General features: G+C 68.1%; 48 protein-coding genes and 1 tRNA gene (2 of these 49 only partly in view). 24 read left to right on the forward strand and 25 right to left on the reverse strand.

Annotation, left to right across the window (positions count from 1 at the left end):
- The 3 genes from D7006_RS21210 to mmsB form a co-directional block, all read left to right on the forward strand.
- A protein-coding gene (locus tag D7006_RS21210) for a CoA-acylating methylmalonate-semialdehyde dehydrogenase (protein WP_169121689.1) crosses the window boundary here: on the forward strand, positions 1 to 20 show its final stretch. Its footprint begins 1,477 nt before the window's first position; 20 of the gene's 1,497 nt are visible here — the last part of the coding sequence; the start codon falls outside the window, past its left edge; its stop codon occupies positions 18 to 20.
- 111 nt (positions 21 to 131) lie between these two features.
- A complete protein-coding gene (locus tag D7006_RS21215; RefSeq protein ID WP_237354455.1) occupies positions 132 to 1,274 on the forward strand; it encodes an isobutyryl-CoA dehydrogenase in 1,143 nt (380 codons plus the stop codon).
- Between the two features lie 199 nt (positions 1,275 to 1,473).
- Entirely contained in the window at positions 1,474 to 2,373 is a 900-nt protein-coding gene (gene mmsB, locus D7006_RS21220; protein WP_237354456.1) for a 3-hydroxyisobutyrate dehydrogenase, read from the forward strand.
- A gap of 80 nt (positions 2,374 to 2,453) precedes the next feature.
- On the opposite strand, the gene D7006_RS21225 is transcribed toward mmsB, so the two are convergent.
- Complete coding sequence (locus D7006_RS21225) at positions 2,454 to 2,888, reverse strand: DUF805 domain-containing protein (protein ID WP_229646230.1); 435 nt, start codon at positions 2,886 to 2,888, stop codon at positions 2,454 to 2,456.
- 113 nt (positions 2,889 to 3,001) lie between these two features.
- Between D7006_RS21225 and D7006_RS21230 the strand changes: the two genes are divergently transcribed.
- Entirely contained in the window at positions 3,002 to 3,970 is a 969-nt protein-coding gene (locus D7006_RS21230) for an alpha/beta fold hydrolase (protein ID WP_237354457.1), read from the forward strand.
- Positions 3,971 to 3,995: 25 nt separating this feature from the next.
- Here D7006_RS21230 and D7006_RS21235 read toward each other — a convergent pair.
- From D7006_RS21235 to D7006_RS21250, 4 genes are all read right to left on the reverse strand, one after another.
- Positions 3,996 to 4,072 (reverse strand) — tRNA-Met (locus D7006_RS21235).
- A 113-nt stretch (positions 4,073 to 4,185) separates the two neighbouring features.
- Entirely contained in the window at positions 4,186 to 4,830 is a 645-nt protein-coding gene (locus D7006_RS21240; protein WP_169121694.1) for a class I SAM-dependent methyltransferase, read from the reverse strand.
- A 24-nt stretch (positions 4,831 to 4,854) separates the two neighbouring features.
- Positions 4,855 to 6,036 carry a tRNA 2-thiouridine(34) synthase MnmA gene (gene mnmA, locus D7006_RS21245; protein WP_229646228.1) on the reverse strand — a complete coding sequence of 394 codons (1,182 nt, stop codon included), beginning with the start codon at positions 6,034 to 6,036 and terminating at the stop codon, positions 4,855 to 4,857.
- A gap of 154 nt (positions 6,037 to 6,190) precedes the next feature.
- Entirely contained in the window at positions 6,191 to 8,995 is a 2,805-nt protein-coding gene (locus D7006_RS21250; protein ID WP_169121696.1) for a [protein-PII] uridylyltransferase, read from the reverse strand.
- A 122-nt stretch (positions 8,996 to 9,117) separates the two neighbouring features.
- Here D7006_RS21250 and D7006_RS21255 point away from each other — a divergent pair, with 122 nt between their 5' ends.
- The 3 genes from D7006_RS21255 (at position 9,118) to yihA (ending at position 12,702) form a co-directional block, all read left to right on the forward strand.
- On the forward strand, positions 9,118 to 9,588 hold the full coding sequence (locus tag D7006_RS21255) for a hypothetical protein (protein ID WP_237354458.1): 471 nt from the start codon (positions 9,118 to 9,120) through the stop codon (positions 9,586 to 9,588).
- 186 nt (positions 9,589 to 9,774) lie between these two features.
- Entirely contained in the window at positions 9,775 to 11,973 is a 2,199-nt protein-coding gene (locus tag D7006_RS21260; protein WP_237354459.1) for a transglycosylase domain-containing protein, read from the forward strand.
- Positions 11,974 to 12,042: 69 nt separating this feature from the next.
- Complete coding sequence (gene yihA, locus D7006_RS21265) at positions 12,043 to 12,702, forward strand: ribosome biogenesis GTP-binding protein YihA/YsxC (RefSeq protein WP_169121699.1); 660 nt, start codon at positions 12,043 to 12,045, stop codon at positions 12,700 to 12,702.
- Between the two features lie 86 nt (positions 12,703 to 12,788).
- On the opposite strand, the gene D7006_RS21270 is transcribed toward yihA, so the two are convergent.
- A complete protein-coding gene (locus D7006_RS21270) occupies positions 12,789 to 14,027 on the reverse strand; it encodes an ArgE/DapE family deacylase (protein ID WP_237354460.1) in 1,239 nt (412 codons plus the stop codon).
- 124 nt (positions 14,028 to 14,151) lie between these two features.
- Positions 14,152 to 15,375, reverse strand: a complete 1,224-nt coding sequence (locus D7006_RS21275; protein WP_229643418.1) for a urate hydroxylase PuuD — start codon at positions 15,373 to 15,375, stop codon at positions 14,152 to 14,154.
- Between the two features lie 130 nt (positions 15,376 to 15,505).
- Between D7006_RS21275 and D7006_RS21280 the strand changes: the two genes are divergently transcribed.
- Positions 15,506 to 16,432 carry a LysR family transcriptional regulator gene (locus tag D7006_RS21280; protein ID WP_229643417.1) on the forward strand — a complete coding sequence of 309 codons (927 nt, stop codon included), beginning with the start codon at positions 15,506 to 15,508 and terminating at the stop codon, positions 16,430 to 16,432.
- A 52-nt stretch (positions 16,433 to 16,484) separates the two neighbouring features.
- Here the strand turns inward: D7006_RS21280 and D7006_RS21285 are convergent, their stop codons facing one another.
- Positions 16,485 to 17,876: a nucleobase:cation symporter-2 family protein gene (locus D7006_RS21285; protein WP_169121702.1), complete on the reverse strand. Its 1,392-nt coding sequence runs from the start codon at positions 17,874 to 17,876 to the stop codon at positions 16,485 to 16,487.
- 306 nt (positions 17,877 to 18,182) lie between these two features.
- Between D7006_RS21285 and uraH the strand changes: the two genes are divergently transcribed.
- From uraH to D7006_RS21300, 3 genes are read left to right on the forward strand one after another with little or no spacing between them, the layout of a single operon-like run.
- Entirely contained in the window at positions 18,183 to 18,533 is a 351-nt protein-coding gene (gene uraH, locus D7006_RS21290) for a hydroxyisourate hydrolase (RefSeq protein WP_237354461.1), read from the forward strand.
- A 4-nt stretch (positions 18,534 to 18,537) separates the two neighbouring features.
- Positions 18,538 to 20,016, forward strand: a complete 1,479-nt coding sequence (gene puuE, locus D7006_RS21295) for an allantoinase PuuE (RefSeq protein WP_237354462.1) — start codon at positions 18,538 to 18,540, stop codon at positions 20,014 to 20,016.
- A gap of 14 nt (positions 20,017 to 20,030) precedes the next feature.
- The gene (locus D7006_RS21300) at positions 20,031 to 21,299 is read left to right on the forward strand and encodes an allantoate amidohydrolase (RefSeq protein ID WP_237354463.1); all 1,269 of its coding nucleotides are present in this window, start codon (positions 20,031 to 20,033) and stop codon (positions 21,297 to 21,299) included.
- A gap of 229 nt (positions 21,300 to 21,528) precedes the next feature.
- Here the strand turns inward: D7006_RS21300 and D7006_RS21305 are convergent, their stop codons facing one another.
- From D7006_RS21305 to D7006_RS21315, 3 genes are all read right to left on the reverse strand, one after another.
- Positions 21,529 to 22,536 (reverse strand): Hsp33 family molecular chaperone, encoded by a 1,008-nt coding sequence (locus D7006_RS21305; protein WP_237354464.1) that lies wholly within the window; start codon positions 22,534 to 22,536, stop codon positions 21,529 to 21,531.
- A 151-nt stretch (positions 22,537 to 22,687) separates the two neighbouring features.
- The gene (argF, locus tag D7006_RS21310) at positions 22,688 to 23,620 is read right to left on the reverse strand and encodes an ornithine carbamoyltransferase (protein ID WP_024277207.1); all 933 of its coding nucleotides are present in this window, start codon (positions 23,618 to 23,620) and stop codon (positions 22,688 to 22,690) included.
- A complete protein-coding gene (locus D7006_RS21315; RefSeq protein ID WP_169121707.1) occupies positions 23,617 to 24,825 on the reverse strand; it encodes an aspartate aminotransferase family protein in 1,209 nt (402 codons plus the stop codon). The genes argF and D7006_RS21315 overlap by 4 nt, the downstream gene beginning before the upstream one ends.
- A gap of 569 nt (positions 24,826 to 25,394) precedes the next feature.
- Between D7006_RS21315 and D7006_RS21320 the strand changes: the two genes are divergently transcribed.
- Entirely contained in the window at positions 25,395 to 25,958 is a 564-nt protein-coding gene (locus D7006_RS21320; RefSeq protein ID WP_237354465.1) for a GcrA family cell cycle regulator, read from the forward strand.
- A gap of 77 nt (positions 25,959 to 26,035) precedes the next feature.
- Here D7006_RS21320 and hisS read toward each other — a convergent pair whose 3' ends face one another.
- Positions 26,036 to 27,565, reverse strand: coding sequence for a histidine--tRNA ligase (hisS, locus tag D7006_RS21325; protein ID WP_371745134.1), 1,530 nt, complete (start codon positions 27,563 to 27,565; stop codon positions 26,036 to 26,038).
- Between the two features lie 271 nt (positions 27,566 to 27,836).
- Between hisS and ybaL the strand changes: the two genes are divergently transcribed.
- From ybaL to serA, 8 genes are all read left to right on the forward strand, one after another.
- Positions 27,837 to 29,687 carry a YbaL family putative K(+) efflux transporter gene (gene ybaL, locus D7006_RS21330; RefSeq protein WP_237354467.1) on the forward strand — a complete coding sequence of 617 codons (1,851 nt, stop codon included), beginning with the start codon at positions 27,837 to 27,839 and terminating at the stop codon, positions 29,685 to 29,687.
- A gap of 113 nt (positions 29,688 to 29,800) precedes the next feature.
- The gene (locus D7006_RS21335) at positions 29,801 to 30,724 is read left to right on the forward strand and encodes a metal ABC transporter substrate-binding protein (RefSeq protein WP_371744970.1); all 924 of its coding nucleotides are present in this window, start codon (positions 29,801 to 29,803) and stop codon (positions 30,722 to 30,724) included.
- On the forward strand, positions 30,721 to 31,617 hold the full coding sequence (locus tag D7006_RS21340) for a manganese/iron ABC transporter ATP-binding protein (protein ID WP_169121711.1): 897 nt from the start codon (positions 30,721 to 30,723) through the stop codon (positions 31,615 to 31,617). Before D7006_RS21335 ends, D7006_RS21340 begins: the two co-directional genes overlap by 4 nt.
- A gap of 223 nt (positions 31,618 to 31,840) precedes the next feature.
- A complete protein-coding gene (locus D7006_RS21345) occupies positions 31,841 to 32,701 on the forward strand; it encodes a metal ABC transporter permease (protein WP_237354468.1) in 861 nt (286 codons plus the stop codon).
- Positions 32,698 to 33,534, forward strand: coding sequence for a metal ABC transporter permease (locus D7006_RS21350; RefSeq protein WP_237354469.1), 837 nt, complete (start codon positions 32,698 to 32,700; stop codon positions 33,532 to 33,534). Before D7006_RS21345 ends, D7006_RS21350 begins: the two co-directional genes overlap by 4 nt.
- Positions 33,535 to 33,539: 5 nt before the next feature.
- A complete protein-coding gene (locus tag D7006_RS21355) occupies positions 33,540 to 34,472 on the forward strand; it encodes a DUF4238 domain-containing protein (protein WP_169121714.1) in 933 nt (310 codons plus the stop codon).
- A 104-nt stretch (positions 34,473 to 34,576) separates the two neighbouring features.
- Positions 34,577 to 35,752: a phosphoserine transaminase gene (locus D7006_RS21360; protein ID WP_168457376.1), complete on the forward strand. Its 1,176-nt coding sequence runs from the start codon at positions 34,577 to 34,579 to the stop codon at positions 35,750 to 35,752.
- Positions 35,753 to 36,094: 342 nt separating this feature from the next.
- Positions 36,095 to 37,681, forward strand: coding sequence for a phosphoglycerate dehydrogenase (gene serA / locus D7006_RS21365; protein ID WP_229645620.1), 1,587 nt, complete (start codon positions 36,095 to 36,097; stop codon positions 37,679 to 37,681).
- A gap of 70 nt (positions 37,682 to 37,751) precedes the next feature.
- On the opposite strand, the gene D7006_RS21370 is transcribed toward serA, so the two are convergent.
- Together D7006_RS21370 and D7006_RS21375 are read right to left on the reverse strand one after the other, a co-directional pair.
- Positions 37,752 to 38,744 (reverse strand): TerC family protein, encoded by a 993-nt coding sequence (locus D7006_RS21370; RefSeq protein ID WP_237354470.1) that lies wholly within the window; start codon positions 38,742 to 38,744, stop codon positions 37,752 to 37,754.
- A gap of 220 nt (positions 38,745 to 38,964) precedes the next feature.
- On the reverse strand, positions 38,965 to 39,198 hold the full coding sequence (locus D7006_RS21375) for a YdcH family protein (RefSeq protein ID WP_169121718.1): 234 nt from the start codon (positions 39,196 to 39,198) through the stop codon (positions 38,965 to 38,967).
- A gap of 95 nt (positions 39,199 to 39,293) precedes the next feature.
- On the opposite strand from D7006_RS21375, the gene D7006_RS21380 reads away from it, so the two are divergent.
- Entirely contained in the window at positions 39,294 to 40,214 is a 921-nt protein-coding gene (locus D7006_RS21380; RefSeq protein WP_237354471.1) for a hydrogen peroxide-inducible genes activator, read from the forward strand.
- Between the two features lie 134 nt (positions 40,215 to 40,348).
- Here D7006_RS21380 and D7006_RS21385 read toward each other — a convergent pair whose 3' ends face one another.
- Positions 40,349 to 41,866 carry a methyl-accepting chemotaxis protein gene (locus tag D7006_RS21385; protein WP_237354472.1) on the reverse strand — a complete coding sequence of 506 codons (1,518 nt, stop codon included), beginning with the start codon at positions 41,864 to 41,866 and terminating at the stop codon, positions 40,349 to 40,351.
- A gap of 451 nt (positions 41,867 to 42,317) precedes the next feature.
- On the opposite strand from D7006_RS21385, the gene D7006_RS21390 reads away from it, so the two are divergent.
- Complete coding sequence (locus tag D7006_RS21390; RefSeq protein ID WP_237354473.1) at positions 42,318 to 42,968, forward strand: L,D-transpeptidase; 651 nt, start codon at positions 42,318 to 42,320, stop codon at positions 42,966 to 42,968.
- Between the two features lie 5 nt (positions 42,969 to 42,973).
- Here D7006_RS21390 and D7006_RS21395 read toward each other — a convergent pair whose 3' ends face one another.
- The 8 genes from D7006_RS21395 to D7006_RS21430 all read right to left on the reverse strand — a co-directional run bounded on the left by D7006_RS21395 (position 42,974) and on the right by D7006_RS21430 (position 53,306).
- On the reverse strand, positions 42,974 to 43,879 hold the full coding sequence (locus tag D7006_RS21395; RefSeq protein ID WP_237354474.1) for a protein-glutamate O-methyltransferase CheR: 906 nt from the start codon (positions 43,877 to 43,879) through the stop codon (positions 42,974 to 42,976).
- Positions 43,876 to 47,499 (reverse strand): response regulator, encoded by a 3,624-nt coding sequence (locus D7006_RS21400; RefSeq protein ID WP_237354475.1) that lies wholly within the window; start codon positions 47,497 to 47,499, stop codon positions 43,876 to 43,878. Before D7006_RS21400 ends, D7006_RS21395 begins: the two co-directional genes overlap by 4 nt.
- 90 nt (positions 47,500 to 47,589) lie before the next feature.
- On the reverse strand, positions 47,590 to 48,522 hold the full coding sequence (locus D7006_RS21405) for a DMT family transporter (RefSeq protein ID WP_237354476.1): 933 nt from the start codon (positions 48,520 to 48,522) through the stop codon (positions 47,590 to 47,592).
- Positions 48,523 to 48,744: 222 nt separating this feature from the next.
- On the reverse strand, positions 48,745 to 49,338 hold the full coding sequence (locus D7006_RS21410; RefSeq protein ID WP_229645614.1) for a disulfide bond formation protein B: 594 nt from the start codon (positions 49,336 to 49,338) through the stop codon (positions 48,745 to 48,747).
- A gap of 8 nt (positions 49,339 to 49,346) precedes the next feature.
- Complete coding sequence (locus D7006_RS21415) at positions 49,347 to 49,502, reverse strand: DUF5993 family protein (RefSeq protein ID WP_029556801.1); 156 nt, start codon at positions 49,500 to 49,502, stop codon at positions 49,347 to 49,349.
- Between the two features lie 78 nt (positions 49,503 to 49,580).
- Entirely contained in the window at positions 49,581 to 50,486 is a 906-nt protein-coding gene (locus D7006_RS21420; protein WP_237354477.1) for a VOC family protein, read from the reverse strand.
- Between the two features lie 116 nt (positions 50,487 to 50,602).
- The gene (locus tag D7006_RS21425) at positions 50,603 to 51,235 is read right to left on the reverse strand and encodes a hypothetical protein (RefSeq protein WP_237354478.1); all 633 of its coding nucleotides are present in this window, start codon (positions 51,233 to 51,235) and stop codon (positions 50,603 to 50,605) included.
- Between the two features lie 97 nt (positions 51,236 to 51,332).
- Positions 51,333 to 53,306, reverse strand: coding sequence for a protein meaA (locus D7006_RS21430; protein ID WP_237354479.1), 1,974 nt, complete (start codon positions 53,304 to 53,306; stop codon positions 51,333 to 51,335).
- Positions 53,307 to 53,553: 247 nt separating this feature from the next.
- Between D7006_RS21430 and D7006_RS21435 the strand changes: the two genes are divergently transcribed.
- A complete protein-coding gene (locus tag D7006_RS21435; protein ID WP_237354480.1) occupies positions 53,554 to 53,934 on the forward strand; it encodes a hypothetical protein in 381 nt (126 codons plus the stop codon).
- A gap of 104 nt (positions 53,935 to 54,038) precedes the next feature.
- On the opposite strand, the gene D7006_RS21440 is transcribed toward D7006_RS21435, so the two are convergent.
- A complete protein-coding gene (locus D7006_RS21440) occupies positions 54,039 to 54,275 on the reverse strand; it encodes a GlsB/YeaQ/YmgE family stress response membrane protein (RefSeq protein ID WP_169121728.1) in 237 nt (78 codons plus the stop codon).
- 250 nt (positions 54,276 to 54,525) lie between these two features.
- Between D7006_RS21440 and ccrA the strand changes: the two genes are divergently transcribed.
- A complete protein-coding gene (gene ccrA / locus D7006_RS21445; protein ID WP_229645608.1) occupies positions 54,526 to 55,809 on the forward strand; it encodes a crotonyl-CoA carboxylase/reductase in 1,284 nt (427 codons plus the stop codon).
- Between the two features lie 192 nt (positions 55,810 to 56,001).
- On the opposite strand, the gene murC is transcribed toward ccrA, so the two are convergent.
- On the reverse strand, positions 56,002 to 57,029 hold the 3' portion of the coding sequence (murC, locus tag D7006_RS21450; RefSeq protein ID WP_237354481.1) for a UDP-N-acetylmuramate--L-alanine ligase. Its footprint extends 385 nt past the window's final position; the window shows 1,028 of its 1,413 coding nt (coding positions 386-1,413); its start codon lies off the right edge, out of view; it ends in the stop codon at positions 56,002 to 56,004.

Raw genomic sequence — 57,029 nt, forward strand, 5'->3', positions numbered from 1 at the left:
TGATCCCCACCATGGGCTGACACGCCGGATCAGCCGCTCCGTCCACAGGACGGGGCGGCTCTGGCATCGGCGGGTCCGTCGGGTGCATATCTCGGCGGGCATTGGATGGCTCGCACGAAGGCGCCCCCAACATGTTCACCCTCTCCGAGGACCAGATCGCCATCCGGGACATGGCGCGCGATTTCGCCAATGAGCAGATCGCGCCCTATGCCGTGGAATGGGACGAGAAGAAGCATTTCCCCGTCGAGCAGTTGCGCGCCGCCGCCGCGCTCGGCATGGGCGGCATCTATGTGAAAGAGGATGTGGGCGGCTCCGGCCTCACCCGCCTTGATGCGGCGCTCATCTTCGAGCAGCTCGCCACCGGCTGCCCCGGCACGTCCGCCTATCTCTCCATCCACAACATGTCGACTTGGATGATCGACCGCTTCGGCGACGACGCCCAGCGCAGGAAGTGGGTGCCGCGCCTCGCCAGCATGGAGCACTTCGCCTCCTACTGCCTCACCGAGCCCGGCGCGGGATCGGACGCGGCGGCGCTGAAGACCAAGGCGGTGCGGAACGGCGACCATTACATCGTCGACGGCCAGAAGCAGTTCATCTCCGGCGCCGGCTCCTCAGACATTTATGTGGTGATGGTGCGCACCGGCGGCGACGGGCCGAAGGGCATCTCCACCCTCGTCATCGAGGCGGGCGCGCCGGGCCTCTCCTTCGGCGCCAACGAGCGCAAGATGGGCTGGAACGTGCAGCCCACCCGCACCGTCACCTTCGAGGGCGTCAAGGTGCCGGTGGAGAACCGGCTGGGCGAAGAGGGCGAGGGCTTCAGGATCGCCATGGCCGGGCTCGACGGCGGCCGGCTGAACATCGGTGCCTGCTCGCTGGGCGGGGCGCAGGCGGCGCTGGAGAAGGCGCTCTCCTACATGCGTGAACGCAAGGCTTTCGGAAAGCGCCTCGACGAATTCCAGGCGCTGCAATTCCGCCTCGCCGACATGGCGACCGAGCTGGAATGCGCCCGCACCTTCCTGTGGCGCGCCGCCTCCGCGCTCGACGCCAAGGCGCCGGACGCGACGCAGCTCTGCGCCATGGCCAAGCGCATCGCCACCGATCGCGGCTTCGAGGTGGCCAACGACGCCCTGCAGATGCACGGCGGCTACGGCTACCTCGCCGACTACGGCATCGAGAAGATCGTGCGCGACCTCAGGGTCCACCAGATCCTCGAGGGCACCAACGAGATCATGCGCCTCATCGTTGCCCGCGCGCTGATCGCGCAGGGGAACTGAGGGGCGCGTCTCACGCGCGGCGTCCCACGCGCGGCGTCATGCCCGGGCTTGTCCCGGGCATCCACGTGAACAGGCCGGGCACCCTGTCTGCGGTCCGTGCAGGCGGAACGACGTGGATGCCCGGGACAAGCCCGGCCACGACGGCGGCGAAAACCATAGATAGCTGCACCGGCGGCACCCAATTTGGGAGGAAACCATCATGGCCACCATCGCATTCATCGGCCTCGGCAATATGGGCGGGCCCATGGCCGCCAACCTCGTGAAGGCCGGCCACGCCGTCACCGGCTTCGACCTCGTGCCCGCCGCGCTGGAGGCGGCGAAGGCCAAGGGCGTCGCCATCGCCGACAGCGCCAAGTCGGCCGTGGCGTCCGCCGATGCGGTCGTCACCATGCTGCCCTCCGGCAAGCATGTGGTGGGCGCCACCACCGGCGCGGACGGCCTGTTCGCGGCGGCAAAGCCCGGCACGCTCTTCATCGACAGCTCCACCATCGACGTCGCCTCCGCCCGCGCCTTCCACGAGGCGGCCAAGGCGGCAGGTCACGCGAGCGTGGATGCCCCCGTCTCCGGCGGTGTCGGCGGGGCGGAGGCAGGCACGCTCACCTTCATGGTGGGCGGCACGGACGAGGCGTTCGCGGCGGCAAAGCCCATCCTGGAGCTGATGGGCAAGAAGATCGTCCATTGCGGCGGCGCCGGCGCGGGCCAGGCGGCGAAGATCTGCAACAACATGATCCTCGGCATCTCGATGATCGCGGCCTCGGAAGCCTTCGTGCTGGCCGAGAAGCTGGGCCTCTCCCATCAGGCTCTGTTCGACGTCGCCTCCACCTCCTCGGGCCAGTGCTGGTCGATCAACACCTATTGCCCGGTGCCCGGCCCGGTGCCCACCAGCCCCGCCAACCGCAACTATGTGCCGGGCTTTGCGGCGGCCCTCATGCTGAAGGACCTGAAGCTCTCGCAGGAAGCGGCGGAGACGGCCGGCGCCGCCACCGCGCTGGGCGCCGCGGCGACCGCCCTCTACACCGCCTTCGCGGCCGAAGGGAACGAGGGCAAGGACTTCTCCGGCATCATCGAGTGGATCCGCACGCGCGCCGACGAGACCTGAGGGGCGCCAGTTCGCCCTTCACTCAGCCAACAAAAAGGCCCGCGGCGGAAGCTCGCGGGCCTTTTGCTATGGAGCGCAGTTCACCGCGCCGGCCACGGCGCCGGCAGCGGCGAGGGGCCGTAGGCATTCGTTTGGGGCTGCGAGGGCTGCACCCACCAGAACAGCAGCAGCAGCAGGCCGAAGAGCGGAACCAGCATGATGAAGATCCACCAGCCGCTCCGTCCCACATCATGCAGGCGCCGGACCGTCACGGCGAGGGTGGGCAGGAACAATGCGAGGTGGGCGAGGCTCATCATCCAGTTCGGCGCGGTCATGGCGTACCAGCTGGCGACGCTCTCGCCGTTCGCCTGAATGTTCATGATCGTCCCGCTTATCAGCATTCCGCCGACGAGCATGATGGCCAGATCCACCAGCAGCGTGAACAGGGAGAACCACCAGAACTCGCTGCGGGGCGCCCGTCCCTGGAAGCCGGCATATTGGCTGAGGCAGCTGCGAACGGCTTCGATGAATGTCATGGCCCCTCCTCGCGCACCGTGACCCTGCGGCTGCGCCGGGCTACCTATAGCGGAAGCGTCCGCGCGCGGCCAACCGGGCCGGCGGTCGCCGGGCCGGAGCGGCGGGGGACTTCATGGAACTGATCTTTCCGCTTCTCGCCGGCGCGGCCGGGCTGGCGCTGGCCGTAGGGGTCGCCCGCAGGTTCAGAGCGTTTCACAGGCAGGCGCTCGCAAGCGTCGCCTCCGGCAGCGAGATGGCCGCGCTGCCTGATGGCGCGGTGGAATATGCCGACCGCGGCACGGGCCCGGTGCTGCTCTCCATCCATGGCGCGGGCGGCGGGTTCGACCATGGCCTGTTCTTCGCGGACGAATTGATGGGCGGCGGCTTCCGCCTCATCTCGCCCTCGCGCTTCGGCTATCTGCGCACCGGTACGCCCGCCGCAGGAGTGGATGCGCCGGACGGCGGCATCGCCGCGCAGGCCGATGCCCATGCCGCGCTGCTCGACCATCTCGGCCTCGACAAGGTGATCGTGATGGGCCTGTCGGCGGGCGCGCGGTCGGCGGCGGCGCTGGCCGTTCGCCATCCGGACAAGGTGCGGGCGCTGGTGCTGCTGGTGCCGGCCCTCGACGCGCCGCACAGCCCGGTGGCCACCGATCCCACCGGAGGCAGCCGGCTCGCCTTCGCCATCGTGAAGGCCGGGGGCGATTTCTTCTGGTGGCTGATCGGCGCCCTCGGCCCCTCGATGGTGATCCGCTTCGTGGGCGTGCGGCCGGCACTTCTGGCTCAGGCGGGCGAGAAGGAACGCGCCCGCGTGCTGAAGATCGCCGCCGCTATCGCGCCGGTGTCCGAGCGCGCGGCCGGCATCAGGCTCGACAGCGCCTGCCCGCACCCCGTGCTGCCGCTGGAGCGCATCACGGCACCGACCCTCATCGTCTCGGCGCGGGACGATCTCTTCAACACGTTGCCGGCGGCGGAGGTGGCGGCGGCGCGCATCCCCGGCGCCCGGCTCATCGCCTACAACACCGGCGGCCACCTGCTGGTGGGGCGGGCGGCGCAGACGCGCGCGGCCGTGCGCGCATTTCTCGATGAAGTCGCGCCGTGACGAGAATTTGGAGGCAGGGAATGAATGGTAGCAGCGGGTGGATTTGAACCACCGACCTCCGGGTTATGAATCCGGCGCTCTCACCGACTGAGCTACGCTGCCACAACACACATCCGACGCAAGTTGCGTCAGGAGACGCGCATATAGAGGCGGGGCCACGCGGGTGTCAAGAATCCCCGCGCGCCCTGTGAACAGAAGGCTTGCGGCCGAAAGGCTCAGGCCGCCTTCTTCTTGATGCGCACCATCTTGAAGAAGCCCACCGGGAAGACGGGAGCGATGCTCACCACTTCCATGTCGGGGTATTTGGCCGCCCAGTTGCGCAGCCGGCTGGCCTTGAAGGCGATGCTCCAGCCGACCTTCTTGACCAGTGGCGCCAGCGCCGCCTCGATGTGCATGGTCGCGCCTTCGTCCGCCCCGAGCTTGGAGGCGATGACGATCTCGCCGCCCGGCCGCAGCACGCGGTACATCTCGTCCAGCGCGCCCTCGGGGTCGGGCACCAGCGTGATGACGAAGGGCACGGTGACGGCGTCGAAGCTGTGGTCGGCGAAGCCGAGCTTGCAGGCATCCATGGCGCAGAGCAGGCCCACCTGCTTCAGGCCGCGCTCCACCTTCTTCTCTACCGCCTTCTGCAGCATGTGGAAGGACAAATCGATGCCGGTGACGCGGCAACCGGCGGGGTAATAGGGCAGCACCAGCCCGGTGCCGACGCCCACTTCCAGAATATCGGGACCGCAGGCGGCAGCGGCGGCGGAGGTCTTGCGCTGGGCGTCCGCCAGCAGCTTCACATAGACCTTGTCATAGATGGGCGCCCACTTGGCATAGGCCTTCTTCTGGCCTTCGAGATCGTACTGAACCGCCATTGCCGTCTCTCCCGCCCCGCGTCCTCAGGCGACCTCCGCGACCGCCTTCGCCACCCGCTCCGCCTTCACGATGGTGCCGCCGCCCAGAAGGCGGGCACCGGCGCCGGGGGCATCGTAGAGCACGCAGGCCTGCCCCGGCGCAACGCCTTCCTCGCCCAGCGCGAGATGCACGGCCGGGGTGCCATCCGCCGTGCGGCCGAGGCGCGCCGGTACCGGGGGACGGGTGGACCGCACTTTCACATACACCTCGGCCTCGGCATCCAGAGCCGCAGCGAAGGGGATGTCGCCCAGCCAGTTCACGTCGGCCATGGAAATGGCGCGCACCGCCAGCGCCTCGCGCGGGCCGACCCGCACCTCGCGCCGGGAGGCATCGATGGAGATCACGTAGAGCGGCTCGGGCGTGGCGATGCCGAGGCCCTTGCGCTGGCCGATGGTGTAATGGAGCACGCCCTTGTGGCGGCCCAGCACCCGGCCATCCAGATGCACGATGTCGCCCGCCTCGCCGGCCTCGGGCCGCAGGCGCTGCACCACCTCGGCATAATCGCCGCCGGGCACGAAGCAGATGTCCTGGCTGTCCGGCTTCTCCGCCACCGGCAGGCCGAATTCGGCCGCGAGCGCCCGCACGTCCGCCTTCTGCATCTCGCCGAGGGGGAAGCGCAGCTTGTCGAGCTGGGCAGCCGTGGTGGCATAGAGGAAATAGGACTGGTCCCGCGCCTCTTCCGCCGCGCGGAACAGGCCGCGCCCGCCGCCGGGCAGCGCGCGGCTCGCCACGTAATGGCCGGTGGCGAGAAAACGCGCGCCCAGTTCCTCGGCGGTGGCGAGCAGGTCGCGGAACTTGACGGTGCGGTTGCAGTCCACGCAGGGGATGGGGGTGACGCCGGCCGCATAGCTCGCGGCGAAGCGGTCGATCACCTCCTCGCGGAAGCGGCTTTCATAATCGAGCACGTAGTGCGGAATGCCCAGCGTGCGCGCCACTTCGCTCGCGTCATAGATGTCCTGCCCCGCGCAGCACGAGCCGGCCCGGTGCGCCGCCTCGCCGTGGTCGTAGAGCTGGAGGGTGACGCCCACAACGTCATAGCCGGCGCGGGCCAGCAGGGCGGCCACTACGGACGAATCCACCCCGCCCGACATGGCCACCACGACGCGCGTCGCCGCGCGTTCGGCACGGGCGGCGTCGGAGGCATCGAGGAGGAGGTCGTCGGTCATCTCGGTCGTCGGCTTTCGGCCGTGGGGTCGGAAGGAGGCGCGGCAGAACGTATGCCGCACCGTCGCCAAGTGCAAACAAGGTGCAAACGATTGGCATCTGAGCCATGCGAGCGCGGCGAAAAAACGGCCTTCCCGTCCGCGCCGCGGCGGTCCGTCACCCCCGCGCCACCCGGCGGGCCGGCTCCTCGTCCTCCACCGGCCCCTCGAACACCGAGACGAGGGCACGGCGGATGGTGGACTGGCGGGCGGCGCCGGTGATCTTCGCGCCCATCAGGTCGGTGACGTAGAACACGTCCACCGCCCGCTCGCCGAAGGTGGCGACATGGGCCGAGGCGATGTTGAGGTTGAGCCGCGACAAAGTGTTGGTGAGGGCGAACAGCAGGCCCGGCCGGTCGAGGCCGGAGACCTCCACCACCGTGTGGCGGTTCGACCAGGAATTGTTCACCGTCACCTCGGGCTCCACCGTGAACGTGCGGCGGCCCTTGGGCAGCTTCTTGGCCATCACCTCCGGCAGGCGCACCTCGCCGGTGAGCGCCTGCTCCACCGCTTCCCGGATGCGGTTGGCGCGGCGCAGCTCGTCCTCGTCATGGTCGAAGGCGCGGCGAATGGCGATGGTGTCCAGCGCCAGCCCGTCCGTGGTGGTGGAGATCTGCGCATCCACGATGTTGGCGCCCGCCGCGGCGCAGGCCCCGGCGATGATGGATAGGAGCTTGGGATGGTCCGGCGCCAGCACGGTGAGCGTGGTGATGCCGCGGCCCGGCTCCAGCGACGCATGGGTGGCGATGGAGCGGCCCGCCGTCTCCGCCTCGTCCACGAAGCGGGCATGGCGCAGCTTGGTCTCGAGGTCCACGCGCAGCCAGTAGGGCGGATAATGGCGCGCCACATAGGCCGCCACCTTCTCGTCGTCCCAGTCGGAGAGGGCCGAGCGGAACTGCGACTGGGCGGCGGTGACGCGCTTGCCCCGGTCCACTTCCGAGAAGCCGCCGGTGAGCACCGGCTCGGTCTCGTAATAGAGGGTGCGCAGGAGCTGCGCCTTCCAGCCGTTCCAGGTGCCCGGCCCCACCGCCTTGATGTCGGCCGTGGTGAGGATGGTGAGCAGCTTCATGCGCTCCAGGTTCTGCACCACGGAGGCGAAATTCTCGATGGTCTTGCGGTCCGAGAGGTCGCGGGACTGGGCGACCGTGGACATGACCAGGTGCTGCTCCACCAGCCAGGCCACCGTCTCGGTCTCAACCGGCGAGAGGCCGAAGCGCGGGCAGAGCTTGCGAGCGATGCGGGCGCCGGCCACCGAGTGATCCTCCGGGCGGCCCTTGGCGATGTCGTGCAGCAGGAGGGCGACATAGAGCAGGTTGCGGTTCTTCACCGTGCCCATCAGCTCGTTGGCGAGCCCGTTCTCCGGGTTCACCTTGCGCTCGATCTCCGAGAGAATGCCGATGCAGCGCAGCAGGTGCTCGTCCACCGTGTAGTGGTGGTACATGTTGAACTGCATCATCGCGACGATCTTGCCGAACTCCGGCAGGAACCGCCCCAGCACGCCCACCTCGTTCATCCGCCTGAGCACCGTCTCGGGCGCGTCCTTGGAGGTGACGATCTCCAGGAACAGGCGGTTCGCCTCCGGATTCTCGCGCACGCTCGCATCGATGAGGCCGAGGGAGCGGGCGGCGAGCTGGCTGGCGTCGGGATGCAGCGCGAGATTGCGCTTGTCGGCCACGTGGAAGATGCGGATGAGGTTCACCGGGTCGCGGTTGAACGCCTCCGGGTCCGCCACGTTCAGGCGGTCATGGTCGAGGATGAAGTCCGTCGTGTCCTTCAGCGTGATGCGGCGGGAGCCGGCGCGGAAGCGCTCCACCATGCCCTTGAGCCCCGGCACCGGCTTTTCGTGGCGCTCCTCCAGCGCGGCGGAGAGGATGGCGGTGAGATCGCCCACATCCTTCGCCACGAGGAAATAGTGCTTCATGAAGCGTTCCACGTCCTTCTGGCCGGGATGCTCCGTATAGCCGAGGCGCAGCGCCATCTCCCGCTGCAGGTCGAAGGAGAGGCGGTCCTCGGCGCGGCCGGTAAGGAAGTGCAGGTGGCAGCGCACCGACCACAGGAAGTCCTCGCACTTCTTGAAGAGGTTCGCCTCCTCGCGGGTGAACACGCCCTTGGCGACGAGCTGGCTCGCGGTCTGCACCCGGTAGACGTATTTGGAGATCCAGAAGAGGGTGTGCAGGTCCCTAAGGCCGCCCTTGCTCTCCTTGACGTTGGGCTCGACGAGGTAGCGCGACTGGCCGGAGCGGCGCAGGCGATCCTCGCGCTCGGCCATCTTGGCGGCGACGAACTCGGCGCCGGTGCCCTCCACCACTTCCTTGTCGAAGCGCTTCTCCAGATCCTCGAACAGCGCCTTGTCGCCGACGAGGAAGCGGGCTTCGAGAATGGAGGTGCGGATGGTGAAGTCGGCCCGGGCCTGCCGCAGGCATTCATCGACCGAGCGGGTGGCGTGACCCACCTTCAGCCCGAGGTCCCAGAGGATGTAGAGCATGGCCTCGGCGACGCTCTCGCCCCAGGCCGTCTGCTTGTAGGGCAGCACGAACAGGATGTCGGTGTCGGAGCCCGGCGCCATCATGCCGCGGCCGTATCCGCCCACCGCCACCACCGCCATGCGCTCGGAGCGGGAGGGGTTGTCCACCGGATAGAGGAAGGTGGTAGCCACCTCATAGGCGCTGGTGATGACCGCATCCTGCAGCGCTGAGAGGCGCATGGCGCAGCAGCGGCCGCAGCCATCTTCCAGCAGCAGACGCTCGGCGGCGGCGCGGCCTTCCTGCATGCCCTTCTTGAGGCGTGCGACGACGGCGTTGCGCAAATCGAGGTCGCGGCCCTTGTGGGCGGAAGCGATTTCCCGGATCTCGGCCTTGAGGGCCTGGCCTTCGAAGGGTTCGCCGATGACGCGGTTGACCTTGGAGGAACGGACGGTGGGCATTGCTCGGCGATCTGGAGGCACGAAGGACAGGAGCCTTCATCTGTACCGCAATCAGCGCCCGGCCGCGAGCGGCGTTCATTGGTCGCTCTCGAATCGGCCGCAGCGGAACCTATATTTCTGTGATGGAACACATGCCGTACGGACAGCTTCGCGCCGGGACCGCCCAGACATACCGCAAGGTCATGTATGGCGCGGTGGCGCTCGCGATGACGCTGACGCCAGTCGGCGCCCTGGCCGCGACGGGTGTGGGCACGCCCATCGTGGGCGGAGCGGCGAACATTCCCCCGATCCAGCGGCCGGCGCCACGTCCCGTGGTGCGGCCAGCCCCGACCGTCCCGCGCGCGCCGACCGTTGTCACGCCCAGACCGAAGCTGCCGGCACCGAAGCCAGTGGTGCCCACCGATCCCATCATCAAGCCCGCGCCGTTCCGCACCAACACGCCCGTCGGCGGCCAGCCCGGCTCAGGCGCGCCGCTGGGCGTGCTGCCGGGCGGCCTCGCCACGCCGCTCGTGGGCCCGGCCCCGGCGCCGAATACCTGCTGGTTCTACACCACGCCGGCGAAGACGGTGGGCTACTGGAGCAAGTGTCCCTAGGGCATTCGTCTGATGACCCCCCGCGAAAACGCTTGCCGCGTAACGCTTCCTTGAGGTGAGGCGGGCACCATCTGCCCCAGCGGCTGATCTTCGCCCCATTTTGGTGGTGGAAGGAGCCGCGCGGCCCGAAGGCAGGCCGGCTATGCGACGGGAATTGGAATGACCGCACAGGGACGGGGGGACGGCATGAGGCGCGAGCCGCTCATGGAGCGGCCCGAATCCCTGTTCGACATCCGCCTCGACCCGCGCGACCGCTCCGCCGCACCGCCCCCGGAACCGCCCCGCCCTGCCCGCAAGGCGGCCGCGCGGCCCAAGGCCAAGGCCGAGCCCGACATGCGTCCCGATCCCGCCCCGCGCCGCGGCCGCTCCGAGCCACCGCCCCGCCGGCCCCGCCGTGGCGGAGGGGGGCGTCTCGTGTTCCGGCTGGTGAAATGGGGCTTCATCCTGGGCGTGTGGGCGCTGCTCGCCCTCGCCGGCGTGATCGCCTACGAGGCGTCGAAGCTGCCGTCCATGCAGACGCTGATGATCCCCAAGCGTCCGCCCACCGTCACCGTGCAGGGGGCGGACGGCAAGACCATCGCCACGCGCGGCGACATGGGGGGCGTCGCCGTGCCCATCGGCGAGTTGCCGCCCTATCTGCCCAAGGCCTTCGTCGCCATCGAGGACCAGCGCTTCTACAGCCATTTCGGCCTCGATCCCGAAGGCCTCGCGCGCGCCCTCGTCACCAACCTCACCTCAAGGCGCCTGCGGCAGGGCGGCTCGACGCTGACCCAGCAGCTCGCCAAGAACCTGTTCCTGACCCAAGAGCGCACCGCCTCGCGCAAGATGCAGGAGCTGGTGCTGGCCCTGTGGCTGGAGCACAAGTTCACCAAGGACCAGCTGCTCGACCTCTATCTCAATCGCGTCTATTTCGGCGCCGGCGCCTATGGTGTGGAGGCGGCGGCCCAGCGCTATTTCGGCAAGTCCGCGCGGCAGGTGACGCTGGCCGAGGCCGCCATGCTGGCCGGGCTGGTCAACTCGCCCTCGCGCCTCGCCCCGACGCGCAATCTCAAGGGCGCCCAGGCCCGCGCCAATCTGGTGCTGGCCGCCATGCGCGACCAGAAGATGATCACCGCCGACATGGCGAGCACCGCCCAGGGTCGCCCGGCACAGCTCGCCCGCAGCGGCATGCCCGATTCCTCCGGCTATGTGGCCGACTGGGTCATGGACCAGCTCGATTCCGTGCTCGGCGACGGCGAACTGCCGGGCGACGTGGTGGTGCGCACCACCATCGATCCCGCCCTGCAGAAGGCGGGCGAGGCGGCGCTGGAGGACACGCTGGCGAAATCCGGCACCAAATACGGCGTCGGCCAGGGCGCCATCGTGGTGCTCGATCCCGATGGGGGGGTGAAGGCGCTGATCGGCGGCCGCTCCTATGCGGACAGCCAGTATAACCGCGCCGTCACCGCCCGGCGGCAGCCGGGCTCGGCCTTCAAGCCCTTCATCTATCTCACCGCCGTCGAGCACGGCCTGACGCCGGAGAGCGTGCGCGAGGACGCGCCCATCCAGCTCAAGGGCTGGCGGCCGGAGAACTCGACCCGCGACTATCGCGGCCCGGTGACGCTCACCACCGCGCTCGCGCTCTCCCTGAACACGGTGTCGGTGCGCCTCGTGCTGGAGTTCGGCCCCAAGGCGGTGGTGCAGACCGCCCACCGCATGGGCATCTCTTCGAACCTCGACCCCAACCCCTCCATCGCGCTCGGCACCTCGGAAGTGTCGGTGCTGGAGCTGGCGGGCGCCTATACGCCCTTCGCCAATGGCGGCCTTGGCGTCATGCCCCACGTCATCGACAGCGTGATCGGGCCGGACGGCAAGCCGCTCTATGAGCGCAACGTCACCGGCATGGGCCGCGTGGTCGCCTCCGAATATGTGGCGATGATGAACCACATGATGACCCAGACGCTGGCCGCCGGCACCGCGCGCCGCGCCGACCTCCCGGGCTGGGAAGCGGCCGGCAAGACCGGCACCTCACAGGATTACCGCGACGCCTGGTTCGTCGGCTACACGGCGAAATACGTGGCGGCGGTCTGGCTCGGCAATGACGATTCCTCACCCACCAAGAAGGCCTCCGGTGCCAACCTGCCGGTGGAGATCTGGAGCCGCGTGATGAAGGCGGCGCATCAGGGCGTGCCGGTGGCGGAGCTTCCGGGCGGCCTGAGGTCCTACGGCTTCGGCGGCAACGGCTATGGCCAGCCGGGCGCGACCTACCTGCCGCCCGCCGATTTGCCGGACGACCGTCCGCCGGCCGTGGTCGGCCAGATGCCGCCGCCCCCGCCCCAGCAGGAGCCGCCCATGACGCTGGACCGCTGGTTCGCGGAAACCTTCCTGGGCCAGGGCCGGCGGTAATCGGAGGCGCGCGCCGCGCCACGAGCGCTCTCGCCTTGCGCCCGCCGCCCTGCTCTAGGATAAGGCGTCATGACCGACACCCCTTCCCCCGCCGCCGAAGCCGATCCCTATCTGGAGCCCGGCCGCCTCCTGTTCGCTGGAGACTGGCAGTTCATCTCCGCGGCGCCCACCGTCGATGTGCTGCCGCCCATGCAGGGCATGGAGATCGCGCTGGCCGGCCGCTCCAACGTGGGCAAGTCGTCCCTCGTCAACGCGCTGACCGGCCGCAAGGCGCTGGCGCGCACCTCGGTGACGCCGGGGCGGACGCAGGAGCTGATCTTCTTCCGGGTAGGGCCGGAGCTGTGCCTGGTGGACATGCCGGGCTACGGCTTCGCCAAGGCGCCGAAGGAGAAGGTGGATGCCTGGACACGCACCATCAAGGACTATCTGCGCGGCCGGGTGAACCTTGCCCGCGTCTTCGTGCTCATCGATTCCCGCCACGGCATCAAGCCGGTGGACGAGGAGATCCTCGATCTTCTCGACAAGGCGGCCGTCTCCTACGCCATCATCCTCACCAAGGTGGATCAGGTGAAGCCGAGCGCCCTTCCCTCGGTGATCGCCGGGGTGGAGGAGAAGATCCGCCGGCGGCCGGCGGCCTATCCCAAGATCTTCCCCACCTCCAGCAATACCGGCCAGGGCTTTCCCGAGCTGCGCGCGGCGGTAGCGCAACTTCTCGCCGAGCAGGGCTGACGCCCGGCGCCCGCCGGCGGACCGGAGGGCGGCCAAAGCGCGCGACGCGCGGGCGCGGCCTCGGCCTGAAACCGAGGCCGATGGGATCAGCCCAGCAGGTCGGCGACCGTGAGCGCGATCACCAGCGTCGCCTTGTCGAGGTCGGACAGGAGCAGGTTCTCGTCCGCCCGGTGGCCGTTGGCCTCCTCGATGGTGTGCGGGCCGGCGCCGTAGAGCACCACGGGCACGCCGGCTTCGGCATAGAGGCGCGCGTCCGTATAGAGCGGCACGCCGGTGGTCTTCACCTCCTCGCCGGTGACGGCGGAAGCATTGCGGCAGATGACGCCGGCGAGGTGCATGGCCTTATCGTCCGGCACCAGTGGGCGGGCGATGAGGATGCGCCGCACCTCCGCTTTCGCCTTCGAGCCTTCCAGCGCCGTGGCGATGACGCCGCGCACCTCGGCCTCCACCGCTTCCGGGTTCTCGCCGGGCACGATGCGGCGGTCGAGGCGGAAGGTGACGCGGTCCGGCACCACATTGGTGTTGATGCCGCCTGAGATGAGCCCCACCGTGAGCTGCGGCGAGCCGATGCCCGGCACGTCCGAGACCTTCCCCTGCAGCGTGTCGCGATAGGCATAGAGCGCGGTGAGGATCTTGGTGGCCGCCTCCAGCGCGTCGATGCCGGTGAAGGGCAGCGCGGCGTGGGCCGACTTGCCGATCACCTCCACCTCCAGGTGCAGGCAGCCATTGTGCGCCACCACGACGCCATAGGAGAAGCCGGCCGAGACGGCATAGTCCGGCTTGGTGAGGCCGGTTTCGAGGATCCAACCCGGCCCCACCTCGCCGCCGATCTCCTCGTCATAGGTGAAGTGCAGTTCCACCGTGCCCTTGAGCGGCAGGCCGGAGCGCTTCAGGGCGTCGAGGGCGAAGGCATAGGTGGCGAAGTCGGACTTGGAGACGGCGACGCCGCGGCCATACATGCGCCCGTCCACCACCTCGGCGCCGTAGGGGTCCTTGGTCCAACCCTCGCCGGGGGGCACCACGTCGCCATGGGCGTTCAGCGCCACCACGGGGCCCGCGCTTCCCCCTGCACCGAAGCGGTGGCGGATGATGAGGTTGGTGGCCGTGACCATGCCCGCCGCCTTCACCCGGTCGGCCGGCACGGCATGGCGCTCCACGGTGTAGCCGAGGGCTTCCAGCAGCTCGGCGGCGCGCGCCGCATGGGGGGCGCAATCGCCGGGGGGATTGTCGGAAGGCACCTTCACCAGCTCCGCCAGGAACTGGCGCTGCGCTTCGGTGCGCTCGGCGATCAGGCTGCGGAGGGTGTCGGCGTCGGCGGTGGACATGACGTCTTCCTTGTTCTTGGGGCGGGCCACGACCCGCCGGTTCTCTCGGACTCTACGCAATTCCTTTCGCAAAACCGCGATGCACTTTTGCGGGAATTGCTTCAGGGGGCGAGGGGGATGCGGTCTATTTGCCGGAGGCCCATTCCTTCAGCATGGCCCGGTCCTCGTCGGACAGTTCGGTGATGTTGTTGGGCGGCATGGCGTGGGTGAGGCCGGCCTGGACAAGGATGAGCTTGCGGTTCTTCGCGATGGCCTCCGGCGTGTCGAGGAGGATGCCGCGCGGGGGCACCGCGAAGCCCTCATACACCGGCTCGGCGGCGTGGCACATGGCGCAGCGGCCCATGACGACGTTCTGGATGTCCACTGGCACGTCCACCGCCGGCCCGCTCTTGGCGAAGGCCGGGGAGACCAGCGGCGGCAGGCCCAGCGCCATGCGGCCGGCGGGCGTGGTGGTCGCCGAGATGAATATCGCGAGGATCAGGCACACGGCCGCCACCAGCCAGCACCACGCCTTGTCGCCGCGCCCGGCGTGCCGCTCGTTGTAGAAATAGCGGATCACCGTTCCCGCCACGAGCGCCAGCGCCACGATGACGAAGGCGTAGGGCGTGGAATAGGTCAGCGGATAATGGTTGGAGATCATCAGGAAGACGACGGGCAGGGTGAAGTAGTTGTTGTGCCCGGACCGGAGCTTGGCCGTCTTGCCGTAATAGGGGTTCGGCACCTCGCCCGCCTTCAGCGCCGCCACCACCTTGTGCTGGTTGGGGATGATGACGAAGAAGACGTTGCCGCTCATGATGGTCGCCATCAGCGCGCCGGTATGGATGAAGGCGGCGCGGGGCGAGAACACCTGCTGGTACAGGAACGCCGCGAGCACCACGCCGGCGAACACGATGATGCCCACCACCAGCGGCTTGTCGCCGAGCTTCGAGCGGCAGAGCTGGTCATAGGCGATCCACCCCGCCGCGAGCCCGCCGAGGCCGATGACGAGGGCGGTGATTGGCTTCAGGTTCATCACCGCCGGATCGATCAGAAAGATCGATGACTGGTAGTAATAGACCCAGATGAGCAGGAAGAAGCCGGTGATCCAGGTGGCGTAGGACTGCCACTTGTGCCAGCCCAGCTCTTCGGGAAGAAAATCGGGCGCTACCAGATACTTCTTCACCTGATAGAAGCCGCCGCCATGCACCTCCCACGCCTCGCCGCCCTTGCCGGGCGGGATGTCGGCACAGGCCTTCAGGCTGGCATCGAGGTGCATGAAGTAGAAGGACGAGCCGATCCACGCCATGCCGGCGATGATGTGCGTCCAGCGCAGCAGCAGGCTGCCATACTCGTGGAGGATGGGTTCCATTGCCGTTTCAGATCCCGTGGCTGGAAGAGGAGGGCGCATCGGCCCCTGTCACGCCCGCCGGCGGGGACCATTGGCCCCGGCCCGCGGCGTGGGTATCGTTCTTGTGGCGTCGGGTGAGGGGTGACGAAGCGTGCTGGAGAACATGAAGGCCTTCGTCGCCTCGGTGGAGAGCGAGAGCTTCTCGGAGGCCGGCCGTCGCCTGCATCTCTCCGCCAATGTGGTGAGCCACCGCATCCAGATGCTGGAAAAGCACCTCGGCTGCCGGCTGTTCAACCGCACCACCCGCCGCATGAGCCTGACCGAGCAGGGTCGCGTCTATTACGAGGCGATCACCGAGGCGCTGCGCCTCATCGAGGCCGCGGAAAGCAATGTCTCGGAACTGGGCGCCCTGCCCCGCGGCGCGCTCAGGGTGACGGCGCCGCTCCATCTCGGCCGACGGCTGGTGGCGCAGGTGGCCGCGCGCTACCAGGAAATCCATCCCGAGATCGACGTGCGCCTTCGCCTGTCGGAACATACCCTCGACCTCATCGCCGAATCCATCGACGTGGCGCTGCGCCTCGCCACCTTCGAGGATTCCAGCATGATCATGCGCAAGGTGGCGCAGGTCGAGCGCATTGTGTGCGCTGCACCCAGCTATCTGGAGCGGGCCGGCGTGCCGCAGCGGCCGCAGGATCTGCTCACGCATCAATGCCTCCTCCTGCGGTTCGCGAGCCTTCGGGAATTGCGCTGGATGCTCACCGACGAGGGCCGGGACCTCGCCGTTCCCGTCACCGGCCATCTGGAGGCCGACGACGGCGACGTGCTGACGGTGTGGGCCGTCGAGGGCCGCGGCATCGTGGTGAAGCCGCGGTTCGAGGTGGCGGACGCCCTCGCGGACGGCCGCCTTGTGCCGCTCTTGGAGAAGAACCCGCCCCAGCCGGCGACGCTGGCGGTGCTCTACCCCGCCCGCCAGCTGGTGCCGCTGAAGGTGAAGGCCTTCGCCGATATGCTGGTGGAGGAGGGGCGGCGCTACATCGCCCGTGAGCTGGCCAAGATCGGGGAGCGGCTGCCGGCCTGAGCCTTTCGACACCGACATGCATCCGCCCCCCCGGCTTGCCCCTGACCGGACCTCAGTGCGCCTCGGCCTGCTTGGCGGCGGCGACGATCTCCTCGGTGGAGCTCTTCTTGACGCCGTTGAAGAAGACGTTGAGCACCACGGCGACGATGGCGCAGAGCAGGATGCCGCTCTCCAGCAGCGGGTGCAGCTCATGCGGCAGCGCCTTGAAGAAGTTGGGCGACACCAGCGGGATCATGCCGAAGCCCACCGAGATGGCGACGATGAAGAGGTTGTTGCGGTTGGTCTTGAAATCGACGCCCGTGAGGATGCGCGCGCCGGTGGCCGCCACCATGCCGAACATCACGAGACCCGCGCCGCCCAGCACCACCTGGGGCACCGCCTCCACCAAAGCAGCCATCTTCGGCAGCAGGCCGAGGCCGAGCATGATGATGCCGCCCGTCACCGTCACCCAGCGCGAGCGCACGCCGGTGACGCCGACGAGACCCACGTTCTGCGAGAAGGAGGTGTAGGGGAAGGTGTTGAAGATGCCGCCGAGCAGCGTGCCGACGCCATCGGCGCGTAGGCCACGGGCCAGGGCCTTCTCGTCCACCGGCTTGCCGGTCATGTCGGAGAGGGCGAGGAACATGCCCAGCGACTCGATCATCACCACGATCATCACGATGCACATGGTGATGATGGGCACGAGGTGGAACGTGGGCATGCCGAAGTGGAACGGCAGGATGACGTCGAACCAGGCCGCCGCGCCCACCTTCTCGAAATGCATGATGCCGAGGGCGGTGGACAAAACGGCGCCGGCGACGATGCCCAGCAGCACCGCCACATTGGCGACGAAGCCCTTGCCGAAGCGGATGAGCGCGAGGATGACCAGCAGCACGAAGAGGGCGATGCCCAGGCCCTGGAGCTGCCCGTAGTTCGGGTTCGCCACCTGCACCACCTTGCCGTCGATGGTCTGGGTGAGGAAGGGAATGCCGCCGCCGGCCCAGTTGATGCCCACCCGCATGAGCGAGATGCCGATCACCATGATGATGGTGCCCGTCACCACCGGCGGGAACAAAGGCAGCAGGCGCGAGATGAAGGGCGCGACGATGATGCCGAAGATGCCGGCGGCAATCACCGAGCCGTAGATGCCGAGAATGCCGATGGACGGATCGTTCGCCATCGACAGCATCGGGCCGACCGAGGCGAAGGTGACGCCCATCATCACCGGCAGGCGGATGCCGACGCCGAGGAAGCCGAGGCACTGCGCGAGAGTCGCGAGGCCGCAGGCGAACAGGTCGGCCGAGATCAGGAACGCCACCTGCTCCGGCGGCAGCTTGAGCGCGCGGCCGATGATGAGCGGCACCGCGACGGCGCCGGCATACATCACCAGCACATGCTGGAGGCCGAGCACCGCCAGCTTCGGTGCGGGCAAGACTTCGTCAACGGGATGAACGGTTTGTGACATGAGGGTCCCCCAATGGAATGGGCCGTCGATGCGGGAAGGGCGTTCTTCAAAATTATTGGCGACGGCAACGCTCCGGCGCGGTTCCGAACGGGCATTGCCCAACTCATCGGCATGCCTCATTGGAGATCAAATCCTGCGCGGGGGAAATACGTTTGGTAATCGGAATATCTTCCGATTTTTTTGGAAAATGGATCGGCCAAGCGCGGGTTATGCTGCCGCGCAGCGGAGCGTTCGCCCGGCCGCCTGCCCTGCATCCGCAAGGCTTCGGCCGGGACATGAGCGCTCGGATCAGGAGACGAGGAAGCGATGGGGCGGCTGTCCACTCATGTGCTCGATACGGTATCCGGTGGCCCGGCCGCCGATGTGGCGGTGGAGCTTTACCGGCTGACGGCCGATGGCGGGCGCACCCTCGTCACCACCCGCCGCACCAATGCGGACGGCCGCACCGATGCCCCCCTGCTGGCGGGAGACGACTTCATCCCCGGCACCTATGAGCTGGTCTTCCATATCGGCGCCCATTTCCGCGCCACCGGCGCGCCGGTGGCCGACCCGCCCTTCCTCGACGTGGTGCCCCTGCGCGTGACCCTCATCGAAGGGCACTATCACGTGCCGCTCCTGTGCTCCCCGTGGAGCTATTCCACCTACCGGGGGTCCTGAGCCCATGCCCGCCCCCTTCACCGGCCGCGACAATTCCGGCATCCCCACCGATCCCGTCACCGGCAAGCCTTATCCGCGCGATCTGGTGGGCTACGGCCGCAATCCCCCCCATCCCCGCTGGCCGGGGGATGCGCGCATCGCCGTGCAGTTCGTGGTGAATTACGAGGAGGGCGGCGAGAATTCGGTCCTCCATGGCGATAATGCCTCGGAAGCCTTCCTGTCCGAGATCATCGGCGCCGTGCCCTGGCCCCGCCAGCGGCACATGAACATGGAGTCCGTCTACGAGTTCGGCGCCCGCGTCGGCATCTGGCGGCTGCTGCGCCTGTTTGGCGAGCGCAACATGCCGGCGACGGTCTATGGCGTCGCCACCGCTCTCGCCCGCAATCCCGATGCCGTCGCGGCCATGCAGCAGGCCGGCTGGGAGCTGGCGAGCCACGGCTACAAGTGGATCGAATACAAGGATTTCACCCGTGACGCCGAGCGCGAGCACATCGAGGAGGCCGTCCGCCTGCACACGCAGGTGACGGGCGAACGCCCGCTCGGCTTCTACCAGGGCCGCTCGGCCGAGCACACCGTGCCGCTGCTGATGGAGGAAGGCGGCTTCCTCTATGTGGCCGACAGCTATGCGGACGAGCTGCCCTATTGGATCTATGGGCCGCGCGGCCCGCAGCTCGTGGTGCCCTACACGCTCGATGCGAACGACATGCGCTTCTCGGTGGCGGCGGGCTTCTCCAACGGCACCGAATTCTTCGACTATCTGAAGGACAGCTTCGACCTGCTCTATGCCGAGGGGGCCACCGCCCCGCGGATGATGTCCATCGGCCTTCATCCGCGTCTTGCGGGGCGGCCAGGCCGGGCGCAGGCGCTGGCCCGCTTCCTCGACTACATCGCCGGGCACGAGAAGGTGTGGGTGGCGCGCCGCCTCGACATCGCCCGCCACTGGATCGCCCATCACCCGCCGGCGGGGGGCTACCGGCCCACCTACATGCCGCGCGGCCTGTTCGTGGAGCGGTTCGGCGGCGTCTACGAGCATTCGCCATGGATCGCGGAAGGCGCCTACAACCGCGGCCTCACCGCGCGCGCCGATACCGCCGAGGGCCTCAACGAAGCGCTGGCGGCCGTGCTGCGCGCGGCACCGGCCGAGAAGCAGATGGGGGTCATCCACGCCCATCCCGACCTTGCCGGCAAGCTCGCCGAGGCAAAGCTCCTCACCGCCGATTCCGCCGCCGAGCAGGCCTCCGCCGGCCTCGACCAGCTCACGGCGGAGGAAAAGGCGCGCTTCACCGCGCTGAACGACGCCTACAAGGCGAAGTTCGGCTTCGTCTTCATCATGGCCATCCGCGGGCGCAGCAAGGCCGACATCCTCGCCGCCTTCGAGCGCCGTCTCGCCCACGACCGCGAGACCGAAGTGGCCGAGGCGCTGGCGCAGATCGAGCGCATCGCCTTGCTGCGCCTGTCCCAGATGTTGCCGGCCGCGTCCTGAACAAGGTTTTCTCCGTGTCCCGATCTGCCCCCGGCTCCGCCCCGCTCCCCTCTCCCCTCGACGGCGAGGTCATCGTCTCCCGTCTGAAGGAGCTTGCCGCCTGCACCGACGTGCCCGGCGAGATGACCCGCCTGACGCTCACCCCCGCCCACAAAAGGGCGGCGGCGCAGGTGTCGTTCTGGATGCGGGAGGCGGGGCTGGCGCAGGTCCATATGGACGCCACCGGCTCCATCGTCGGCCGCTATGCCGCCGACCGGGCCAATGCCAAGACCCTCGTCCTCGGCTCGCACATCGACACCGTGCGCAACGCCGGCATCTATGACGGCAATCTCGGCGTGCTTACCGCCATCGCCGCCGTGGAGGCGCTGAAGCAGCAGGGCATCCGCCTGCCCTTCGCCATCGAGGTCACGGCCTTCGCCGACGAGGAGGGCGTGCGCTTCCTCTCCACCCTCACCTCCTCCAAGGCCATGGCCGGCATCTTCGATCCGAAGAGCCTGGAGGACGTGGACGCCCACGGCATCTCCCGCATGGAGGCGCTGCGTTCCTTCGGCGCGCCGGTGGATCGCGTCGCCGACTGCCGGCGCGATCCGGCCGAGACGCTGGGCTATGTGGAAGTGCATATCGAGCAGGGGCCGGTGCTGGAGGCGGCGGGCGCGCCGCTCGGCATCGTCACCGGCATCGCCGGCGCCTCGCGCGGGCATGTGCGCATCCGGGGCGAGGCCGGCCATTCCGGCACGTTGCCCATGGCCATGCGCCATGACGCCCTCACCGCCGCCGCCGAGATGATCCTCGCCGTGGAAGCGCGCGGCCACGCCGACGGCAAGGAGCTCGTGGCCACCGTGGGCACGCTCCTCATCGCCGGCAGCGCAGTGAACGTGGTGCCCGGCGAGGTGCAATTCTCCCTCGACGTGCGCGCCCTCTCCGACGAATTGCGCATCCGCGCCGTCGCCGACATCCGCGCCGCCGTGGCCGATATCGCGGAGCGGCGCGGGGTGAAAGCGAGCGTGGACATCGGCCACGAAGTGCCCGCCGCGCCGTGTCATGGCCCGCTCAAGGAGCGCATGGCCAAGGTGGTGGAGGGCCTTCAGCTTCCCGTGGTGCGGCTACCCTCGGGCGCCGGGCACGATGCCATGGTGTTTCGCGGCGTGATGCCCATGGCCATGCTGTTCGTGCGCTCGGAGAACGGCAGCCACAACCCCCGCGAATACGCCGCCCCCGCCGACATCGGCCTCGCGGCGGAAGCGCTCTATGCGTTCCTGCTGAAGACGGCGGAGGAGATGTGAGGGACTCCCCCTTCCGCTGTCATCATCCGTGAGTCTCCACCGCTCAACCGTCATCGCCCGGCTTGTCCGGGCGATCCACGGATGGTCTGACGCTAAGCCTTAATGGCTGGGCGCCGACAGGCGGAGGGGTGGATCCCCCGGATGAACCGGGGGATGACGGCTCTTGCGGCGCGGGCGCCGCCTCTTACCCCTGCCCACCGAACCGGAGCACGACGGCACACCTAAAGTGTCACCCGTCCGCCCGGCCGAGAACCTCCTCGGCGGTGAACTTGTAGGTGCGGCCGCAGAATTCGCAGGTCACCGTCACCTTGCCGTCGTCCTGGATCATCTCCCGCCGCTCCTCCGGGCCGAAGGAGGCGAGGACGCCGGAGACCTTCTCCCGCGAGCAGGAGCAGCGCGCGGCGATGGGCAGCGGATCGAACACCCGCACCCCCCGCTCGTGGAACAGGCGGTAGAGCAGCCGCTCGGAGGAGAGGTCGCGGTCGATCAGCTCCACGTCCTCCAGCGTGCCGACGAGGGAGCGGGCCTCCACCCAGGCGTCGTCCTCGTCCACCTTGTGCTCTTCCACGCCCTCGGGCGCGTCGCCCGGGGAGAGGTCGGCCATGCGGGCGCGGGAGGCGTCCTGCGGCAGGAACTGGGCGAGCAGGCCGCCGGCGCGCCAGCTGGACTCCGCGCCGCCCGGCTTCATCTCCTCGCCCACGGCGAGGCGCACGCGGGTGGGGATCTGCTCGGACTGGTGGAAATATTCGTGCGCCGCCGCCTCCAGCCCCGAGCCGTCGAGGGCGACCACGCCCTGATAGCGGTTGGTGCTGATGCCCTGGTCGATGGTCATGGCGAGATGGCCGCGGCCCAGCAGCGCCGCCGGCGAGGTCTCGTTGCGGCGCTCGGCCTCAGCGAGCGCATCGGCATCGTAGCGGGCATAGGCGCGGATCTTGTCCGGGCTGACGAAGTCGGCCACCACCATATCCACCGGCCCGTCGGTCTGGGTCTGGAGGATGAAGCGGCCCTCGAACTTCAGCGAGGAGCCAAGCAGCACGGCGAGCGTGACCGCCTCTCCCACCACGCGCTTCACCGCGGGCGGATAGGCGTGACGGGCGAGCAGCGCATCGAGCGTGGGGCCGAGGCGGACCGTGCGGCCGCGAATGTCGAGGGCGTCCACCTGGAAGGCGGTAACGATATCGTCCTGCGTCGCCTCGGAAGCAGCGCGGGTGGCGGTGCGGGTGCGCTCGCCCTTCATGAAAGGTCTCCGGACGTGCCGGACCCGCGTGCCAGCGCTCAGCGCACGGTCATGGGTCCAGGGGGTTGCATGGTTTCAAGTGTCTGGCCCCACACATATTCACGAGCCGGGCCGTTTCAACCCGGCTCGCAATGTCCCCGCAGCGGAAGGCTCAGCCGCCCACCGCGTCGAAGCACCAGGCGAGCACGCCCTTCTGGGCATGCAGGCGGTTCTCCGCCTCGTCGAACACCACGGACTGGGGACCGTCCATCACCACGTCCGTCACCTCCTCCCCGCGATGGGCGGGCAGGCAGTGCATGAAGATGGCGTCCTTGTCCGCCCGCGCCATCAGGGCCGAATTGACCTGATAGGGCTTGAGGATGTTGTGGCGGCGCTCGGCCTCCTTGTCGCCCATGGAGACCCAGGTGTCGGTGATGACGCAATCGACGCCCTCCACCGCCTCTTCCGGGTCGCGCATGAACTTCACCTTGGCCTTGGTGCGCTTCACGAAATCCTTCAGCGCCTGGCGCGGCGACAATTCCTTGGGCGTCGCCACCTTCAGGGTGAAGTCGAAGCGGTCGGCGGCATGCACCCACGAGGCCAGCACGTTGTTGGCGTCGCCGGTCCAGGCCACCGAGCGGCCGGTGATGGGGCCGCGATGCTCCTCGAAGGTCATCACGTCCGCCATCACCTGACAGGGATGGCTGATGCGGGTGAGGCCGTTGATGACCGGCACCGTGGCGTATTTGGCGAGCTCGGTCAGGTCGTCATGGTCCAGGATCCGGATCATGATGGCGTCGACGAAGCGCGACAGCACGCGGGCCGTGTCGGCGATGGTCTCGCCGCGGCCGAGCTGCATCTCCTGGCCGGTGAGCATGATGGTCTCGCCGCCCAGCTGGCGCATGGCGAGGTCGAACGACACGCGCGTGCGGGTGGACGGCTTGTCGAACACCATGGCCAGCGACTTGCCGGCGAGCGGCTTTTCCACCGGCTCGCCCGCCTTGCGGCGGGCCTTCAGGTCCTTGGAGAAGTCCAGAACCCGGCGCAGCTCCTCGGCCGGGATCTCGGACAGGTCGAGAAAATGACGCACCCCATTCCCCCTCATTCGGCCGCCCCCTTCACCGGATCGGCGGCGAGGCGCGCCTCGATGCGCCGGCAGGCGGCTTCGATCTTGTCGGCTGCGATGGCGACCTCCTCCTCGCTCACGGTGAGCGGCGGCAGGAGGCGGATGACGTTCTCGGCGGCGCCGGGCACCAGCATGCCCTCCTCGCGCAGCGCCGCGATCAGATCGGGCGCCGGCACGGCGGCCTTGATGCCGAGCAGCAGGCCCTGCCCGCGCAGCTCGGCGATGACGGCCGGATGGCTGTCGCGCAGCTCGGCGAGGCGCTGCTGGAAGCGGCCGGCGACGCGGTTCACGCGATCGAGGAAGCCATCCTCCAGCACCACGTCCAGCACCGCATTGCCCACCGCCATGGCCAGCGGGTTGCCGCCATAGGTGGAGCCGTGGGTGCCCACCGTCATGCCCTTGGCGGCCTCTTCGGTGGCAAGGCAAGCACCCATAGGGAAGCCGCCGCCGATGCCCTTGGCCACCGACATGATGTCCGGGGTGATGCCGGTCCACTCATGGGCGAACAGGCGCCCGGTGCGGCCGACACCGCTCTGCACTTCGTCGAGCACCAGCAGCAGGCCGTTCTCGTCGCACAGCTGGCGCAGGCCGGCGAGGAAGCCGGCCGGCGGCACGCGCACGCCGCCCTCGCCCTGCACCGGTTCTACCAGAATGGCGGCGGTCTCGGAGGTCACGGCGGCGCGGGCGGCGTCGAGATCGCCGAACGGCACCTGGTCGAAGCCCGGAAGGTCCGGGCCGAAGCCTTCGAGATATTTCGGGTTGCCGCCGGCGGCGATGGTCGCCAGCGTGCGGCCGTGGAAGGCGCCCTCGAAGGTGATGATCCGGTTCTTCTCCGGATGGCCGCTCACATACTGATAGCGGCGCGCCATCTTGATGGCGCACTCCAGCGCTTCCGCACCGGAATTGGTGAAGAACATGGTGTCCGCGAAGGTCGCTGCCGTCATTCGCGCGGCCAGCTTCTCGGCGCCCGGGATGCGGAACAGGTTGGACACGTGCCACAGCTTCGTCGCCTGCTCGGAGAGCGCGGCGGCGAGATAGGGGTTGGCGTGGCCCAGCACGTTCACGGCGATGCCGGCAGTGAAGTCGAGGAAACGTCGCCCGTCCGTCGTGACGAGCCAGCAGCCCTCTCCCCTCTCGAATTGGAGGTCGATGCGTGCGTAGGTCGGCAGAACGGGGGTGATCACACTATCCTCCTAGGGGACTTCGATGCAGGCTTCCTGGCCTCGAGGTTGCACGGGTTGACGAACACTGTGCGACAGCAGGGCTGTGGCCATGCCGCGCGCACAAACTAAAAAAGGCCGCCCAAGCGGGGGCGGCCCGACCTCCCGATTCTAATGAACACGCGCGGGAGGTCAACCGATCGCCCGCCAAGATGCGAATCGCAACCGCGACCTCCCGCCGCGCAAGGGTAAACGAAGCCTTAAGGAGCTGGGGAAAACGCTCCGCGACCCCTTGCCGACTCTGTTGCGAGGACCGGCCATATTGTAGGTTCTTGAAGGTCAGCCACGAGATGTCGTGCGCAGGGGCATCAGGAACCCTCTTCCAGGAACCGCGATCCGGGTCCATCCGAGCGCTTTGCCGCGCACGGGAACGGGGAGGGAGTCCGCCCTGCGGAAATCACGATCCGGGACGCGCCCCAACCGGCGTTCCCGCCCATGGCTGAAGCGGCGCCGAGCGTTTCCGGCGCCCGCGGCGTTCTTGAGATGCTGCCGGTTGAAATGCGGCAAGTAGATGCGGCAAATGGAGAAGAGCGATGAGCTGGAATGACGAGCGCGTCGAACTCTTGAAAAAGCTCTGGAGCGAAGGCCTCTCCGCGAGCCAGATCGCCACGGAGCTCGGCGAGGTGACGCGCAATGCCGTCATCGGCAAGGTGCACCGCCTCGGCCTGTCCGGCCGGGCGAAGGCCGCTCCTGCCCCGGCGCGTCCCCGCGCCAGCGGAACGGCGCCGGCCAAGACCGGTCCCATGGGTGGACCGATGGGCGCACCCGCCGGGCGCCCCGACAATCAGGCACGGCCGCAGCGGCCGACCACCATCGGCAACACCGCCCTCGCGGCCGATCTGGACGAGGCACCGGAAGAGGCACCGGCGCCCGCCCCCGTGATGAGCGACAACGTGGTGCCCATGACCCAGGGCTGCACCATCATGCAGCTCACCGAGAGCACCTGCCGCTGGCCGCTGGGCGAGCCCGGCACCGAGAGCTTCCACTTCTGCGGCGGCAAGGCCAATCCGGGCATGCCCTATTGCCAGACCCACGCCCGCATCGCCTACCAGCCGGTGCAGGACCGCCGCCGAGACCGCCGCCTCGCCTATCTCTGAGGCGGGGAGCCAGACAGAAAAGGGCCCGCCTCCGGCCGGAGGCGGGCCCTTTTTCGTTCAGGGGACGGCGGGCAGGCTCAGTCGTCCAATCCCAGCGAGGGGGCGGCGCGGCGCTCCAGCACGTCGCGGATGGCGGCGATCATCTCGCTCTCCTTGACCGCGAACTGGGCCGGGCGGGCGGCGCGATACTCCGCATTGTCGGCGATGCCGGCAGCTATGCGGGCGCCTTCAACCAGATCCTTGATCTGGACCTCGCCCGCATCCTTCTCGTTTGACCCCTGGATGATGACGGCCGGGGCGCCGCGGCGGTCGGCATACTTCATCTGCGCCTTCATGCCGGCGCCGCCGAGATACATCTCGGCGCGGATGCCGCTCGCGCGCAGCTCGGACACCATCTTCATATAATCGGCGATGCGGGCCGGCTCCTTGTCCATGGCCAGCACCACGACGGGGCCGACCTCGGCGTCCGCATCCATCTTGCCGAGAAAGGCGAGGGCCGCGAGCAAGCGGGAGACGCCGATGGAGAAGCCGGTGGCCGGCACCTTCTCGCCGCGGAAGCGGGCGACGAGGCCGTCATAGCGCCCCCCGCCGGCCACCGAGCCGAAGCGCACGGGGCGGCCGGTCTCGTCGGTGATCTCGAAGGTCAGCTCGGCCTCGTAGACGGGGCCGGTGTAATATTCGAGGCCGCGCACCACGCTGGGGTCGATCTTCACCCGGTCCTGATAGCCGCCGGCAGCGAGCAGGGTGCGGATGTCGTTCAGCTCGGCCATGCCTTCCTGGAAGGCGGCGTTGCCGGCGAGCGCTGCGGCGAGCTGGACGTCGTCCAGCTCCACCTCGACGCCCACGTCGGTAGCACGCACGCCCTTGCCCGTGAGCATGGCGAGCACCACGGCGGCCTGCCGGTCATCGAGACCGGCGCCCTTGGTGAAGTCGCCGCTCTCGTCCTTGCGGCCGGGACCGAGCAGGAGCGCGACGCCCTCGGCGCCGAACTTGTCGAACTTGTCGATGGCCCTGAGCACGGTGAGGCGGCGGCCGGCATTCTCGTCGCCGCCGAGGCCGATGGCCTCCATCACGCCGTCGAGCACCTTGCGGTTGTTCACCTTCACCACATAGGCGCCGCGCGGAATGCCCACCGCCTCCAGCGTGTCGGCAGCCATCATGCAGATCTCCGCATCGGCCGCGACCGAGGGGGCGCCCACCGTATCGGCATCGAACTGCATGAACTGGCGGAAGCGGCCGGGGCCGGGCTTCTCGTTGCGGAAGACGTAGCCCGCCCGGTAGGAGCGATAGGGCTTGGGCAATTGCTCGAAATGCTCGGCCACGTAGCGCGCCAGCGGAGCGGTGAGGTCGTAGCGCAGCGACAGCCACTGCTCGTCATCGTCCTGGAAGGAGAAGACGCCCTCATTGGGCCGGTCGAGGTCCGGCAGGAACTTGCCGAGCGCATCGGTGTATTCGATGGCCGGGGTCTCCAGCGCCTCGAAGCCGTAAAGCGCATAGACGGCGCGGATCTTCTCCAGCATGGCGCGGGTGGCAGACAGCTCCGCGCCGGTGCGGTCGACAAGGCCGCGCGGGAGCCGCGCCTTCGGCTTGAATTCTTTGGCCATGATGCTTCGGGACCCGTGTCCCGCTCGGTAAATGCAGGGGTCGGGGCGTCTTAGAGGACGGGGCGGGCCACGGCAAGGTCGCGGCCGGCGAACCGACCCGCGCGGGACGCAAGAAAGTTTCCGTTCCGGCACCCATGCCATGACAGTGCCGTCTTCCGCGCGCATGATGGCAAACGGGTAACGGCATCCGCCGCTTGACCCTCATCCCAGACCCTGCCGTCATGCTGCGCCCCGGGGGCGCTGAGTGGCGCCCATTGCCGCATGGAGGACACGCTTGCCCCACGACACGCCGCTCATTGCGACCCTCGTCGGGGCCTTCGTGCTCGCCTTCGTGCTCGGTGCCGTCGCGCAGCGCCTCAAGCTGTCGCCGCTGGTCGGCTATCTCCTCGCCGGCGTCCTCGTGGGCCCGTTCACGCCGGGCTTCGTCGCCGATGAGCATCTGGCGCTGGAGCTGGCGGAGATCGGCGTCATCCTCCTGATGTTCGGCGTCGGCCTGCATTTCTCCCTCTCCGACCTCCTGTCGGTGAAAGCCATCGCCATACCCGGCGCCGTCGTGCAGATCGGCGTGGCGACCCTCATGGGCATGGGCCTCACCTGGGCCATGGGCTGGAACCTCGGGGCCGGCATCGTCTTCGGCATCGCCCTGTCGGTCGCCTCAACCGTCGTGCTGCTGCGCGCGCTGCAGGAGCGGCGCATGGTGGAGAGCGAACAGGGGCGCATTGCGGTGGGCTGGCTCATCGTCGAGGACCTCGCCATGGTCCTCGCCCTCGTGCTGCTGCCGGCGCTGTCCGGCGCGCTGGGCGGACGGACCGTCACCACCGGCACCATCGACTGGCTGGGCCTCGGCGGCGATGTCTGGACCACGCTCGCCGTCACGCTGGTGAAGGTCGCCGGCTTCGTGGTGCTGATGCTGGTGGTGGGCCGCCGCGTCATTCCCTGGATCATGCACTGGGTGGCGCATATCGGCTCGCGCGAGCTGTTCCGCCTGGCGGTGCTGGCCATCGCGCTGGGCGTCGCCTTCGGCTCGGCCAAGCTGTTCGGCGTGTCGTTCGCGCTCGGCGCCTTCTTCGCCGGCATGGTGCTGAGCGAGAGCCCCCTCTCCCATCGCGCCGCAGAGGAGACGCTGCCCCTGCGCGACGCCTTCGCCGTGCTGTTCTTCGTCTCGGTCGGCATGCTGGTGGACCCCTCCATCGTGCTGAAGAGCCCGATTCCGCTGCTGGTGACGGTGCTGATCGTGCTGTTCGGCAAGTCGATCGCCGCCTTCCTCATCGTGCGGGCGTTCGGCTACGGCAACTCCACCGCCTTCACCATCTCCGCCTCGCTGGCGCAGATCGGCGAGTTCTCCTTCATCCTCGTGGCGCTGGGGGTGGACCTGCAATTGCTGCCGGCCGAAGGACGCGACCTGATCCTCGCGGCGGCGATCATCTCCATCCTCGCCAATCCCTTCTTCTTCCTGGTGCTGGACCGCTACCGCGCACGCCAGGCGCCGTTGCGGCCCGAAAAGCCCGCTGCCGCCGCGCCCGCCCCGGCCCCCAAGCCCGTGCCGGCGCTGCCGGAGACGGCGCTCACCAACCATACCGTGCTGGTCGGCTACGGCCGGGTGGGCCGCCTTGTCGCCGACGGGCTGAAGGCGGCGGGCACGCCGTTCCTCGTCATCGAGGACCAGGGTGACCGGCTGGAAGAGCTGAAGCGTCTGGGTCTTGAGGCAGTGAACGCCAACGCCGCCTCGGCCCCCGCCATCACCGCGGCGAATGTCGCGGGGGCGCGCCGCATCATCCTCGCCATCCCCGACGGGTTCGAGGCCAGCAACGTGCTGAAGAAGGCGCGCCAGCTCAATCCCGGCATCGAGATCGTCGCCCGCGCCCATTCGGATGCGGAGGTGGAGCACCTGCGCCAGAGCGGGGCCAACTTCATCATCATGGGCGAGCGGGAGGTGGCGCGCGGCATGCTGGCGCACGTGCTGGAGACCTCGCAGAACGATATCGCCGCCGCGGCTGCGGCCGAGCAGGCGGTGGAGGGCGGAAACCGGGCCGACCCTTCGGTTCCGTTCCCCTCCGGGCCTTCGGTCGAGGCGGCGCCGGGCCTTGCGGAGCCCGCTGCTGCGGCGCAGAAAGAGACGCTGTAGCTCGACCTTTATTGCGAATAATTTGCAATTGCAGGAAGGGTGCGGTAGTTTTTGCGAATTGATCGCAACTAAGGCGGCCGCGCCCGTCACGACCGCCGGACCGGAGCATTCCCGTGCCCGACGCCTTTGTCCTGTCCCGCCGGCATTTTCCGGCGCTTCTCCTCGCCGCCGCGGCGGTGGCCTTCGCCGCGCCGGCCCGTGCGGCGGCGCCGTTCAAGGTGGTGACCACCTTCACCGTCATCGCCGACATGGCGAAGAACGTGGCGGGCGACGCCGCGCAGGTGGAGAGCATCACCAAGCCCGGCGCCGAGATCCACAATTACCAGCCCACGCCCGGCGACCTCATCAAGGCGCAGGGGGCGAACCTGATCCTGTGGAACGGGCTGAACCTCGAACTGTGGTTCGAGAAATTTTTCTCCCGCCTCAAGAACGTGCCGAGCGTGGTGGTCTCGAAGGGCGTGGAGCCCATGGGCATCACGGACGGCCCCTATAGCGGCAAGCCCAATCCCCATGCGTGGATGTCGCCGTCCGCCGCACTGATCTACGTGGACAACATCCGCGACGCGCTGGCGAAGTACGATCCGGCCAACGCCGCGACCTACACCGCCAACGCCGCCGCCTACAAGGCGAAGATCACCGCCGCCATCGACCCGATCCGCGCCGAGCTGGAGAAGGTGCCGGCCGAGCAGCGCTGGCTCGTCACCAGCGAGGGGGCCTTCTCCTACCTCGCCCGCGATTTCGGGCTGAAGGCGCTCTATCTCTGGCCCATCAACGCCGACCAGCAGGGCACCCCCCAGCAGGTGCGCCGCGTGGTGGACGTGATCAGGAAGGACCACATCCCGGTCATCTTCTCGGAAAGCACCATCTCGGCCGAGCCGGCCAAGCAGGTGGCGCGGGAGACGGGGGCCCGCTACGGGGGCGTGCTCTATGTGGATTCCCTCTCCGACCCTTCCGGCCCGGTGCCCACCTATCTCGACCTCCTGAAGGTGACGAGCGGCACCATCGCCGCCGGCCTCACCGGCAAGGTGGCGCCATGAACGCCCCCCTCACCCGGCAGGCTCTCGCCGAGGCCGGCGCCGGCATTCTGGTCGAGCACGTCACCGTCACCTATCGCAACGGCCACACCGCTTTGCGCGATGCGAGCTTCGCCATTCCCATCGGCACCATCACCGCGCTGGTGGGGGTGAACGGCTCCGGCAAGTCCACCTTGTTCAAGACCATCATGGGCTTCCTCAAGGCGGCGCGGGGCGAGGTGCGCATCTTGGGGCTGAGCGTGCCGGAGGCGCTGAAGCGCAACGTGGTCGCCTATGTGCCGCAGGCCGAGGAGGTGGACTGGACCTTCCCCGTCCTCGTCGAGGACGTGGTGATGATGGGCCGCTACGGCCACATGAACCTCTTGCGCATTCCCGGCGCCGCCGACCGCGCGGCGGTGGAGGCGGCGCTCTCCCGCGTCAACATGCTGGACTTCCGCAAACGGCAGATCGGCGAGCTCTCCGGCGGGCAGAGGAAGCGCGTATTCCTCGCCCGCGCACTGGCGCAGGACGCCCGCGTGATCCTGCTGGACGAGCCCTTCACCGGCGTGGACGTGAAGACCGAGGACGCCATCATCGCTTTGCTGCGCGCCTTGCGGGACGAGGGGCGGGTGATGCTGGTCTCCACCCACAATCTCGGCTCGGTGCCCGAATTCTGCGACCGCACGGTGCTGGTGAAGGGCACCGTGCTCGCCTACGGCCTCACCTCCGAGGTGTTCACGCAAGCGAACCTCGAAAAGGCCTTCGGCGGCGTGCTGCGCCATTTCGTGCTGGACGAGAGCCACGCCGCCACGCCCGGCACGCTGGGGGTGCTCACCGACGACGAGCGCCCCCTCGTCCTCTACAAGGACCGCCCCGCCCAGAGCGGCACGGCGGGCTCGAGCGAGGGGATCGGGTGATGGGCGCAGATCACGCCGCCCTCGCGCCCCGGCCAAGCGACAGCGCAGCGGGAGCGCTGAGCCGGGGCCCAGCGCAAGACTCCTGCGCAGCAGGCCCAGTCCGGCGACCTCCGCGGCAAGGCGCCTTCGTCACGTCCTTGCGCTGGATCCCGGCTCTCCCTTCGCTGCGCTCACGCTCCGCTGCGGTCGGCCGGGATGCTGGCCGGCGCCAAGGGGGCACGCCATGACGCTCCTCCTCGAACCCTTCTCCTATTCCTACATGGTCAACGCCATGTGGGTGTCGGCGCTGGTGGGCGCCGTGTGCGCCTTCCTCTCCGCCTTCCTCATGCTCAAGGGCTGGTCGCTGATCGGCGATGCCCTCTCCCATTCCATCGTGCCGGGCGTGGCCGGGGCCTACATGCTGGGGCTGCCCTTCTCGGTGGGCGCCTTCTTCGCCGGGGCGCTGGCGGCGGGGGCAATGCTGTTTTTGCAGGAGCGGACCAAGCTGAAGGAGGATGCCGTCATCGGCCTCATCTTCACCTCCTTCTTCGGGCTCGGCCTGTTCATGGTCTCCCTGTCGCCGACCTCGGTGAACGTGCAGACCATCGTGCTCGGCAACATCCTCGCCATCTCGCCCGCCGACACGCTGCAACTCGCCATCATCGGCTTCGTCTCGCTGGCCTTGCTGCTCGTGTTCTGGAAGGACCTGATGGTGACCTTCTTCGACGAGAGCCACGCCCGCTCCATCGGCCTCAAGCCCACGGCGCTCAAGGTGATGTTCTTCACTTTGCTCGCTGCCTCCACGGTGGCAGCATTGCAGACGGTGGGCGCCTTCCTCGTCATCGCCATGGTGGTGACGCCCGGCGCCACCGCCTATCTCCTCACCGACCGCTTCCCCCGGCTGATCGCCCTGTCGGTCGCCATCGGCGCCACCACCTGCTTCGTCGGCGCCTACGCCTCCTATTTCCTCGACGGGGCGACGGGCGGCATCATCGTGGTGCTGCAGACGCTGATCTTCCTCCTGGCCTTCGTCTTCGCCCCCAAGCACGGCGTGCTGGCGGCGCGGCGGCAGGCGGCCGAGGCGCTGAAGGAGGGCGCGGCATGAGCCTTTTCGCCCCCTTCCAGTTCGATTTCATGCAGACCGCCCTCGTCATCGCCGCCTTGGTGGCGGTGCCCATGGCGCTGCTGTCCTGCTTCCTGGTGCTGAAGGGTTGGTCGCTGATGGGGGATGCCGTCTCCCACGCGGTGCTGCCGGGCGTGGTGCTGGCCTATATGGCCGGGCTGCCGCTCGCCTTCGGCGCCTTCGTGGCCGGCATGGTCTGCGCGCTTGGCACCGGCTATCTCAAGGCCAATAGCCGGGTGAAGGAAGACACCGTGATGGGCGTGGTCTTCTCCGGCATGTTCGGGCTGGGGCTGGTGCTCTACACTAAGATCCAGACCGACGTGCACCTCGACCACATCCTCTTCGGCGACATGCTGGGCGTGAGCTGGGGCGACATCGCCGAGAGCGCCATCATCGCCGGCCTCGTGACTTTGGTGCTGCTGGCCAAATGGCGTGACCTGCTGCTGAACGCCTTCGATCCCGCCCAGGCGAAGGCGGTGGGCCTCCACACCGGCCTTTTGCATTACGGCCTGCTGGTGATGCTCTCGCTGACCATCGTCGCGGCGCTCAAAGCCGTGGGCATCATCCTCGCCGTGGCCCTGCTCATCGCGCCGGGGGCCATCGCGTTTCTCGTGACGAAGCGCTTCGGCTGGATGCTCACCGTGTCGGTTCTGGTGGCGGTCTCCTGCTCGCTGGCCGGCGTCTATCTCTCCTTCTTCCTGGACTCGGCGCCCGCCCCGACCATCGTGCTGCTGATGACGGGCGTGTTCATCGCGGCGTTCGTGGGCGTGCGGGTGAAGGCGCGGCGGGTGGAGCTAGCTGATCAGAGGCCGTGACCCCTATGGCATCCGATTTACCCCAACGACACCACTATATTCCAGAGTTTTACTTGAAGGGATGGGTTAGCCCAGATGGCCGCCTTTGTCAGTACAGTAGGAATGGTGGTGCCGTTAAGCCACTCAGGAGGAGCCCTAAGGCAACGGGCTTTGTAGACGGACTCTATCAGCTAGAAGGATTTCCTCCCCATCTCAAGCAGCAGATCGAATGCAAATTTTTTCGCCCGGTCGATTCTTTAGCTGCTGATGCATTAAGGCAGTTGAATCAAGGAAACGTAACATTAAATGCACGACTGAGAAGCGCATGGACACGCTTCCTATTATCTCTCTTACTACGCTGCCCCGAAGATATCGATATTCTAAAAAATTGGTGGAAAATCGAATTTATACGGACAGATGAGACTGAAGAAATGGAGTATCAAAGCAGACGCTCTGCAAGCGATCCTGAAACATTTTCTGAATACCTAATGAGTCGGCCTATTCACGAAGTCGAAATACACGGATATAATACATTAATTAAACTTATCGATAACGCCAGAGTTGGACAAACGATAAATAATATGCATTGGAAAATCGTCCAACTTTCAAAGGAGTGCGTCCCATTAATGACATCAGACAGGCCGATCATCAGAACGAATGGACTCATAAAACCCAACGGCCATTTAGCAATTCCGATCGATCCGACCCGACTATTTGTCGCGACGTCTGATGATAAAATGATTGAATATCTAAATCATGCCCCACTGAGACAAATCGCTAAAGAAGTTAATCAACATATTGTCCGTTCCGCCGTTCGTTTCTCATATGCGGTCGACGATTCTCATTTGAAATTTGTCAAAAAGAACTTTGGAATCGCACCTCAAGAGCGACTCATTGAATCGATCATACGGCCCATCCCCGGGTGTCCTCCCGCGATGTCGCTTAAGGGAACATCCTAGTACGGACACCCTCATCACCCTTGACGCCCCCTGCCCTCAGGCGTAACCCCATCCGTGGGACACCTCCCCCCAACGGGAGGCGCCCATCTGTAAGGATGGACCACATGACGACGAATCCTGCTCCGGCCACCCGTCCGGAAAACCCCAATTTTTCCTCCGGCCCCTGCGCCAAGCGTCCCGGCTGGACGCTGGAAGGGCTTTCCGACGCACCCCTCGGCCGCTCGCATCGCGCCAAGGTCGGCAAGGTGAAGCTGAAGGAAGCCATCGACCTCACCCGTGAGGTGCTGGAAGTCCCGGCCGACTACCGCATCGGCATCGTCCCTGCTTCCGATACCGGCGCCGTGGAAATGGTGCTGTGGTCCGTGCTCGGCGCGCGCCCGGTGGACATGCTGGCCTGGGAAAGCTTCGGCGAGGGCTGGGTGACGGATGTCGTCAAACAGCTCAAGCTCACCGACGCCCGCGCGCTGACCGCCCCCTATGGCGAGCTGCCCGACCTCAAGAGCGTCGATTTCACCCACGACGTGGTCTTCACCTGGAACGGCACCACCTCCGGCGTCATGGTGCCGGACGCGGACTGGATTCCGGCCGACCGCGAGGGCCTGACCATCTGCGACGCCACCTCGGCGGCGTTCGCGCAGAAGCTCGATTTCGCCAAGCTCGATGTGGTCACCTTCTCCTGGCAGAAGGTGCTGGGCGGCGAGGCGGCCCACGGCATGCTCATCCTCTCCCCCCGCGCGGTGGAGCGGCTCGAGAGCTACAAGCCGGCCTGGCCCCTGCCGAAGATCTTCCGCATGACCAAGGGCGGCAAGCTCATCGAGGGCATCTTCGAGGGCGAGACCATCAACACCCCGTCCATGCTGTGCGTCGAGGACTATCTCGATGCGCTCAAGTGGTCGAAGAACATCGGCGGCCTGTCCGCCCTCCAGGAGCGGTCCAACCGCAATTTCGAGGCCATCGCCCAGTGGGTGCACCGCACCCCGTGGGTGGACTTCCTCGCCACCGATCCGGTGACGCGCTCCAACACCTCGGTCTGCCTGAAGGTGGTGGATGCGGACGTGACCGCGCTCCCCGCCGACGCGCAGGCCGCCTTCGCCAAGGCCATCGCCTCCGGCCTTGAGAAGGGCGGCATCGCCTACGACATCGGCGCCTATCGCGATGCCCCTCCCGGCCTGCGCATCTGGTGCGGCGCGACCGTGGAGCGCGCCGACGTGGAAGCCCTGACCCACTGGCTCGACTGGGCCTTCACCGAGGCGAAGTCCGCGCTGCCCAAGGCGGCGTGATTTCGGCGGGTTAAGATTTGGCGGTCCGACCGGGAGCAGCCAGTCCCCTCTCCCCTTGCGGGAAAGGGTTAGGGTGAGGGGTAAAGCCCTCGCCGAAAGCACTGCTCCTCACGCCGCGGGCCCCCTCACCCCCGGCCCCTCTCCCGTCCGAACTCGGCTGTTGCCGAGTTCGGTTCGTGAAGGTCGAACTCGGCAAAAGCCGAGTTCGAGGGGAGAGGGGAGAGCCCCAGGTGGCCCACCACCCCATTTCTCCTCCCCCGCAAGCGGGCGAGGTCCACGCCGGAGACGCGCGAACGACCGCGCATGCCCGGCCCATCCCATTCGCGAAACGGAGCCCATCCCATGGCACCCCGCGTTCTCATCTCCGACAAGCTTTCCCCGGCCGCCATCCAGATCTTCAAGGACCGTGGCGTCGAGGTGGATTTTCAGCCCGACCTCGGCAAGGACAAGGACAAGCTGGCCGAGATCATCGGCAATTATGACGGCCTTGCCATCCGCTCGGCCACCAAGGTGACGCCGAAGATCCTGGAGAAGGCCAACCGCCTCAAGGTCATCGGCCGCGCCGGCATCGGCGTCGACAACGTGGACCTCCCGGCCGCGACCGCCAAGGGCGTGATCGTGATGAACACGCCGTTCGGCAATTCCATCACCACCGCCGAGCACGCGATCGCGATGATGTTCGCCCTCGCCCGCGAGATTCCGGCGGCGGATGCCTCCACCCAGGCCGGCAAGTGGGAGAAGAACCGCTTCATGGGCGTCGAGGTGACGGGCAAGACCCTCGGCATCATCGGCTGCGGCAACATCGGCTCCATCGTCGCCGAGCGCGGCGTGGGGCTGAAGATGAAGGTCATCGCCTTCGACCCCTTCCTCTCGCCCGAGCGCGCCCTCGACCTCGGCGTGGAGAAGGTGGAGCTGGAAGACCTCCTCGCCCGCGCCGACTTCATCACCCTGCACACGCCCCTCACCGAGAAGACCAAGAACATCCTCTCGGCCGAGAACCTCGCCAAGACCAAGAAGGGCGTGCGCATCATCAACTGCGCCCGCGGCGGTCTGGTGGACGAGGAGGCACTGCGCGCCGCGCTCGACAGCAAGCATGTGGCCGGCGCCGCCTTCGACGTGTTCACCATCGAGCCGGCCGAGACCAACCCGCTGTTCGGCCATCCCAACGTGGTCTGCACGCCGCACCTCGGCGCCGCCACCACCGAGGCGCAGGAGAATGTCGCGCTGCAGGTGGCCGAGCAGATGAGCGACTATCTGCTCACCGGCGCCATCTCCAACGCGGTGAACTTCCCCTCCATCACCGCGGAAGAGGCGCCGAAGCTCAAGCCCTTCATCGAGCTTGCGGAAAAGCTCGGCTCCTTCGCCGGCCAGCTCACCGACACCGACATCAAGACCGTGCGCATCATCTATGAGGGCGCGGTGGCGGACCTCAAGGTGAAGGCGCTGACCTCGGCGGCGGTGGCGGGCCTGCTGCGCCCGGCGCTCGCCGACATCAACGTGGTCTCGGCGCCCTCCGTCGCCAAGGAGCGCGGCGTGGTGATCGAGGAGACCACCCGCGCCGCCACCGGCGACTATGAAAGCCTCATCACGGTGACGGTGGTGACGGAGAAGTTCGAGCGCTCCGTCTCCGGCACGGTGTTCGCGGACGGGCATCCCCGTATCGTCAACATCAAGGGCATCAAGGTGGATGCCGAGTTCGCCCCCGCCATGGTCTACGTGACCAACGAGGACAAGCCCGGCTTCATCGGCCGCTTCGCCGGCCTGCTCGGCGATGCCGGCATCAACATCGCCACCTTCGCCCTCGGCCGTGACCATGCGGGCGGCGATGCCATCGCCCTTGTGGCGGTGGATGGCGCGGTGCCGGCCGAGCTGCTCGCCAAGGTGCAGGCCCTGCCGCAGGTGAAGGCGGCGAAAGCCCTCGCCTTCTGAGGCTGACGCCCACCTAAAAAACAGAAGCCCCGTCCGGCCGGACGGGGCTTCTTTCGTTTCAGGCGGCCGATCACGCCGCGTGCTTCACATCCGTCCCGCCGCCGGTGCGCCGGAGCGAGAAGAGGATGCCGGCGGCGATCATGGCCACCGTCACGCCCAGCGAGATGGCCGGGTCCACCTTGCCGAAGAAGTGGCTCCAGAAGATCTTGCCGCCGATGAACACAAGCACGCCGGCCAGTGCGTACTTCAGGTGCGAGAAGCGATGCACCATGGCAGCCAGCGCGAAGTAGAGGGCGCGCAGGCCGAGGATGGCCATGATGTTGGCGGTGAACACGATGTAGGTGTCGGTGGTGATGGCGAAGATGGCCGGCACCGAATCCACCGCGAACACGAAGTCCGCGATATTGATCACCACGAGGGCGAGGAACAGCGGCGTCGCCCACAGCACGGCCTTGCCGGTGACGGGGTGGGGCTGGCGCACGAAGAAGCGTTCGCCATGCAGCTCCTGCGTCACCCGCATCCGTTTGGTGAGGAAGCGCAGCGCGGCATTCTGCGAGATATCCGTCTCGCCCTCGCTGGCGAACAGCATCTTGATGCCGGTGACCACCAGGAAGGCGCCGAACAGCAGCAGCACCCAGTCATAAGACTGCACCAGCGCCGCGCCCACGCCGATCATCAGCCCGCGCAGCACCAGCACGGCGATGATGCCCCACACCAGCGCCCGGTATTGATAGGCGCGGGGAATGGCGAAATAACTGAAGATCAGCGAGATGACGAAGACGTTGTCGATGGAGAGCGCCTTCTCGATGGCATAGCCGGTAAAGTATTGCATGCCGGCCTGCGGCCCCATGGAGGCCCAGATCCAGCCACCGAACACGGCCGCCACGGCGATGTAGAAGACGGAGAGCCTGAGGCTTTCGGCGATGCCGATCTCCCGCGAGTTGCGGTGGAGCACGCCGAGGTCGAAGGCGAGCAGGGCAAAGACGATGGCGAGGAAGCCGAGCCAGAGCCACAGCGGCTTGCCGGCGACATCAAGGAAGAAAAGAGCGATCAGCTGGTCCATGGCACGGTCCTGTCAGTGGCCTGCGGCGGCCGCCCGCGAGGGTCGGGGCGCCGGGCAGGAAACCGGATAGGAGGACCGACATGGCGGGCGGGCACGGACCCGACCTGCCCCGGGGCAGATGGGGGCAGGCCGGGCCGCATCCGCGCCCGTCAGAGGGGCCCGGACCTCGTTTGTTGAGGGAAAGGGTCCGGGCGCTCGGGGCGCGCGGGACGGATGGCGCCTATCGCGCCGGCTTGAGAGGCATTTCGGCCCACCTCTTGCGGCGGACCACCACGACGCGGGCCATATCGGCCCCCTCCCGGCGCAGATATTCGATCTGGTCGCGCAGGCGGAGCTTCATCTTCTTCAGCGCGAGCACCCGGGTGCGGTCGGGCTCGGGCCGCGTCTGCTCGGAGGAGATCTCCTCCTCGATCAGGCTGTGGCGCGTCGTCAGCGATTTCATGAACTGGTCCACGACAACCTCCTTTCGATAGGGAGAGGATGGGGCCGGACGCTTGATAGCTCCAATCCATAGTCGCTATATTGGCAATAGCTCTGGACTATGAACCCATGCCCTTCCGGCCGCGCCATCGTCAGCTCGAATATGTCGTGGCCCTCGCCGAGACCGGGCATTTCGGCGCGGCCGCCAAGCGCTGCCATGTCTCGCAGCCGACCCTCTCCGTGCAGGTGGCGCTGCTGGAGGAGCAGCTTGGCACGCCGCTGTTCGACCGCACGCGCGGCCGGGTCATCCCCACCGCCATCGGCGAGCGGGTCATCGCCTCGGCCCGCTCCATCCTCCAGGCGCTGGACGATATCGTCGCCACCGCCGCCACCGGGGCTGACAATCTCGGCGGGCTTATCCGGCTGGGCGTCGCGCCGACCTTCGGGCCGTACTTCCTGCCCCATTTGCTGCCGGTGCTCCACCGGCGCTATCCGGGGCTGCAGATCTATATCCGCGAGGAGCGCCCCTCGGTGATCGAGCGGGAAGTCACCGCCGGCAACCTCGATTGCGGCCTCGGCCCGCAACCTTTGTCCGCCTCGGTGCTCACCTTCCGCCGCCTCTGCCGGGAAGCCATCTATCTCGGCGTCGGCAAGGACCACCGTCTGGCGGACGGCGGCAGCGTGGAGATCGGCCAGCTCAAGGGCGAGCGGCTGCTCACGCTCGGGCGCGGGCACCAGCTGTTCGAGAGCGCGCGGGCGCTCGCCGCGGCCTCCGGTGCCCAGGTGCGGGAGGATTACGAGGGCACGAGCCTCGATGCCCTGCGCCAGATGGTCATCATGGGCATGGGCCTGTCCCTGTTCCCGGAGCTTTACGCCCGCTCGGAATTCCGCGTGCAGGACCACATTGCCCTGCTCACGGTGGAAGGCTGGCCGGCGACGCGGGACATGGGCTTCTTCTGGCGCGCGGGCAACAACCGCGCCGCCCATTTCGACCAGCTGGCCCGCGAGAGCGAGGGCACCTGCCGGGAGCTTGGCCTCGAGCCGGGCTGACACACGCGGACCATCGAACGGCGTGCGGCCCGCCCGGGGGAAGCGGGCGGGCCGTCACCCCTCGCCCGGGCGGGGCGAGGCGGCGCACGGTCTGGCGAAGGGCCGTGCATCCGTTTGCGTGAAACCGTGCGGGATCAGCGGCGCAGCAGGGCCGAAACCTCGCGCCGCAGGCGATCGGCATAACCCGCCACCTGATCGGCGATGGCGCGCACGCCCACGGCCGCGCGGCGGATGTCGGAGGCGGCATGGGAGACGCCGTCGATGCTGTCGGAGACCGAGCGCGAGGTGGACGATTGCTGCGCCATGGCGGCCGACAGCTCCACGAACAGGCCGCCCAGATTGGAGATGCTCTGGGTGATGTCGGACACCGCCTCGGCCGCGACGCCACCATCCTGCTGCACCTGCTCCACCTGATGGCGGATGTCCTGCGTCGCCTTGGCGGTCTGGAGCGCCAAGGCCTTCACCTCCTGCGCGACCACCGCGAAGCCCTTGCCGGCTTCGCCCACGCGCGCCGCCTCGATGGTGGCGTTGAGCGCGAGCAGGTTGGTCTGGGCGGCGATCTTCTCGATGAGGGTCGTCACGTTGCCGATGCGGCCGACGCTGGTGGCGAGGCTCTCCACCAGTTCGTTGGTGCGGGCGGCGCGCTGCGTCGCCTCCTGCGACATGGTGCTGGCGCGCTCGATCTGGTGCGAGATGCCGCTGAACGAGGCGGACATCTCCTGCGCGGCGGACGACACGGTGGTGGCCATCTGCTCGGTGCGCTCGGTGAGCTGGAGCAGTTCGGCGGAGGCCGACTGGCTGGCCTCGGAGGTCCGGGACATGTCCTCCCCGACCTCGGTCACGCCCTCGGCAGTGGCGACGGCGGCGGTCACCACGTCCCAGGTAAGCATGGGGCCGTCATAGCTGCCGTCGGCCCTGAAGATGGCGGAAACGCGCAGGTCGAGCGTCTCCGGCCCCACCCGGATGCGGGCGTTGTGCGGCAGGTTCGCCGGATCGGCGAGCAGGCCGCGCTGGCGCTCGGGATGCTTGTGGAACACGTCGATGGACGTGCCGAGCATCTGGTCCGCCTTCACCCGCAGGTGGGATTCGATGCGTCGCAGGGTCTCGATGCTGGTGCGGTTCACATAGTCGATGACCAGCGTCTCGCGATCGCAGGTCATGATGTTCACCGGCATGTTCTCCATCATCTGCTGGAGCCGCTGGGCCCGCGCCTCCAGCGCCGCGCGGGCGGTGTCGGCGCGCAGCGTGACCATCACATAAGCGACGACACCGTGTCGGTCGCGCAGGGCGGAGAGGGTCACCGCCAGCGTCTCGCCGGCCACCGCGAGGGTCATTTCATGCGGCAGGAAACCGGGCTCGGCGATGTGGCGGCCGAGATCGGCCAGCGCGGGGTGAAGCTGGGCGAGGGGCAGCCCCGGCAGCGCCGCCGGGGAGGTGACGAGGCCGGAGGCGACGGTGTTCAGAAGCTCGGCGGCGGCTGCATTGGCCTGAACCACGGCGAGGTTGCGGCCCTCGCACAGCAGCACACCCCACGGCAGAGCCGCCATCAGTTGCGCCGCCATGCCGGTGGCCACCGTGCCGAATTCCCTGGCTGCCGTGTCTCGCCCGGAATGCACGGGTTCGGGCCTGGCCCGCAGCGCGCTTGCCGTCATGCTGTTCGTCCTGTCCTGGGCGGCGATGCCGCGCCGCTTCAGCGCCGCCCTGTGCAGCGCGCGATGCCAGCAAAGGGCTAGGCCGCGAGGCTTGCCCGAAGCTGGGGCGAGCCGAATGACGCAGCCTCGCCAACAGGACTTTCACGTTTGTGCGATGCACATGGCGGACCGGGTGTGGCCCATGCGCCACCCCGTATCGGCGGGAAGATGCTAGATCAGGGATATGGCTGGGCAGCCCCGCCCAAGGTTGGACTCCAACTTCCGGGCGTTAACCTTAACGCCACCTTATCCGGCTTCAATGCAACGGAGCGCAGACAGGAAACTGAAGCGCGGCGTCGTGCGTTGTGTGCGTCGTAGGGTCTCGCATCGTCTGAGTGGTCAAAGCATGCCTCGGTTCCTGCCCCGGTTGTTCCCGAAGGTTCTGGTCAAGGCTTCCCGAGCTACGGCCGAAATGGTGAAGAGTGCCGACGTGCCCGTGATGGGACGCCGCCTGTTCGTCATGGGCGCGCCGCTGGCGCTGGCCGCGTGCGTCACCAACCCGCCGCCGGCGCCGCTGAGCCGCGCGAACATGATGTACGGCCCGGTGGACGGCGAGCCGTTCCCGGTGGATGCGGTGGACCTCTCCGAGGTGGACCCCAAGTGGCTGCGGCAGGAGGTTCAGGCCCCGGCCGGCTACGCGCCCGGCACCATCGTGGTCGATATCAACGAGCGCTTTCTCTACCTCATCGGCCGCAACGGCACGGCGATCCGCTACGGCGTGGGCGTCGGCAAGCAGGGCTATTCGTTCCGCGGCTGGGCCACCATCAAGCGCAAGGAGAAGTGGCCCCACTGGACGCCCACCGCCAACATGGTGCGCCTCCAGCCCGCGCGCTATGGGCCCTACCAGAACGGCCTGCCGGGCGGCGAGACCAACCCGCTCGGCCCGCGCGCGCTCTATCTCTATGACGGCGATCGCGACACCATGTTCCGCATCCACGGCACCATCGAGCCGTGGAGCATCGGCCAGCAGGTGTCCTCGGGCTGCATCCGCCTGCTCAACCAGGACATCATCGACCTGTACGAGCGCGTCCCGCTCGGCACCCGGGTCTATGTGAAGGGCTGAGTCCCTTAAGCGCCCCCCGCCCCCGGCAGCAGCCGGTAGAGCTGGGCGGCGCCGTCGATCAGCTGGAAGCGATTGCGCGCCTGCGAGAATTCGAGATTCTCGCGGGTGCCGATGCACAGGAAGCCGCCGCGCACCAGGCTCTGGGCGAAGCGTTGCAGCACCTTGTCCTGCAACGGCGTGGTGAAATAGATCAGCACGTTCCGGCACAGCACGAGGTGCGCCTCGCAGAACACCCCGTCGGTGACGAGGTTGTGCTCGGCGAAGGTGACGTTGGCGGCGAGGCGCTGGTCGAGCTTCATCAGCTCGTAGCGCGCGTGGAAGTAGTCCGAGAAGCTCGCCGAACCGCCCGCCGCGCGATAGCGCCGGCCGGCCTCGCGCGCCTCCTGAAGGGGATAGATACCCTCCGCCGCGCGGTTGAGGGCCGCCTTCGAGATGTCGGTGGCGAAGATGCGCGTGCGCTCGTAAAGCCCCGCCTCGGTGAGCAGGATGGCGAGGGAATAGATCTCCTCCCCATGGGCGCAGCCGGCCTGCCAGATATTGATCTCCGGATAGGAGGCGAGCAGCGGGAACACCCGCTCCTTCAGCGCCAGGAAGACGTGCGGATCGCGGAAGAATTCCGACACCGGCACGGAGAGGCCGGAGATGATGTCCGGCAGCCGCTCGGGCGCGTGCAGCATCCGCGCCGTGAGTTCCGAGATGGTCGCCGCGCCGAAGCCGGTGGCGAGGTTGCGCACGCGCCGCGTCAGCGAGGCCTTGCCATAGTCGCGGAAGTCGTAGCCGTAGCGGCGGAACAGCGCCTCCACGAACAGGTCCACCTCGATGGTTTCCAGCGCCAGCGCATCCCGCGCGCCGGCCGTCGCCGCCGGGGGCGGCGGATCGTCCTGGTCGTCGGTATCAACAGGCCCGGTCATCGCGCGGCGAGCCAGGTGCGGATCATGGACAGGAGCTTCGGCACGTCCACGGGCTTTGCCAGATAGTCGCTGGCACCGGCGGCGAGGCACTTCTCCCGGTCGTCCTTCATGGCCTTGGCGGTGAGGGCGATGACCGGCAGCTTGGCGAACCGAGGCTGCGCGCGGATCTGCGTCATCGCCTCGTAGCCGTCCATCACCGGCATCATCACGTCCATCAGCACGATCTCGATATCCGGCTGCTCGTCGAGCTGCGCCAGCGCCTTGGCGCCGTCCTGCGCCAGCACCACGTTGACGCCCCGCGCGCGCAGCACCTTGGCGAGAGCGTAGATGTTGCGCATGTCGTCGTCGACCAGCAGCAGCTTGCGGCCTTCGAGATCGCCGTCCGGATTGGCCGCGAGCTGTTCCGGCTCGCGCTGCACGGAGTGGAGGAACAGCGACACCTCGTCCAACAGGCGCTCGGGCGAGAGGGCGCCCTTCACCACGATGGCGTCAGTGAAGGCGCGCAGCTTCATCCGCTCCTCGGTGGTGAGGTCGCGGCCCGAATAGACCACCACCGGCACGTGCTTGCCGCCCCCGGCGAGGCGCTCGATCAGCTCGAAGCCGGACATGCCGGGCAGGCCGAGATCGAGCACGATGCAGTCGAGATCGCCCTTCGCTACCACCTCAAGGGCGGCCTCGGCGCTGTCTGCCTCGACGATCTGCGCCTTCTCGCGGGCGAGCAGGGTGCGCACGGCGTGGCGGGCGGCGGCGTCGTCGTCCACCACCAGCACGCGGCGGGGACGATCGGCCGAATAATGGGTGAGGAGGCCGAGCGCCTCGGACAGCTGGTCCGCGCTCACCGGCTTGGTGAGGAAGCCCACGGCGCCGAGGTCGCGGCCACGCCGGCTCTCGTCCAGCGCCGAGACGAAGTGCACCGGGATGTGCCGGGTGGCGGCATCCGCCTTCAGCCGCTCGATCACCGTCCAGCCGTCGAGGCCCGGCAACATCACGTCGAGCAGGATGCCGGTGGGCTTGTAGGTGCGGGCGAGGGCGAGGCCGCTCTCGCCGTCGCCGGCGGCGAGAGCGAGATACCCCTTGCGCCGCACAAGCCCCACCAGCGTGCGGGCGAACACCGGGTCGTCCTCCACCACGAGGATCACGGTGGCGCCGGGGGTGAGGCGATCGCGATCGTCCTCCACGCTCACGGCGGGAACCGGCGGCAGGCCGGAGAGGCCGGCGGCCTCGCGCTCCTGCCGGCTCGTGTCAAAGGCCACCTGCCGGGCATCCATCGCCGGCTGCGGTGCGGGCGCGGGCGCCGCCTCCCCGTCCTCTTCCGGCAACGGCTCGCCGACCGGAATCTCCAAGGTGAAGGTGGAGCCCTGGCCGAGCGCGCTTTCCACGGTCACGCTGCCGCCAAGCAGGCGGGCGAGGCGCTGGGTGATGGCGAGGCCGAGGCCGGTGCCGCCGAACTGGCGGCGGGTGGAGGCGTCCACCTGCTCGAACGCCTCGAAGATGGCACCGAGCTTGTCCTCGGGAATGCCGATGCCGCTGTCGGCCACCGCCACCTTCAGGGTCTTGCCCGCCTCGTCCTTCGAGAAGGTGACGGAGACCCGGCCCTGCATGGTGAACTTCAGGGCATTGCCGACGAGGTTGGTGAGGATCTGGTCCAGCTTGCCGGGATCGGTGAAGACGAGGTCGGGCGCATCGGTGACGGAGACCGCAAGGCGCAGCTTGCGCTCCTGCGCGAGGCGCCGGAAGTTGCGCTCCAGCCGCTGCGCCACGCTCGCAACCTTCACCGGCTCGTGCACCACCTCCATCTTGCCTGCTTCGACCTTGGAGAGGTCGAGGATGTCGTTGATGAGGCGCAGGAGGTTGGAACCGGAGGAGTGGATGATGCTCGCCGCCTCCACCTGGTCGGCATCGAGGTTGCCGGTGCGGTTCTCGGCGAGGTCCTGGGACAGGATGAGCAGGCTGTTGAGCGGCGTGCGCAGCTCGTGGGACATGTTGGCGAGGAACTGGGACTTGTATTCGTTGGCCCGCAGCAATTCCCCGGCCCGCGCCTCCATCTGCTGGTTCAGCGCCTCCAGCAGCTCCTTCTGCGCGGTCATTTCCTGAGAGGAGCGCCGCAGCACGTCGTTGGAGGCCTGCAGTTCGTCCGCCTGAACCCTCAGCTCCTCCTCGGAGGCGGCGAGGCGCTGGGACCGCTCGTGCAGCTGCTCGTTGGTGGCGCGCAGCTCCTCCTGCTGGGTGCGCAGTTCCTCCTCGGCGACGCGCAGCTCCTGCGCCTGCTTCTGGCTCTGCTCCAGCAGCTCGCGGGTGCGGGCGGCGCGGACGAGATTGTCGAGGGACAGGGCGACCAGCGGCGCGACCTCGTTGAGCAGCCGGCGGGCGCGCTCCTCCAGCGGCGCCAGCAGCGCCAGCTCGATGACGCCGAGCAGGCGCTTCTTGAGCACCAGCGGCACGGCGACGATGGAGTGCGCCGACGCCTCCCCGGTGCCGGTGCGGATGCGCAGATGGTCGGCCGGCGCGGGAGAGAGGACGATGGTCTTCCTCTCCAGCGCGCACTGGCCGACAAGCCCTTCGCCGATGCGCACGCGGGTGGACAGATGCCGCCGCTCCGAAAAGGCATAGCTGCCGACCAGCTCCAGCGCCGATCCCTCCGGCCCGGCGGCCTCGTCATGGGCGTAGAACACCCCGACCCCCGCGCCCAGCAGCGGCGCGAGCTCCGTCAGCAGCGCATCGGCGAAGTCGCGCGGATCCTCCTGCACCTGGAGGCGTGCGGCGATGTTGTTGAGCCCGCTCTTCACCCAGTCGGTGTCGTGCGCCGCGATGGAGGTCGCCTTGAACACCTTGAGCGCGCGGGCGAGCGTGCCCACCTCGTCCTTGCGCTCCGCATAGGACACCTCGATGGTGCGGTCATTCTCCGCGAGGCGGGTCATCTGTTCCGCGAGGCGGCGCAGCGGCCGCGCCATGAACATCGCGCCGAGGAACACGCCGGCAATGGCGACGCAGAGGGTCGCCACCAGCGCGATAATGTCGATGGTACCGACGATGGCATCGGCCCGGTCGAGATCCGCCTGGGCGCTGACGATCTCGGCGGATGCGGCGGCGCTCAGCTCGTCGAGGGCGCCGATGATGCCGCGATAGCCCTCCTCGCTCGATTCGGCCGCGAGGAAGACGCGAAGCGCCGCATCCATGGCGGCAGGGTCGCCGCTCTCGGAGGCGGCCAGCACGGGTGCCGCCACCGCATCGACCCAGCGGCCGGCGATCCGGCCCGCGCGCTCGGCGAAGGGCAGGAGCATGGGCTGCGCCACCACCGCCGCCCGCAACGCCGCGAGCTTCTCATTGGTGAGCGCGGTCGAGGCGGCGAGGCGGGCCTTGAGATTGCGGGGGTCGGCGAGCGCGCTGCGCAGCAGCTCGAGCTGGCGGCGATTGAAGGCGCGCATGGCGTCGGCCGTCAGCACGCTGACCTGGCGGATCGTCTCGACCCGGCGCTCCTGCTGCTGCGCCATGCGGCCGGTGACCCAGTTGGCCCCGAACAGCAGCATGAACATAGCGATGAGGAGCGCGACGATCAGCCCCGCCTTGGTCTGCATCTTCAGATCGGCGAACCACGACCGCTCGGTGAGCTTCTCCAGCATCCTCAACCCCTTCCGACCCAGCCGCAGAATGCATAGGCGGGGGTGAAGAAGGATTGAAGAGGAAATTCGCCCCCTATCTGTGCATACGCCTCAGTGTGGGGCCATGCGCCGGCGGGCCGAGAGCGTCGCCAGCGCGATGCCGGAGATGACCAGCGCATAGCCCGCAAGGTGATACCAGGCCATGGTTTCGCCGAGGAAGACGATGGCGAGCGCGGTGCCGAATACCGGCAGCAGATGCAGGAACGGCGCGGCCGCGTTCGCCCCCACCAGTTCCACACCCCGATTGAAGAACAGGTAGGCGACCAGCGACGGGCCGGTCATCACGTAGGCGAGGGTGAAGAAGGTCACGTGGTCCAGCGGCAGCACCTTGCCGTTGAGATATTCCCAGAGCGCGAAAGGCGAGAGCAGCACCGAGCCCAGCGCCATGATGGTGGCGAGGAAGGAGAGCGGGCCAAGCGGCGGGCGCTTGCGCAGGATCGCGGCGTACAAAGCGTAGATCACCAGCGCCACGATGATGACCACGTCGCCGATATTGGGCTTCAGATGCAGGAAGGTGTCGAGATCGCCGTGGCTGATGATGACCATCACGCCCACGAGGGAGGTGATGACCCCTGCCGCCTGGCCGAGGCTGAGCTTTTCCCGGAACAGCACGAAGGTCCACACCGCCACCAGAAGCGGGGCCGTGGACTGCACCAGCAGGCCGTTCACCGCCTGCGTGTATTGCAGGCCGTAATAGCTCATCGCGTTGTAGGAGGCGATGCCGGTGGCCGAGAGCAGCACCAGGAGCGGCAGGTTGCGCCGGATGATGGGTACGTCGCGGACGATCTGCTTCCAGGCGAACGGCAGGAGGATGAGCGTCGCCCCGATCCAGCGCACCATGGCGAGGGTGATGGGCGGGATGTGCCCGGCGATGTAGCGCCCCACCACGAGGTTGATGGCCCACAGCAGGGCCACCAGGGTCAGCAGCACATAGGGGGCATCATAGAGGGCGAAACGGCTGGGGCGGACCGGAGTGGCGGACATGTCTTCTCCCGAGGCGCACCTGTACGATGCGCCATGCGATGACCTGTTGGCCGGGAGTGCCGTCCGTCCCCTTTTATTGCGACGGCCTGCGGGCCCCCTCCTCTAACCCGAGGTGAGGGGCGAGGGAAATCGAATTTCACAGCGCAAATCATCACAATCCGTGATGACCCAAGCGGCACCGTGAGATGCTTCGGCCGCGGCCGAAGTTTCGGCCTTTGGGCCTCAGCGCCCGATCAGGCGGTTGAGGGTGCCGTCCTGGATCAGCTGGTAGCTGGTCGGATTGTCGGCGCACAGGCCCGAGCCGCATTCCAGCACGGTGGAAACGCCGTTCGCCAGGGCCAGCAGCAGCACCAGCACGATGGCCGCCGTGCCGAGCAGCGGGCGATGAAGCGGCGCGTCGGCCGACTGCCGCTCGAACTGGCCGTCGAACAGCAGCAGCACGGCCGAGCCGAGCACGCACACGGCGAACAGCACCAGTGCCCAGGCATAGAAGTGCAGGCCGAAGAAGGCGTCGCCATAGGCGCCCTCGCCGGGGATGATGTGCAGCAGCGTCTGCCGGGTGGAGACCGCCCCACCCGCCAGCGACGACAGGATCATGATGGCGTAGTGCGAGGGCCGTGGGCCGAACTTCACGTTCAGCGCGAGCCCGGCGGCCACGCAGACGAAGCCGGCGCGCTGCAGCAGGCAGAGCGGGCACGGCAGATCATTGAACACGAGCTGGTCGAAGAAGGCGGCGATGAGCACCGCCGACACGGCGAGGAGGCCGAGCGCGTTGAGCACCCGGAAGCGGTCTGCGAGGGTGAGGCCGGTGTCCATGGCCTGCCTCACAGCGCGATGTTGAGCGGATCGGTGACGTGCAGGCGGAACAGCACCAGCATCGTCGCCACCGAGAGCACCCAGAGCGCGAGCGCGGCCATGCGCTGGCCCATGAGCGTCGCCGCGAGGGCGAGGAACACGCCGAAGAACGGCAGCGACATCATGGCTTAGGCCCCCCGGCCCGCACCGGCGCGGATGTGCGATTCGGTGCCCGTCGAGGGTAGCCGAGCCCTGGCCCAGCGTCACGCTGCGGCGCGGAACTCCACCCCGTTGCCCGAGGGGTCTGTCACCCGCAGCGCACCGTCATTCGACGGCTGCGTTTCCACGCCGGCCGCGGCGAGACGGGCGGCGAGGGCGGCGAAGGCATCGGCGGCCAGCGTCACGGCGAAATGGTCCAGCCCCGCGGTTCCCGCCACCGGGATCGGGGCGCCGCCCGACTGCCAGACGTTCAGCCCCACATGGTGGTGATAGCCGTCGGCGCTCACGAACAGCGCGCCGGGATAGCGGGCCATGATGGTGAGCCCCACCGTATCCACCCAGAAGCGCTTCGCCGCGTCGAGGTCGCTCACCTTGAGGTGGACATGGCCCATGTCGGTCGCGGCCGGGGCCGGTCCGCCCGCCGCCTTCGCCTCGCGGGCGAGGGCCTGGAGATCGAGCGGCAGGGTCTGCATGGCGATGGAGCCGTCGGGCTGGACCGGCCATTCCGCGCGCGGCAGGTCGCGATAGATCTCGACGCCGTTGCCGTCCGGGTCGTCCACATACAGCGCCTCGCTCACCAGATGGTCGGAGGCGCCGAGGCGCAGGCCCGCCCCGTGCAGTGCGAGGAGGCGCGCGGCGAGGCTGGCGCGGTCCGGCACGCGGATGGCCATGTGGAACAGCCCGGGTGCGCGGCGCGGCGCCGGCGGGGCCGAGGGACGGGACAGGATTTCCACCAGCGGCTTGCCGCCCGCGCCGAGCACGGTCGCCTCGCCCTCGGCCAGCACATCGAGGCCGAGGAGGTCGCGGTAGAAGGCGACGAGACGGCGCGGGTCCGGGCTGGCGAGGCTGACTTCGCCGAGCACGAGGTCATGCGGCGCGATCCCGGCAGACAGGTCGGTGGTGGGGATGGAATGGGGGCCGGTCGAGCCGGCGGGGGCGGCGGTGGTCATGATGAGGCTCCTTGGCGCCGGGCGGGGTCTCTGCCCTGCCCGGCTGGGCGTTGTCCCAAATATGGACGCGCCCGGCGCAAGGTGCCATTGCGCCGATGCAAGGAAAGGCTGGCGCCTCAGCCCTCGAACCACTCTTCGGAGACCTTGCGCAGCTTGCCGCGGCGCCATTCGTAGATTTGGGTGCAGCGCATGAAGCGCCCCGGGTTCGGCCGCGTGCAATAGGCGGAGTGGGAGAAGACGATGACCTGCGGCCGCCCGCCGCCCTTCGGCGCAATGATGTCGAAGCCGCGCGCGCCCCGGTCGAAGGCGCGGGTCCAGCGGCCGGGGCCGGTGGAGATGAAGAGGATGTGGCGGAAGCCATCGGAGCCGATCCACGGCGTGATGCCGCCCTCGCACTCCATGGCGTGGGTGTCGATGAGATAGTCCGGCCGGCCATCCGGCGAGACGTTCACCACGTCAAAGACGGTCTTCGGGTTCCAGCTGGGCGTTCCCCCCTCCGCCCGGCAGGCCGCCTCCAGCTCCTTCACCGCCTTGGCCACCACCTTCGGCAGGCCGGCATAGGGATTGGCGGCCGGAGCCGTGGCCAGGGGCGTGGCAGCCTCAGCGGGAGGGACCGTGGGCGGCGGCGCGGCAGGTACGGCGACAGGTGGTGCGGCGGAGGGTGAAGCAGGCGCCTCGGCCGCCCGTGCGATGCCGGAAGCGCCCACCGCGATGGCGACGCAAAACAACCCGACGAAAGCCGTCCTCATGCGCCCCCCGCGCCGGATCACGCAGCCCGGACGCGGGACATGATAGAGCCGTGCGTCGCCGGATTGAACCGGCCGCGCAGGGCGCGCCACTCCTTGGTCAGGCCGCCTTCTGGGCCTCCCGGTCCACGATGGTCACGATGTCCGCCATGATCCGGTTCAGCTCGAAATTCTTCGGCGTGTAGACGGCGGCGACGCCGAAGCCCTTGAGCTGGGCTTCGTCCTCCGGCGGGATGATGCCGCCCACCACCACCGGGACGTCGGAGAGGCCTTCCGCCCGCATCCGCTCCATCACGTCGCGCACCAGCGGCACGTGGGAGCCGGAGAGGATGGAGAGGCCCACCACGTGGACGCCCTCTTCCAGCGCGGCGTTGACGATCTCGGCCGGGGTCAGGCGGATGCCCTCGTAGACCACTTCCATGCCGCAGTCGCGGGCGCGGACGGCGATCTGCTCAGCGCCGTTGGAGTGGCCGTCGAGGCCGGGCTTGCCCACCAGGAACTTGATGCGGCGGCCGAGCTTCTCGGAGACCGCATCCACATTCTTCCGCACCTCCTCGAGGCCCTGCGTGTCCACGCGCGCGGCGCGGCCAACGCCGGTAGGGGCGCGGTACTCGCCGAACACCTCGCGCAGGCAGGTGCCCCATTCGCCCGTGGTCACGCCCGCCTTGGCGCAGACGATGGAGGGCTCCATGATGTTGCGGCCTTCCTGCGCCGCGCTCTTCAGCGCCGCCAGCGCCGCGTCCACGGCCTTGGCGTCGCGCGCCTCGCGCCACGCCTTCAGGCGCTCGATCTGCTCGGCCTCGACGCCCTCCGGCACGGTGAGGATGGCGCCTTCGCCGGTGGTCAGCGGCGAGGGCTCGCTCTCGGTCCAGCGGTTGACGCCCACCACCACCTGGTCGCCGCGCTCGATGGCCTCCAGCCGGCGGGTGTTGGACTCCACCAGCTGCTGCTTCATGTAGGAATTCTCGATGGCCGCGACGGCGCCGCCCATGCCCTCGATGCGGGCCAGCTCCTCGCGCGCCTCGGCCTTCAGCTCCTCCACCTTCTTGGCGATCTCGGTGGAGCCGTCGAAGATGTCGCCGTATTCGAGCAGGTCGGTCTCATAGGCCACCACCTGCTGCATGCGCAGCGACCATTGCTGGTCGAAGGAGCGCGGCAGGCCGAGCGCCTCGTTCCAGGCCGGCAGCTGCACGGCGCGGGCGCGGGCCTTCTTGGAGAGGGTGACGGCCAGCATCTCCAAGAGGATGCGGTAGACGTTGTTCTCGGGCTGCTGCTCGGTGAGGCCGAGGGAGTTCACCTGCACGCCGTAGCGGAACAGCTTCTGCTTGGCGTCGGTGATGCCGTAGCGGTTGACGCAGATCTCGTCCCAGAGGTCCACGAACGCGCGCATCTTGCACATCTCGGTGATGAACCGCATGCCCGCATTCACGAAGAAGGAGATGCGCCCCACTACCTCGCCGAACACGGCGCCTTCCGCCTCGCCGGACTTCTTCACCGTGTCGAGGATGGCGATGGCGTTGGCCAGCGCGAAGGCCAGCTCCTGCACCGGCGTCGCCCCGGCTTCCTGCAGATGGTAGGAGCACACGTTCATCGGGTTCCACCGGGGCAGATGCTCGGTGGTGAAGATGATGGTGTCCTTGGTGAGCCGCATGGAGGGCGCGGGCGGGAACACATAGGTGCCGCGCGAGAGGTATTCCTTGATGATGTCGTTCTGCGTCGTGCCCTGCAGCTTGGAGCGGTCCGCCCCCTGCTCGTCGGCCGTGGCGATGTAGAGCGAGAGCAGCCACGCCGCGCAGGCGTTGATGGTCATGGAGGTGTTCATCTCGGCGAGCGGGATGCCCTGGAACAGGGTGCGCATGTCGCCGAGGTGGGAAATGGGAACGCCGACCTTGCCCACTTCGCCGCGGGCGAGGGGATGGTCGCTGTCGTAGCCGGTCTGGGTCGGCAGGTCGAAGGCGACGGACAGGCCGGTCTGGCCCTTGGAGAGGTTGGAGCGGTAGAGCTTGTTGGATTCCGCGGCGGTGGAATGCCCCGCATAGGTGCGGAAGAGCCAGGGTTTGTCGCGGACCACCATTTCCTAATCCCCATCCATCGCTTTTGGATATTTGCCGCGATTGTGCGTCGCAATGCGCGCGCCGTCGATGGGAAATTTTTCCAATACCGGACGGCGGCTGGCCCGTGCAGGGCGCCACGACGGGGCGCCGTTAGCCGCTCGATTCGGCACCCGCGCACCTGCATTTTTAGTTGTGAAGTTAATTAATTTCTCTTTTTAATTGTGTTGATGCTAGCCTTCCACCCGCTTCGGATCCGGGGGGACAAGCGTGCGGCACGTGGTGGTTCTCATGGCGGCGCTCGCGTCCGCTGCATGCGCGAAATCGGCCGATAAGGTCTCGGCAGCCTATGTCTCGCCGATGCAGTTCCAGAGCTACAGCTGCCAGCAGCTCGCGCAGGAAGCCGAGCGCATATCGGCCCGCGCTATCGCCCTCACCGGGGCCCAGAACAACCGCGCCACGAGCGACGCGGTGGCGACCACCGTGGCCGTGGTCATCTTCTGGCCCGCCGCCTTTCTCGTGGGCGGCGACGATGCGCAAACCGCGGAACTGGCGCGGCTCAAGGGCGAGATGGACGCCATCGAGCAGGTGTCCATCCAGAAGAAATGCGGCATCGCCTTCCAGCGCGAGGATGTCCAGAAGGCGTCCTGACCCGCTCTTCCTTTCACACGCGGTGCTACCGAAAGTGCCGGCCCGGCCCCGTGCTCCACCCGTCGAACGATAGCGCAGCACGGGGCCGGCGGCGGGCCTGCGCGCTAGCGCTTCACCAGCGAGATCACGAACAGGAGGATCACCGCGCCCAGCGTCGCCGAGATGATCTGGCCGATCACGCCGCCCACCACGAAGACGCCGCCGAACAGGAACCCGCCGATGATGGCGCCGACGATGCCCACGGCGATGTTGCCCAGGAGGCCGAAGCCGTAGCCCTGGAAGAGCTGGCCCGCCAGGAAGCCGGCGACCGCCCCGACGATGATCATCCAGATGATGCCCATGAACGTCTCCCATCCCCTTGTGTCGGCGCCGGCCGTCCGGCGCGGAACAGCGCCACTCTAGCGGGGCGCGCCGCCGCCGGAAACGCCAGCGCGGCCATGGCCCTTCATTCTCCCCTGCCGCAGCGCCACATGGCCGAATGTCGGGGTTGAGAATGACTATCGCCTTGGATTTTTTCTCTGCTACGCTGCATTGCGAGATAGGGACTTAACGACGCGACCGAACGGTCCACTTGAGGAGAGGACGACAGCCATGGCCCAGACGGCAGCCGCCAATACGAACGAGGGACCGGTGAAGGACCTTTATGAGCTCGGCGAGATTCCGCCGCTCGGCCATGTGCCCGCCAACATGTATGCCTGGGCCATCCGCCGCGACCGCCACGGGCCGCCGGAGCAGTCCTTCCAGCTGGAGGTGGTGCCCACCTGGGAGCTGGGCGAGCAGGACGTGCTGGTGCTCGTGATGGCAGCAGGCGTGAACTACAACGGTATCTGGGCAGGCCTCGGCGAGCCGATCTCCGTGTTCGACGTGCACAAGGTGCCCTATCACATCGCCGGCTCCGATGCCTCGGGCATCGTCTGGGCGGTGGGCTCCAAGGTGAAGCGCTGGAAGGTCGGCGACGAGGTGGTCGTCCACTGCAATCAGGACGACGGAGACGACGAGGAGTGCAACGGCGGCGACCCGATGTTCTCCCCCTCCCAGCGCATCTGGGGCTATGAGACGCCGGACGGCTCCTTCGCCCAGTTCTGCCGGGTGCAGGCGCGCCAGCTGATGCCGCGCCCCAAGCACCTCACCTGGGAGGAGAGCGCCTGCTACACCCTCACCATGGCCACCGCCTACCGTATGCTGTTCGGCCACCCGCCCCATGATGTGAAGCCCGGCGACTATGTGCTGGTGTGGGGTGCCTCGGGCGGCCTCGGCGTGTTCGGCGTGCAGCTCGCCGCCGCCTCCGGCGCGCACGTGATCGGCGTCATCTCGGATGAGACCAAGCGCGATTACGTGCTCGGCCTCGGCGCCAAGGGCGTCATCAACCGCAAGGACTTCAAGTGCTGGGGCCAGCTGCCCAAGGTGAACTCGCCGGAATATGCGGAGTGGCTCAAGGAAGCCCGCAAATTCGGCAAGGCGATCTGGGACATCACCGGCAAGCGTGACGTGGACATCGTGTTCGAGCACCCCGGCGAGAGCACCTTCCCGGTGTCCACGCTGGTGGGTAAGCGCGGTGGCATGATCGTGTTCTGCGCCGGCACCACCGGCTTCAACATCACCTTCGACGCCCGCTATGTGTGGATGCGCCAGAAGCGTATCCAGGGCTCGCACTTCGCCCACCTCAAGCAGGCTTCCGCCGCCAACCAGTTCATCATCGACCGGCGCGTGGACCCCTGCATGTCGGAAGTGTTCCCGTGGGACCGCATCCCCGAGGCGCACACCAAGATGTGGAAGAACCAGCACGCCCCCGGCAACATGGCGGTGCTGGTGAACTCCCCCCGCACCGGCCTGCGCACGTTCGACGACGTGCTGGAGGCCCTGCCGAAGAAGTGAAGCTCCAGCCCCCGGCATCCCCGGGGGCTGGCCATGCCCCGCGATGGGGCCCTTCACGTGAATAACGTGCCCGCTGCGGGGGCGTCTCCCCCGCCTGCGCATCGGCGCCGCCAATGCTGACCGTCAGGGTCAGCCCGACGCGGAGCGCCCGGTGTCCGGAAACGCCGCACGCGCTGTGTCAACAGGGAGAGTTCAGGCCGCTGGCTTCAGCGCCTGCAGCTCGGACGGCAGGGCATAGGCCCAGCCGGAGATGGAGCCGGCGCCGAGGCAGATCACGTAGTCGCCGGGCTTGGCGAGGCCCGCGACGATGCCGGCCAGCTGCTCCGGCCCTTCCAGCGCCGTCACCGAGCGGTGGCCGTGGGCGATGAGGCCCTGCACCAGATGGTCCCGGTCGACGCCGGGAATGGGCGCCTCGCCGGCGGTGTAGACCGGCGCCACCACCACATGATCGGCATCGTTGAAGCAGGTGCAGAATTCGTCGAACAGGGACGCGAGGCGGCTGTAGCGGTGCGGCTGCACCACGGCGATCACCTGCCCCTCGCTCGCCGCGCGGGCCGCCTTGAGCACGGCGGCGATTTCCACCGGGTGGTGGCCGTAATCGTCGAACACCGTCACGCCGTTCCACTCGCCGGTGCGGGTGAAGCGCCGCTTCACGCCGCCGAACGCGGAGAGCGCCTCGATGATCTTCTCGTCCGGCACCTTCAGTTCGTGCGCGACGGCGATGGCGGCGGTCGCGTTCAGCGCATTGTGCTTGCCGGGCATGGGCAGGCGCAGCCCGCGGATTTCGTGCACGGTCTCGCCGGCACGGTTGCGGAACACCACGCCGAATTTGGTGACGCCGCCCTTCAGGTCCACGTCCACGAGGCGCACGTCGGCCTGCGGGTTCTCGCCATAGGTGATGACGCGCCGGTCCTCGATGCGCCCCACCAGCGCCTGCACCACCGGATGGTCGATGCACATCACCGCGAAGCCGTAGAAGGGCACGTTCTCCACGAACGCCTTGAACGCCTCCTGCACCTTGTCGAAGGTCTTGAAGTGGTCGAGGTGCTCGGGGTCCACATTGGTGACGATGGCGACTTCCGTGGGCAGCTTCAGGAAGGTGCCGTCGCTCTCGTCCGCCTCCACCACCATCCAGTTGCCGTCGCCGAGGCGGGCGTTGGTGCCATAGGCGTTGATGATGCCGCCGTTGATGACGGTGGGGTCGAAATTGCCGGCATCGA

This window comes from Xanthobacter sp. YC-JY1, from assembly GCF_021730305.1.
Classification (GTDB): domain Bacteria; phylum Pseudomonadota; class Alphaproteobacteria; order Rhizobiales; family Xanthobacteraceae; genus Xanthobacter; species Xanthobacter flavus.

What these genes read in the sequence shown, in the direction of transcription:
- yihA (WP_169121699.1), top strand. Translation starts at nt 12,043, where the DNA reads ATGACCGACACCCCTTCCCCCGCCGCCGAAGCCGATCCCTATCTGGAG.
- D7006_RS21370 (WP_237354470.1), bottom strand. Translation starts at nt 38,744, where the DNA reads ATGGACCAGCTGATCGCTCTTTTCTTCCTTGATGTCGCCGGCAAGCCG.
- puuE (WP_237354462.1), top strand. Translation starts at nt 18,538, where the DNA reads ATGCCCGCCCCCTTCACCGGCCGCGACAATTCCGGCATCCCCACCGAT.
- D7006_RS21270 (WP_237354460.1), bottom strand. Translation starts at nt 14,027, where the DNA reads ATGTCCACCGCCGACGCCGACACCCTCCGCAGCCTGATCGCCGAGCGC.
- D7006_RS21405 (WP_237354476.1), bottom strand. Translation starts at nt 48,522, where the DNA reads ATGTCCGCCACTCCGGTCCGCCCCAGCCGTTTCGCCCTCTATGATGCC.
- D7006_RS21350 (WP_237354469.1), top strand. Translation starts at nt 32,698, where the DNA reads ATGAGCCTTTTCGCCCCCTTCCAGTTCGATTTCATGCAGACCGCCCTC.
- D7006_RS21250 (WP_169121696.1), bottom strand. Translation starts at nt 8,995, where the DNA reads ATGCCCACCGTCCGTTCCTCCAAGGTCAACCGCGTCATCGGCGAACCC.
- argF (WP_024277207.1), bottom strand. Translation starts at nt 23,620, where the DNA reads ATGAGGGGGAATGGGGTGCGTCATTTTCTCGACCTGTCCGAGATCCCG.
- serA (WP_229645620.1), top strand. Translation starts at nt 36,095, where the DNA reads ATGGCACCCCGCGTTCTCATCTCCGACAAGCTTTCCCCGGCCGCCATC.
- D7006_RS21255 (WP_237354458.1), top strand. Translation starts at nt 9,118, where the DNA reads ATGGAACACATGCCGTACGGACAGCTTCGCGCCGGGACCGCCCAGACA.
- D7006_RS21340 (WP_169121711.1), top strand. Translation starts at nt 30,721, where the DNA reads ATGAACGCCCCCCTCACCCGGCAGGCTCTCGCCGAGGCCGGCGCCGGC.
- D7006_RS21395 (WP_237354474.1), bottom strand. Translation starts at nt 43,879, where the DNA reads ATGACCGGGCCTGTTGATACCGACGACCAGGACGATCCGCCGCCCCCG.
- D7006_RS21320 (WP_237354465.1), top strand. Translation starts at nt 25,395, where the DNA reads ATGAGCTGGAATGACGAGCGCGTCGAACTCTTGAAAAAGCTCTGGAGC.
- D7006_RS21305 (WP_237354464.1), bottom strand. Translation starts at nt 22,536, where the DNA reads ATGAAGGGCGAGCGCACCCGCACCGCCACCCGCGCTGCTTCCGAGGCG.
- D7006_RS21425 (WP_237354478.1), bottom strand. Translation starts at nt 51,235, where the DNA reads ATGAGGACGGCTTTCGTCGGGTTGTTTTGCGTCGCCATCGCGGTGGGC.
- ccrA (WP_229645608.1), top strand. Translation starts at nt 54,526, where the DNA reads ATGGCCCAGACGGCAGCCGCCAATACGAACGAGGGACCGGTGAAGGAC.
- D7006_RS21380 (WP_237354471.1), top strand. Translation starts at nt 39,294, where the DNA reads ATGCCCTTCCGGCCGCGCCATCGTCAGCTCGAATATGTCGTGGCCCTC.
- D7006_RS21360 (WP_168457376.1), top strand. Translation starts at nt 34,577, where the DNA reads ATGACGACGAATCCTGCTCCGGCCACCCGTCCGGAAAACCCCAATTTT.
- mnmA (WP_229646228.1), bottom strand. Translation starts at nt 6,036, where the DNA reads ATGACCGACGACCTCCTCCTCGATGCCTCCGACGCCGCCCGTGCCGAA.
- D7006_RS21385 (WP_237354472.1), bottom strand. Translation starts at nt 41,866, where the DNA reads ATGACGGCAAGCGCGCTGCGGGCCAGGCCCGAACCCGTGCATTCCGGG.
- D7006_RS21275 (WP_229643418.1), bottom strand. Translation starts at nt 15,375, where the DNA reads ATGGAACCCATCCTCCACGAGTATGGCAGCCTGCTGCTGCGCTGGACG.
- D7006_RS21420 (WP_237354477.1), bottom strand. Translation starts at nt 50,486, where the DNA reads ATGACCACCGCCGCCCCCGCCGGCTCGACCGGCCCCCATTCCATCCCC.
- D7006_RS21430 (WP_237354479.1), bottom strand. Translation starts at nt 53,306, where the DNA reads ATGGTGGTCCGCGACAAACCCTGGCTCTTCCGCACCTATGCGGGGCAT.
- D7006_RS21225 (WP_229646230.1), bottom strand. Translation starts at nt 2,888, where the DNA reads ATGACATTCATCGAAGCCGTTCGCAGCTGCCTCAGCCAATATGCCGGC.
- D7006_RS21415 (WP_029556801.1), bottom strand. Translation starts at nt 49,502, where the DNA reads ATGATGTCGCTGCCGTTCTTCGGCGTGTTCCTCGCCCTCGCGGCGACG.
- D7006_RS21410 (WP_229645614.1), bottom strand. Translation starts at nt 49,338, where the DNA reads ATGGACACCGGCCTCACCCTCGCAGACCGCTTCCGGGTGCTCAACGCG.
- D7006_RS21345 (WP_237354468.1), top strand. Translation starts at nt 31,841, where the DNA reads ATGACGCTCCTCCTCGAACCCTTCTCCTATTCCTACATGGTCAACGCC.
- D7006_RS21260 (WP_237354459.1), top strand. Translation starts at nt 9,775, where the DNA reads ATGAGGCGCGAGCCGCTCATGGAGCGGCCCGAATCCCTGTTCGACATC.
- D7006_RS21230 (WP_237354457.1), top strand. Translation starts at nt 3,002, where the DNA reads ATGGAACTGATCTTTCCGCTTCTCGCCGGCGCGGCCGGGCTGGCGCTG.
- D7006_RS21390 (WP_237354473.1), top strand. Translation starts at nt 42,318, where the DNA reads ATGGTGAAGAGTGCCGACGTGCCCGTGATGGGACGCCGCCTGTTCGTC.
- D7006_RS21400 (WP_237354475.1), bottom strand. Translation starts at nt 47,499, where the DNA reads ATGCTGGAGAAGCTCACCGAGCGGTCGTGGTTCGCCGATCTGAAGATG.
- uraH (WP_237354461.1), top strand. Translation starts at nt 18,183, where the DNA reads ATGGGGCGGCTGTCCACTCATGTGCTCGATACGGTATCCGGTGGCCCG.
- mmsB (WP_237354456.1), top strand. Translation starts at nt 1,474, where the DNA reads ATGGCCACCATCGCATTCATCGGCCTCGGCAATATGGGCGGGCCCATG.
- D7006_RS21240 (WP_169121694.1), bottom strand. Translation starts at nt 4,830, where the DNA reads ATGGCGGTTCAGTACGATCTCGAAGGCCAGAAGAAGGCCTATGCCAAG.
- D7006_RS21355 (WP_169121714.1), top strand. Translation starts at nt 33,540, where the DNA reads ATGGCATCCGATTTACCCCAACGACACCACTATATTCCAGAGTTTTAC.
- D7006_RS21215 (WP_237354455.1), top strand. Translation starts at nt 132, where the DNA reads ATGTTCACCCTCTCCGAGGACCAGATCGCCATCCGGGACATGGCGCGC.
- D7006_RS21440 (WP_169121728.1), bottom strand. Translation starts at nt 54,275, where the DNA reads ATGGGCATCATCTGGATGATCATCGTCGGGGCGGTCGCCGGCTTCCTG.
- D7006_RS21285 (WP_169121702.1), bottom strand. Translation starts at nt 17,876, where the DNA reads ATGTCACAAACCGTTCATCCCGTTGACGAAGTCTTGCCCGCACCGAAG.